We start from the raw sequence: 56,408 nt of genomic DNA on the forward strand, positions 1-56,408 counted from the left end.
AACGCAAGCCTCGCAAACCCTCTGGATTCCCGCCTTCGCGGGAATGACGAACGCATCCAGTGCAAGGAAGGCATCTCGCATCGGCGAATGCCTTACTTCAGACGGCTAAAGTATTACAAAATATGCGTATCATAGCACGCGGGCCGGGCGCGCCGCACTGCCACCATTTCGATTTGTTGCCGAATACAATGAAATAACCTTGTAACGATGAAGGAGAGCCATCGCCATGAAAGACCTTGCCGTACGCCTGTTTCAGCCGCTTCCGCAATCGCTTGCGCCGTCGGTTGGCTTGTTGCTCATGCGCCTGATCGCGGGATTTGGCTTTATCCTGCATGGCTGGGGCAAGATCCAGAACCCGTTTGGCTGGATGGGGGAAGATGCCGCCGTGCCCGGCATTTTTCAGGCGCTGGCGGCGCTGTCGGAGTTTGGCGGGGGCATTGCCTGGATGATCGGGCTCGTGACGCCCCTGGCGAGCTTCGGACTCTTCTGCACGATGGTCGTCGCGACGCTGATGCACGCCGTGGTGAACGGGGACCCGTTTGTGAATCCGGGCGGCCCCTCCTACGAGCTCGCGCTGCTGTACTGGGGCATCGCGGTGGTCTTCCTGACGGCGGGGCCGGGCCGGTTCTCGCTGGACGCGAAGCTGTTTGGCGAGCGGCGGGCGAACTGAGGATCAGACGACAGGCTTGAACATCGGGCCGAGGGCTTTGCAGATCGCGGTCTGGGCTTTGCAGGCGATTTCAAAGCGGGCGCGCATTGCGGACGCGTCCCCGGTGGCGACCGCGTGGGCAAAGGAATCGATATCCCAGGCGGGCGCGGGCGTCAGCGGGGGAAGCATGATGTTACCGGCCCGCCCGCGAATGATATCGGGTTCGTAGCCCCGCCCGGGCATGTAGACCGCGACGGCGGACAGCGATGGGTAGTCGAGCGTGAGCGCCACGGCGTCGGGCGTCTCGCGGGGGTCCCGACCGAAGGCCCCGCCCAGGGCGGACGCGCGCGGTGTCCCGTCCGGGAGGAGGTGGCGCATCATGGGGTAGACGTTGTTGAAGAGCTCCCGGGCGGCGGGCCCGAGCGAGCGGGCGGCGCAGCGTGCCCAGTGCCCGGCGGGCTCGTCTGGCCCCGGTTTCAACGCCACGTGTATGCGGTATGGGGTCTTCTTCTCCGCCGTGAGTTGTGCGGCGGCGTCGCGCCAGCGCCGTTCCTGGGCGGGGTCCATCGCAACACAAATCACGCGATCGGATCGATCGGCCGCCTCGCGAAGGCCCTGAATGCTTTGGGCATCGAGCGCGAGGGGCGGCAGCACGTAGACGTGCTTTCCGGCCTCCAACGCGCGGCGGGCGATTTCCGCGTGGGAATCGTCGGGCGTGGCGATCAGGATGGCGTCGAGATCCGGGCTTTCGATCATGGGTTCCCAGCCGGATTCCAGCGCGGCGCCGGTTTGATCGGCGATTGCGCTCGCGCGGTGCGGATCCAAGTCGCAGAGACGCGCGATTCGCATCGGGGCGCCGGGGCGCGCGAGGATGTCCGCCAGCGCGTGGCCGCCACCGCCGCATCCGATGAGCCCGGCGCGGGGGGGCACTGAGGATTTGGCGTGGCTGGGCGCGGCCGCGACGGCCAGGCCGGCGGCGCCCGCGGCAATGAACTGGCGCCGGGAAAGCGTTTTTGTGGACATAATCGCGGAATACCTGCGGTTGTGTGCTGAAAACTGAGCACAGCATGCAACAGGCGCTCGGCGAAGTCAAATCCGGCGTGTTACCGGGCCGCTCCATCGCGCTCTGGAAGGGCTGGCGCGTTCGGGGAGGGCGTGTTATCATGCCCGGGGCAGCGCGCGGGCGCGCTTTTCAGCCCTGTTCAATGAGGAGGTTCGCCATGTTTTTCTCTGGTTTCTGGGTGATTGCGGGGGCGCTATCCGTTGCGGCGATCGCCGGGAGCGCGCCTGCCGAGACGCCGCCAAACATCGTGGTAATTTTCTGCGACGACCTGGGCTATGGGGACCTGAGCAGCTACGGCCACCCGACCATCCGGACGCCGCACCTGGATCGGATGGCCGCGGAAGGTCAGAAATGGACCAGCTTCTACGCCGCCGCGCCGGTGTGCACGCCGAGCCGCGCCGCGCTGCTCACGGGGCGCCTGCCCGTGCGCAGTGGGATGACGAGCAACCAGCGGCGCGTGCTGTTTCCGAATTCGCCGGGCGGAATACCCGCCGAGGAGATCCTGATCTCGGAGGCGCTGCGGGAACGCGGCTACGCGACCGCCTGCATCGGGAAGTGGCACCTGGGGCATCTGCCGGAGCACCTGCCCACGCGGCACGGTTTCGACTACTACTTCGGCATCCCGTACAGCAACGATATGGACCCGGACACCTCGATCCCGCACGCACAGCGTTTCGGCGACCCGAAGGTCGAATACTTCAACGTGCCGATCCTGCGCAACGAGGAGATCGTCGAGCGGCCGGCGGATCAGACCACCATAACGCGGCGTTTCACGGAGGAGGCGATCGCCTTTATGCGCGAAAACAAGGCGCGCCCGTTCTTCGTGTACCTGGCGCACAACCTGCCGCACGTTCCCCTCTTCCGATCACCCGCATTCGAGGGCCGCAGCCCGCGCGGGCTGTATGGCGACGTGATCGAGGAGATCGACTGGAGCATGGGCCGGGTGCTGGACACGTTGCGCGAGGAGGGTCTGGCGGAGAACACGCTGGTCTTGTTTACGTCCGACAATGGTCCCTGGCTCACGTATGACGAGCAGGGCGGTTCCGCGGGGCTCCTGCGCGGGGGCAAGGGCGACACCTTCGAGGGGGGCATGCGCGTGCCGGGGATCTTCTGGTGGCCGGGGCGCGTGCGGCCGGGTATCGTCACCGGGCCGGGGTCCACCCTGGATGTGTTTGCGACGGCGAGCGCGCTGGCGGGGGCGCCGCTGCCGGCGGACCGGGTGATGGACACCCTGGATCTCGGGCCCGCGCTGTTTGACGGGGCGCCGAGCCCGCGCGACCGGATGTTTTTCTACCGCGACGAGGATCTATACGCGATTCGCCTGGGCCCGTGGAAGGCGCATTTCCAGACGCGGAGCGGGTATGGGCAGCCGGAACCGGAGACGCACACGCCGCCGCTGCTCTACCAGCTCGATCACGATCCGGGCGAGCAGTACGACCATGCCGCGGAGCATCCGGAGGTAATTCAAGCGATTGAGGCGGCGCGTGAGGCGCACGACGTCGCGCTGGTGCGCGGGGAGAACCAGCTCAAGGCGAAGATGGAGTAGCGCGGGGCAGCCTCTGACCGCAACCGAATTAATTTGAACCGCGAATGAACGCTAATTCACGCGAATGGTGAAATGGGGCAAGACGTTGGTGGAATGTAACCGTTTGGCCGTCTGAGGCAGTGACGCGCGGCTACAGCGCGAACGGTCTGTTCGCATGCGGGGAAGCGCGGCAAAGGATCGCGGACATTCCGCGGCAAGACAAACGCAAGACATTTCGTAATCGATGCGCAAGTGAAGAGGCCCTGGCCCCCAATGCATACCGCTCCCGGGGCCGCCGGGTTTCTGTTCCAGAGGAATTACGTCTCTTTGTGTCCCAAGCTCACATTGCCGCGGACAGGAATGAGTGTCCGCGATCCTTTGCGCCTTTGGCGCGGTGTCGGGCGGGAATGCCGGTGGCCCTACGGGCAGAGTGCGAGGCTGGGGTTGGGCGTGACGGTGAAGTCACTCGTGCGGCCGTGCTGGAGAAGGCTGTCGGCGGCGGCGGCGATCATGGCGCCGTTGTCGATGCAGTATTCGAACGGCGGCAGGAAGACTTCAATGCCGAGGCCGGACTGCGCGCGCTCGCGGAGGAGCCGGTTGGCCGCGACGCCGCCGGCAATGACGAGGCGCTTCGCGCCGGTCTGCGCGATGGCCTGGCGGGTTTTGATGATGAGGATGTCGATCGCGGCGGCCTGGAAACTGGCCGCCACGTCCGCGATGTTTATGCCGTCGCCGCCTTCCTTCAGGGCGTACAGCACAGCAGTTTTGAGGCCGCTGTAGCTGAACTCGAGGTTTCCCTTGGAGCGCATGGAGCGGGGGAAGTCGTAGGCGGCGGGGTCGCCGTTTTTCGCGGCATCCTGGATGCTGGGTCCGCCGGGGTAGGGCAGGTCCAGGAGGCGGGCCACCTTGTCGAAGGATTCACCGACGGCGTCATCGCGCGTGGCGCCCAGGATTTCGTAGTGGTGGGGGCGATCGCATTGGACGATCTGCGTATGCCCGCCGCTGACAATCAGCGCGAGGAAGGGGAACTCGGGCGCGCGCTCCCCGAGGAAAGCCGAGAAGAGGTGGCCCTCGATGTGGTGCACGGGTACGAAGGGCTTGTTCCAGGAGAACGCCAGCGCCTTGGCGAAACTGAGGCCAACGAGGAGCGAGCCCATGAGCCCGGGTCCCTGGGTGGCCGCGATGGCGTCTATCGCTTCCACCGGCGTGGCCGCGGCGTCAAGCGCCTGGCGGGTCAGTTGGGAAATGACGCGGGTGTGCTGGCGGGAGGCGATTTCCGGCACGACGCCCCCGAAGACTTTGTGAATGTCGATCTGGGATGCAATTTCATTGGCGAGCACGCGGCGCCCGTCCTTGACGACGGCGACGCCGGTTTCGTCGCAGGAGGATTCGAAGCCGAGGACGATGCTCATTGCAACAGTTCCGATACATGCACCAATTCGATATTGGCCTGCTTCAGGGCGGGAATTTCCCGGGCCAGCACGGTGGCGGTCGCCGGGGATTGGAAGTGGCCGATCCCGATGGCGTATCCGCGCTGGCGGGCCAGCCGGAGGAGCTCCTCGAATTGTGCGCTCACGCTGGCCTCGCTGGTGTCATTGTCGAGGAAGACATCCCGGCGCGCGGCGGGGATGCCCATTTCGACGGCAGTCTCGTAGGCGACGGTCCGCGATCCGGTGACGCTGTCGACAAAAAAGAGGCCGCGTTCGCTGAGCACTTCCAGAAAGACCTCCATTTTGGCCTTGTCCGACGTGTAGCGGGAACCGGTGTGGTTATTCGCGCCGGTCGCCATGGGAAACTGGTCCAGCGCGGCGCGGGTCAGTTTTTGGATTTCCTCATCGTCCATGTGGGTGTAGATCGTGCCTTCGGCCGCCCGCCCGTTTGAACCTTCGGTTTCCATGGGCATGTGCAGCATGATCTCGAAGCCGAGTTCGGCGCCGCGCTCGGCCGTTTCCACGCCAAAGGGCGTATTGGGGAGGATGGCCAGCGTCAGCCGGTTGTCGAGCGCGAGTATGCGATCGGTGTGCGTGCTGTTGTTGCCGCCGTCGTCGATGAGAATCGCGATCCGCGCGGGGGCGGTTCCGGTAAGGGGCGGGGCCTGGCGCGCGCTTCGCGGTGCGGGCGGCGCGGGCTCTTCGGGTGTGTCGGGGGCGCGGGCGTCCTCCTCCATACCGTGGTCCGGCTCTGTTTCCGGCTCGGGCTCCGGTTCGGGTTGCGGGTCCCGGGCTTCGGGCGGCATCGGGGGCGTGATCTCCGGGTACTCGGGTTGGGGATCGGGCCGCGGGGGCTCGGAACCGGGTTCAGGGGGATCGCTGCCCGCGATGCCCTTGCCGAGGAGCGCGGCGCCGCCGCCGGAATCGTCCGGATCCCGGTCCGGGGCCGGGGAGGTGGCGCATGCCAGGCCCACGCAGGGTTTGCCGGCAATGGTGAGCAGTATATCGACGCCCTCGGGCAGATTCGGGCTGGTGCTTGCCTCAACGCCGGGGAGGGTGTTGGCGGCTTCGATGCGCGCGCGGAGTTCACCGGTGGTGAGGCCCGGGGGGAGTTCCGCCTGGAAGGCGGTGTAGCGCCAGCGCGCTCCGAGATCTTCGCGATCCTCGGTGACGCCACGCGCGTAGATCGCGCCGCTTCCGAGGGACTCGAGTACGTCTTCAACCAGATTCGCGGCCATTTCGCTTGAATTGCGCAGGTCGCTCCGGTGCGCCTCGGCCGCCTGGCGCCCGGAATTGACGATGGTGATTTCGGCGAACGGAATATCGTCGGTGTAGAGGGAGACCCGCTCGCGCCCGGCGGCGGGATCGCGCTCTTTATCCAGGAGCTTGACGAAGTGGTTGCTGAGCTCTTTCCTGAGTTGTTCCTTGAAGGCGCCTGCGTCGAGTTCGCGCGGGAGGGTAACGGCGAACCGGTGGGCGCGCCAGTGGGTCCGCCGCCCGCCCCGGTCCATCGAGGCTTCCACGGGCGGTTCCCGCGAAATGTTTGCGGCGGGCACATACTGCTCGCGGAGGATGCGCTCGGCCAGGTCGGCGAGGCGGTCGGTTTCGGGGCCCAGGTTGACGGGGCGCGAGAGCCAGAACCAGGCCCCGAGCATGCCGGCTAGAATGGCCAGCGTGGACAGGGCCATGAAGGCGATGATGTAGTAGGCGGCGCCGGGAACGCCGGCCTGGTGCTTGCGGGAGGCGGGCATCAGAAATCGACCCATTCAATATCGTGAAGGGGGGTTCCCAGGAATTGTTCGCCTACCTGCATGAAGGAATCCGGTGCGTCGCTGACAAAGAAACGGAAGCGCGGGATCATGGGGCGTTCGCCGCACAGGCCCATGGCCTCGAGGGTCTCCTGTACGGCGGCGGCGGTTTCCTCGGCGCTGTCGACCAGTGTAACAGTTTCTCCGGCCGTTTCCGCAATGGCCTCCTTGAGCAGGGGATAGTGCGTGCACCCGAGGACGAGGGTGTCGATGCCGTTTTCGAGGAGGGGCAGCAGGTACTCCCGGGCGATGGCGGACGGGATTTCGCCGCGGGTCCAGCCTTCCTCGGCCAGGGGCACGAAGAGCGGGCAGGGGCGCGTGAAGACTTTCAGATCGGGATTCAGCGCCCGGATCGCCTGGGGGTAGCGGCCGCTGCGTATCGTGCCGCTGGTGCCGATCACGCCGATGCGCCCGTTTTGCGTGGCGCGTACGGCGGCGCGGGCTCCGGGCTCGATCACGCCGAGCACGGGCACGTCGAGGTGATCGCGGAGGGCGTCCACGGCGAAGGCGGAGGCGGTGTTGCAGGCGACGACCATCATCTTGATATCGCGGGCGACGAGGATCTCCGCGCAAGCGCGGGCGTAGCGGATGACGGTCTCGGGGGATTTTGTGCCATACGGGACGCGGGCGGTGTCGCCGAGGTAGATGATGGCTTCGCCGGGGAGACGGCTGGCGATCTGGCGGGCCACGGTGAGGCCGCCAACGCCGGAATCGAACACCCCGATGGGTGCGTGCGCGCCGGTCATGGGGAGGCGCTCAGCGCTGCGCGGCCAGCCACTGCCCATCCGGGCTGACGGGCTGGCTGAGGTCGATGTGGGCGGGGAAGGCGTCGGTGGGCGGCTCGTCTTCGATCAGAAACCGGACGCGGCGGATCTGGGGCTCCTGCGGGTTTTGCAGCGCGCTCTGGGAGACGGTCTGCACGACGCCCTGGACCATCAGGCTTTCGAGCAGGGCGCTTCCGCCGCGGGTGTCGGCCTGTAGCTCGCGGGAGAAGTTGATAACGAGCTCGCCATCGGGGCGAAGGAACAGGGACTTGAGGTGAACACTTGGCGGCAGTATTGGGGCGATGCCCGATTTCGGTCCCGCGATGAGGGCGGTAAGGGCGGCGCGGGCATTTTCGATTGAGGATTCACTGAAGGGAAGAATCTGCTTCTCCGGCGCGAGCGAACGGCCATCGGCGGCGGCGAAATAGAGCTGGATCTCGCGTTCGCCGAGGGAGGCGATGCGGCTGGACCCCAGGGGGGCGGTTTCGGCGGCGGACTCACCCGGCTGGAATGCGCCCAGGGGATCGCGGCCGCTTGCGGCGATTTCGCGCACCAGTAGGATGACGATGAACAGGAGGATCAGGGTGACCATGGCCCAGATGGACAGAACGAGCTTCTGCATGACGTTCCAGCGAAACGTGCTGCTCATGGGGAGGCCTCCGCGGGCGCGCCGCCGCCGACAAGCTGGTGTATGCCCTCGGCGATGGCTTCGGCGAGCTGGCGCTGATAGGCCTCGGAAGCGAGCCGGGCTTCGTCCTCCGGGTTCGAGAGGTTTCCAAGCTCGATAAGGACGCCGGGAACCTCGCTGGCCTGGTGGAGCAGGAGCGGCATCTCGTGCACGGCGGGCGCGTCCTGGCCGTCAATCGCCCGCAGCGATGCGGCGAGCGCCTGCGCGGCGCGCAACCCGGGTTTCGGGGCGGTGCTCAGTTGCGCCGCGGGGCGGTGCGCGACGAGCGCCGGCCCGCGCGCGCCGGGGGCCATGCTCGCGCCGCAGTGAATGCTCAGCACCAGTTGCGCTCCCGAGCTCTCGATGCTGGCCGCGCGCTGGCCGGCGCCGCGGGCCTCGTCGGCGTCGCGGGTGGCGACGGTCGCGACGCCATACCGCTCCTTGAGCAAACGGCGCACCTGGCCGGCGACATTCAGGCAGAGGTCCTTTTCGAGTAGCCCTCCCGGGCCGGCGGCCCCGGTGTCCTCGCCGCCGTGGCCGGGGTCAACGGCCAGCAGGAAATTGCGCGTGTCCTGAAACGGGGCCGCCGGAAGCGGCGCGGCGGGCGGCGGGGAGACCGATTCCAGCGGCGCCATTTCCAGGTCGGGGGTGGCCTCCGCGGGCGGCGGGAGCGCGACGGATTCGAGCGGCGTCTCCATGGGCTCGATCGCGAGCGCGGAGCCGCTCGCGGCGGTCTCGGGGGGGGCGAAACCAAACGCGGCCCGCAGTACGGGGACCAGGTCTTCAATGGCGATCAGGGCGTCGCTGCCGTAGGCGCGCACGGGGTGCCGCAGGGCGAGATCGGCGCCGGCGGCCTGGAGCGCGTTGGATTCCAGGGGCGCCTCGATCCGCGCCCCGTCGAGATCCATGACGGCGCTGCCGCCGGTGACCGCGAAAGCGGCCCCGATCTGCCGGGCGATGTCGTTGAAGGATGCGTAGGAGACCCCCTGGCTTTTGTATTCGGGCAGGACAAGTGTGGCGGTAACGCCATTGCGGACGACGTCGATGCGCTGCTCGGCGGCGGCGGCGGCGGCGAGCGCCAGCGCCAGCACGGCGAGGAACGGGCGTAGTGAGGTCTTAGAGGAGAATCGGGACATGGACGGCTATCGGCTCTTTTCGAGGTTCCGGACGCGCTGATCAATGATGACGTTGTTTTCGAAAGAACCGGTACCCCCGGGCGACTCGATCGTGAGGAAGAGAATCAAGCCGAATACCAGGAACAGCCCGATGATGACGGCGACGCCTATTTTTTCTTTGGAGCTCATACGTTCACTACCTGATGTTCCGCTGCACGCGGATACCCGCGGTTAGGGGCGCCAAGCCGCCCGCTACTTTCGCTTGTCATCGAATGTCATGCGGACGCCCTTCTGCCCGATCTCCGGCGCCTTTCTCCGGGCGAGTTGTATGTTGGACTGGGCCCGGCTGACCTCGGTGTTCAGTTTATCCAGGCAGGCCTGGCAAAGTTTCTTGGACAGGCTGATGGCCGGCGCGCCGCAGCGCCCGCAGATCGGGCGTTCTCCCGGGGTGAGCTGGGCCACCACGCCCTCGCCCACCATGCGGCGCACCACCGAGACATCCACGTCGGCGAGCTCCGCCACCTGCTCCGGATTCAGATCGCTGTGGAGTTCCAGAACGCCCAGCACCTTTTCCCGGTCGGCCGCCTCGGCCGCCTCGCAGTCCAAGCAGACGGGGGACTTCAACTTGCTGAACATTTTGTTGCACCGAGCACATGACGCCAGGGGCATGGGGTATCTCCTCTAATCACGGGGCCAGTCGTAGCGAACGGACTCCCAGTCTATATCGAGGTTGCCCACCACATTGGCTTTTAAGACCTGTCCGTCGTGGGATACGTTAACGCCCACGCGCACGGAGCGTATGGGGATGTTTTCCTGATCGAGCAGGGCCTTTTCACGCGCCGGGTAGTCCACGCGCAACCATGTGCGCCGCGCCACCGGCAGCTCCAGGCCTTCCCGGCCCTCGTCCTCGGACACATAGCCGAGTGTGGCCCCGGGGGCGAATACGTACTGATCTTCCACGCCATCATCGCGCAACTGGTTCTCCAGCACTGAACGCGCGCCAAAGGAGGCGAGCAATTCATCGCGAGCGGCTTCCGCCGCTTCCGGCCCCTCCGTCTCCAACACCAGGTCGAGGCGCTCCCGCGCCCAGGGGGTCAATTCCAGCACCCGCTCCCAGTCGCCTTCCTGGTAGGCGCGGGCATAACGCCACGCGACGCTGTCCTCGATGCCGGGGGCCCGCTCCGCGGGTCCGCTCACGTTGCCGGACGCCGCGGCGGGCGAACCTGCCGGGAACTCCGACTGCGACATCCGGTATGCGAAGCCGACAATCGCGCCGAGGAGCGCGCCGACGGCCAGGGCCATGAGAAAGCGCCGGGGCCGACTCTGAGTATTCTGTGTCACGTTATAAGGGTATCAAAGAGCAGGCGATGGCGTCAATCAACTGATATAACAGTGAATTTTGCGGCGGGCGCAACAATTAACGCCTCCGGCGGGGCATTCATCCCCTATCGCCGGTAAATCCAGTCGCGTTGCGCATATTTTTCGCGGGCAAGCGCTTCGGCGCGCGCCAGTGCGTCCGGCGGGGGGTGGTCCACGGGCGCGCCGGCCTCAAACGCGGCGGCCAGGGCGGCCTTGAGCGCGTCGGGCGTCGCCGGGACGGGGGCGATGAAATCGCGGTGCGGCCGCGCGCCCCGGTAGTCCGGCCGGTCCTGCGGTTCGCGAAGGTAGCGGTCGATCGCGTCAAGATCGGGCCGGTAGAGCAGGGTTCCGTGGTGTAGGATCGCGTTTCGGCGGCGGCGCTGGGCGTTTCCCGAGATTTTCCGGCCCTGAACGGCGATATCGGAGATGCCCGCGCGTTCGGCGGCGATACCGAGGGTTTTCAGGGCCGCGCGGACGCGATCGAGGATGTAGCGGTAGGAGCCGTGCAGGGACGCGGCCTCGGGATGATTCGCGAGGGTGAGAAACAGCGCGAAGTTGAGAGAGCCGGGACCCTGGAGCACGCAGCCGCCGGCGGTGCATCGCCGCATGATGGGCACGCCGTCGGCCAGGCACCGATCTTCGTGCACCTCGGCGGTCAGGCGCTGGCCGGTTCCGAGCACGACGAACGGCGCGGGGCACTCCCAGAAGCGGATTGTATCCGGCTGCAGGCCCTGATCGACCGCCTCCAGCAGCGCCTCTTCCAGCGCCAGGTTGGTCGCCGGATCGGGGCTGCTGTAATCAATACACCGCATCAGAGACAGGCGCAGTTCAGATCCCGCGCGGCCTTCACTTCATCGAGGCGGCCAACCGGCGTGTTGACCGGCGCGGCGTGCAGGGACTCGGGATCGGAATCCACCAGCGCGGCGATTTCGAGCATTGCGTCGCAGAACGCGTCCAGCGTTTCCTTCGACTCCGTCTCGGTCGGCTCGATCATGAGGCATTCCTTGACGGTGAGCGGGAAGTAGATCGTGGGCGCGTGGAAGCCCCGGTCGAGGAGGGCCTTCGCGATGTCGATGGCGTGGACGCCCTTGTCCGCCTGGGACGAGGCCGTGAAAACGCACTCGTGCATGTAGCGCGCGCTGAAGGCGGATTTGTAGGCGCCCTTCAGCCGGGCGTGGATGTAGTTGGCGTTCAGCACGGCGTTGCGGCTGACTTCCTTGAGTCCCTCGTTGCCGTAGTGCCGGAGGTAGGCGTAGGCGCGCACGGCGATGAGGAAGTTCCCGAAGAAGGCGGCGACCCGCCCGATGCTCTTTTCCGGCGTGGCGAGGGTGTAGCGGTCCCCCTCCTTCACGACGCGCGGGCCGGGCAGGTAGGGCAGCAGGCGCTCGCCCACGCCAACCGGGCCACAACCGGGGCCGCCCATGCCATGCGGGGTGGCGAACGTCTTGTGCAGGTTGTAGTGCATCACATCGAAGCCCAGATCGCCCGGGCGGCACTGCCCCACGATCGCGTTCAGGTTCGCGCCATCGTAATAGAGGAGCGCGTCCCGGGTATGGGCGAGCTGGGCGATCTTCGCCACGTCCTTTTCGAAGAGTCCGTGGGTGTTCGGGCAGGTGAGCATGATGCCGGCGACGTTGTCGGTCAGCATTTTTTCGAACGCGTCCAAATGAATGGTGCCGTCCTTGTCCGACGGGATCTCCACCACCTTGAATCCGGCCATGATCGCGCTGGCGGGATTGGTGCCGTGCGCGCTGTCCGGGATGATAATGGTGTCCTTGTGGGCGTTGCCCTTGTCCTGGTGGTAGGCGGCCATCAGCAGGGCGCCGGTAAGTTCGCCGTGTGCGCCCGCGATCGGCTGGAGGCTGGCGGCCTTCATGCCCGCGACCTCGGCCAGCTGGCGCTCAAGCTCGTGGATGAGCGCGTACGCGCCCTGGCAGTGGTCTTCATAGACCGGGCTGCTGGAGAAATGCGGGTGCAGCTGCGCCAGGCCCGGCTGGGCCGCGGCGACCTCGGCGATCTTCGGATTGTACTTCATCGTGCAGGAGCCGAGCGGGTAAAAGGTGTCGTCGATGCCGACATTCCGCTGGGACAGGTGCGTGAAATGGCGGACGATGTCGATCTCGGCCATTTCGGGCAGTTCGGCATCCTGGTCGCGGCAGAGATCCGCCGGCAGCGCGGCCTGCGGCACATCGAGCGCGTCGAGGGTGAGGGCGCGGCGGCCGGGGCGGGACTTTTCGTAGATCAGCTGCATGAAACGTTCTCCAGCGCGCGCGCGAAGGCGTCGAGTTCCTCGCGGGAGCGCTTTTCCGTCACGGCGATAAGGAGGTCATTGGGTTCGCCCGCGCCGACATCCGCAAGCGGCAATCCGGCGACGAAGCCGTGTTCCAGCATGGCGGCGCACACCTGACGCGCGCCGGCGGGCAGGCGGACGGCGAATTCGTTGAAGGTCGGGTCGTCGTTCAGCACGGTGGCGAAGCCGAGCTGTTTCTTGAGGTATTCCGCTTTCGAGTGGCAGGCGACGGCGAGTTCCTTGAAGCCATCCTTGCCCCAGAGCGAGAGGTGGATCAGGGCGCGCAGGGCGCACAGGGCCTGGTTGGAGCAAATGTTGGACATGGCCTTGGTGCGCCGGATGTGCTGCTCGCGGGCCTGGAGCGTGAGCACGAAGCCGCGCCGCCCTTCACGATCGACCGTTTCGCCGGCGATGCGGCCGGGCATTTTGCGGACATGATCCTTGCGCGTGGCCATGATGCCCAGATAGGGCCCGCCGAAGCCCAGCGGCATGCCCAGGCACTGGCCCTCGCCGATGGCGATATCGGCGCCCATTTCGCCGGGGGTCTTGACCAGGCCCAGCGAAACGGGATAGAAGGACACGACCAGCAGGGCCTTCGCTTCGCGGCAGCGCGCGCCCAGGGCGGTGTAGTCCGCCACCGTGCCGAGGAAACTCGGGTTCTGGACAATGACGCAGGCGGCGTCGGCCGGGTCGTCGCCCTCAACAATGTCGAGCTCAAGGTTGGCTGCGTGCGTGAGCAGCATTTTCCGGTAGACGGGATTGAGGGAGGGGTGCAGCACGACCCGGTGTCGGCGGGTAATGCGGACAGCCATCGTCGCCGCTTCAAAGACGGCCGTGCCGCCGTCGTAGAGCGAGGCGTTGGCGAATTCCATGCCGGTCAGGCGGCACATGGCCGACTGATACTCATAGATGCTCTGGAGCGTACCCTGGGAGCGTTCCGGCTGGTAGGGCGTGTAGGCGGTGTAGAATTCGCTGCGGCCCGAAAGCGCGTCCACGGCGGCCGGAATATAGTGGTCGTAGTAGCCGCCGCCGAGGAAAGAGACCTGTCCGGCCTGGTTGCGGGCGGCGAGGGCGGCCACGTGATCGCGCACCGCCATTTCCGACATGCCCGGCGGGATATCCCACGATTTCATGCGCAACGGGGCCGGGATGCTGCTGAAGAGCTCCTCGATGTCGGCGACACCGATGGTCTCCAGCATGGCCTGCCGGTCGGCCTCGGTGGTGGGGATCCAACTCATGGATGCGTGTACTCCTGAAGGGGCATGCCCGCCCCGGGACGGGCGGGCCGGTATGGTTGACAAGGATTGCGCCGCGGATCGGGCGCGGCCCGGCGAAAATGGGCGCGCCGCGTCCGCTGATAGAGACCCATGCGGCGGGCGCGGCGATACCCGGGGGCGGGCGGCGCGCGGGAAACTGGCTAGCCGAGGCTTTCGACGAAGGCGCGGTAGGCCGAGATGTCCATCAGCGCGTCGAACTCGGTGGCGTCCACTTCTTCGAGCTTGAAGAACCATCCGCCGCCATAGGGGGCTTTGTTGACCAGTTCGGGGCGCGACTCGAGGGCCTCGTTGATCTCGACGACGGTCCCCGACACGGGCGCGTAGATATCGCTGGCGGCCTTCACGGATTCCACGGCTGCGACTTCCTCGCCGGCCTCGACCTCACGGCCGACCTCCGGCAATTCGATGTAGGTGATATCGCCGAGTTGCGCCTGGGCATAATCGGTGATGCCGACGAAATACTGGCCGCCCAGCTCGCCGATCCATTCGTGTTCTTCGGTGTACCTGAGATCATCGGGGTTCATCGAGGCGTTTCCTTCGCGTTTCCACATTGAACCGGGCCGCCGTGCGCGCGAAACCCGGCGGCGGGCTGACTGAACCAAGTATAACGCGGCGCCGGCCCAAAGCGGGGCGATGCCGCGGCTTTCACGGGAATGGCTAAAACTTCTTGCGGCACGTGCCCCCGGCATAGACCGGGATGGCCGCCGTTTCGACGGGGAGATCGCGCGGGCCGGCGGTCAACGCGACGCCCGGGTGGGCCAGCGCCCGCGGCAGATCCGCCAGGCCGACCCCGCAGCCCACGCTGGGGCCGAAGGTGCCGCTGGTGACCGCGCCCACAACCTGGCCATCGTGCTTCAGTTCGAAGCCATGGCGCGGCGCCCGGCGGTCGGCGGACTTGATGGCGACCAGCACCGTGTGATCCCCCGCGTCCCGCTGGGCTACCAGGGCCCGCTTCCCCACAAATTCCTTGTCCCACGCGATGAGTCGGTCCATGCCCGACGCCAGCGGGGTCTTATCGGGGCTCAGATCCTCGCCATTCAGCGGGTAGCCCACCTCGGTGCGCAGCGTGTCGCGCGCGCCCAGGCCGCAGGGGGCCACGTCGGGATGCGCCGCGAGACGCTCCCACAGGGGCACGGCGAGATCGTTGGGGACGAAGATTTCGTAGCCCACTTCGCCGGTATAGCCCGCGCGGGTGACCACGATGTCGCGGCCTTCCCAGTTCAGGCGCAGGCCGTTCCAGTATTTCAGATCGCGCAGCGCCTCGAAACCCAGCGAGAGCATTACATCGCGCGCGAGCGGCCCCTGCACGTCGAGCTTCGCGGTGGCTTCGCTCACGTTCTCCACGCCGGGAATCGCCGAGAGCAGGCTGTGGATCTGATCGAGGGGGCCGGCGTTGGTGACCAGGTAGAGCTCGTCTTCCGCGAGCCGCAGGCCGACGCAATCGTCGATGATGCCGCCCTGCTCGTTCAGGATCGCGCTGTAGCGGCAGAGGCCCACCCGGAGATTCACCATGTCCGAGAATACGAGCCGGTCAAACGCCGCGATCGCCTCCGCCCCCCGCAGCACGAATTCCCCCATGTGCGAGCAATCAAACAGACCGGCCTTCGACCGGACGTGGAGGTGCTCGTCGATAATCCCCGCGAACTGCACCGGAAGCGCCCAGCCGTGAAAGTCCACGACCTTGGCGCCGTGCTGCGCGTAGATGCCGTGCAATGGCGTTTGCCGCATGGTGGCAGCCTCCAAAAAATCACCCGCCGGTCCGACCGCCGGAACGTTCCGGGCCGCATGGCTAAGTGGTTGCTGAAAGATAACTTAAAGGCGCCCAGGCGAACGGCAATTCGATACGTCCCGCCGCTTCACCGTGGTCAGGCCCACGCAATAGCTCGCCAGTCACGGCGGGATTTGCCGCATACTGTGCCAGAAAGCGCCCGGGGAATCAAGATCTCGGGGGGGCGTTGCGCGTTGCGCGGCGTCGGCGGGCGCGTGGCGGTTGCCGGAGTGGCAGATTTTCATCGGCGCGGCCGTTCAAAATGCGTTGCGTCACCCGTTAAGGATGAAAACGGACGGCGGCTTCGCCGCCTGGCAGGCGGCGAAGCCTGCGCTCCCAGCCTTTTGCGCTTCCCCATTAAGACGTGCTGTGCCGTGGTTTGCTTGAGGCACATGTGGAGAAGATGGGGCGTGCAATCATCGGAGCAGTATGACATTGATCGGTCACGGCCAACCCCGTCCGCGGCTGAGGAAATGCCTGCGTTCCCGTTTCGATCTTGAGGGTATTATAAATCAAAGTTGCGTATTGCGCAATAAGCAACTTGACTTCCTTATATTTCCATGCTATCCTCTAATTCAGGATGGAAGTTGAATTCGACGATAACGACCTGGAACGCCTGCTCTTCGACCCCGGATTTCGGTCGCGCCTCCCGGCGGAGGTGGCTGTCGATTTAACGTGTGCGGTGAGCGCATTTCCTACAATTTTGTGCTAACGCCCTATGGCGTCATTCCCGCGAAAGCGGGAATCCAGTGGAATTCGGAGGTTTGTGCGTTCGCGTCGCTGGATCCCCGCGTTCGCGGGGATGACGAATCTGCTCATTCCTTCTATAGTGTAGGGTGAGTTAAGTAAACCGACAGCCCCGGATGTGGTGAAGATGTACCGGAAACGAATGCAGTTCATCCTGAACGCGCCGGACGAACGCTCCTTTCGGACGATGAAGAGCTTTCATTTCGAGGAATTGCGCGGCGACCGCCAGGGCCAACATTCCATCCGGCTGAACAGACAATATCGCCTTGTGTTCCGGTTCGAGGGCGTTTCGCCCGAGAAGCGGCTCGTTGTGCTCGCAGTTGAGGACTACCACTGATATGGCAATCTCCACGAACACCCTCGTCGAAGTCTTCCCGCCCGGCGAGTATATCCAGGACGAACTGGAAGCGCGCGGCTGGCTCCAGACCGATCTCGTGGATATTCTGGGCGTGGACAAGAAGACCGTCAGCGATATCATCGCGGGAAAGCGGAGCATCACGCCCGACATGGCCGTGCTTATCGGCGAGGCCTTCGGCACCGGTCCCGAAGTCTGGCTGAATCTGGACAACGCGTACCGCCTGCATCACACCCGATGCGGCGCGGACCGCGTCCGGGAGGTATCGCGCAAATCCGAACTGTACGCGAAGTATCCCATCCGCCAGATGGCCAACCGCGGCTGGCTCAGCCAGACCAAGGACATGGCGCTGTTGGAACAGGAACTGGCGGCGTTCTTCACGCCGGAGGACCTGGGTTTCGCCGCGCGGCGCTCGGGCGATGAGGCGAAGGAGCCCCTGCAACTGGCCTGGCTCTACCGCGCTCACCACCTCGCCAGGACCCTGCCCGCCGAGCCCTTTTCCGAGACCGCCCTCGCCCGGGCCTTTCCCGAGCTGAAGACGCTCCTCCGCGACCCGGCCGACCTCGTCAGGCTCCCGGAGATCCTCGCCCGCGCGGGCGTCCGCATTCTGATTGTCGAAGCGCTTCCCACCTCCCAGATCGACGGCGTCTGTTTCTGGCTCGATCAGAAAATGCCCGTAGTCGCGCTATCCACCCGGCTCGATCGCATCGACAACTTCTGGTTTACCCTGATGCACGAGTTGATGCACGTCAAATACGGCCACGGCCGCGAACGCGCCATGCTCGACGTCGATATCCTGGGGCGCAAGGACGATATCCCCAAGGAAGAGCGCCTCGCCAACGAAGGCGCGGCGGAATTTTGTGTGCCCCAGGCGGAACTCGAAGCCTTCATCGCCCACACCCGCCCCGGGTTCTCCATGGCGAAGATCACTGCCTTCGCGGAGGACATTCAGGCGCACCCGGGGTTGGTGGTGGGCCAACTGCAGCACCGGGGCGTGATTGAATACCGGCAGCACCGGGGAGCGCTGAAGAAAGTGCGGTCGGCGCTGCTGGCGGACGTGGCGTTTGATGGGTGGGGGGAGGTTGCGACAACAACCGCTTAAATCCCGAGACCAAGTCGGTATGGAACATGACCGTTGGCACGCCAACGAGCACCTTGGCGCGCGTCAGGCGAACTGAAGGCGGCCCTTGGGTTCCGGAATGGGGCGACCGAGTTCCCTGGCGGTCTCGACCCAGTGTTGAATCACCACTTGCGCATTGGCCAACGCTTCCTCATAGGAGGCGCCATCCGCCATGCAACCCGGTAGCTCCGGCACGTCGACAACGAACGCCTGATCTTCTTCGCTCCAGAATATGATGAGTTCATACTTAATCGACATCGGTTGATCCCAACTGGTACTTGATGAGGAGGTTTCGTATCTGCTTCACCTGATACGCCTTCGCGCTCTTTCCCCTGGGTTGAATATTGATGATTTCGTCCACGCCTTCTTTGGTGAAGATGTGGTGGCCGCCCCGGCAACGCTCATCGAAACCCAATCGCTGAAGCAGCTGGCACAACATGCTGAAATCGGTGTTACTATCCGACGCGCCCACGAGTATAGCAGCGCGAAGCTTCTCATACTTTCCCATGCACGCCCAATCGATTTGGCACTCCCTCGCACCCGCGCGGATGCGAGCCAATTCAAGTGTCGGATCTTCTATCTCTGCAAGTATACCATGGCGCCAACTCACCGTTGCCAAAGAAAACAGCGCACAGCTTGTCTATTTGGCGCGAGGTGGTGTGATGTCGGTTGCGGTCGTTGCCGCGGCCAGGAATGCCCGCGATCCCTTGCTGCCGGATCGCGTGGCGCGGGTGTTCGCTTGAGGTTGCTGCGGCCTCGGAATGTCCGAGGCCCCATGGGAGCCCGGATCGATAAGCTATCGTATGCATGGCATCGCCGCTGGCGGCCAAACGTGCTACAGCGCCACACCCGGCAGCCCGAGAATTCGATTGCTTGCGCGGCATGTTACAATGCCCTATGCTGTCTGTTTGCAGGGATGAATGGCCGAAGAAGGCCCTGAAGGGCTAGCGAGATGTTTGGTCTGGGATTAGTGCTTGCGCTCACGATTCTGCTTATCGTGCTGGGAGCGGAACGGTTCTCCGGTTACGTCAAACGCGGCTTCCAACTCATCCGGGATCTGCATCTGTACATCTGGGACCTGAATAAGCATGTGGATGAACTCAGGGAGCAGGCCCGTCGCAGTCTCGGGCGGCACCCCGTCTACCAACGTAACCCGGAAACTTACCTTGATCCCGTTTCGGCTTTTGTCATCTTTCTTGTGTTCCTCGCGGCGCTTCTCTTCTTCGTTCATGATTCGGGCGTGTACCCCCAAGCCTGGCTTACGCCCTTCGGCCCGGATTGAACCGGTCCGGCATCGCGCGGGATGCGGTACGCAAGCTGGTTTCAGCCCCCGGTGTGGCGCTTGAAGAAGGCCACGGCGCGGACCGAATACTTTTCGAATTCGGCGTCGTGCGCGCCGCCGGCCCGCGAGTGCGGGGTTTGGGGCCATTCGGTTTCGACGGCGTAGCCGGAGGTTCGAAGCGAGGCGGCGAATTCCTGCGCGATACCGAAGCGCGTGTCCAGTGTTCCGCACATGACGAGGAAGGGAACCCGATCGGCGCCGGGTGCGGCCCGGATTCCGGCGGCGTTGGCGACCCGCGGATCGAACAGGTCGTGGAGCCGTTCCGGGATCTTCGCGGCGTTTTCGGGCGCGGAAAGAAAGGTCACGGGGTCGGCCACGACGCCGTATTGCTCGATGAGCAGGGTCCCATCCGGCGTGGTCCACGTGCCGGCCGCGAAGGGCGCGCAGGCCCGCACCAGATCGGGGTGGGCGAGGGCGAAGCGGTGGGTGAACTGGCCGCCCATGGAGTAGCCGCACAGCAGTATCTTCTCGCGGACGTTGAACTCGGCGCGGACCTTCTCCAGCACGGCGCGAAGAAAGGCGGCCTCGCCCAGCGAGGGAAATCGGCTCACCTGTTTGTCTTCGGTAATGAATTCGGGTTGAACCACGATGGTGGGCAGCCCCGCGTCATCGGCCAGGCGGCGGACGGCGGCCGCGTAGAAATTCTCCGCCGCGTTGCCGCCACCGCCATGGACCATGACCAACGGCCAGTAGGTGGTTTCGGGGTTATAGTCCGCGGGCAGGGCGATGTAGTACGTGCGCTGGACGCCCTGGTATTCGAGTGTGCGGGGCTGGGGCGCGTTCTCCTCGGCGGAGGCCAGGCCGGAAGCGCAGGCCAGGGCGAAGACGACGGCCAGTGTGTGCAAGAGACGGGTCATTGGCAAGGGTTCTCAAGGGTTCGGCGAGCGCGTGCGAAACGGGAGGGCGCCGCTTTTCCCTGTTCGGCCACGGTCTTTCCGCGTTGTTCGCTGGTGGCTTCGATCTGTGCTGGATACGGCGGCATGCGCCCGCCGTGGTTAGTGTATCATGGGAGGCCGTAACGTCGGAGGAGAACTTGATGAATCGGATTGCACTTCAGCCAAACCGATTCGAGAGGCCTGCAGGCCGAATAACCCGTTCGGTGGCCAGCCCGCACTCGTGACTCGACGCACGGATCGCGATGGTCAGGTACGCGATTGCCGGATAAGACAGCCACCAACTGGAAGGAAGGCCGTGCGCGCGCTGTGTTCCCTAAGCGACAGCGCTTCGCATACACGCCAGTGCCCCGGGAAAAGTGCTCCCGGGATAGCTCCTGCTATTGCCCTCCCGTTTTTCGTCTTGCCAACGCCCTTCACCCGTGCTAGAGTGAAACTCGGGTATACACGTAGCCGTGGCCACGTCCGTCACACGACTGGAGGCCGGTCATGGTTCGCTTCGTTCGTTTCGCGTGTGGGGGCGTTTCGTTTCTGCTCCTCGGGGGATTGTTTCTCTGGGGGTGTCCTTGTCCCCCCACAACCGATACGACGCCGCCCTCGAACGTCCAACAAGTCGCCGCTGTTCGGGGTGATGGGGTGGTTACCCTTACCTGGGCCAACCCAACGAACAGCGATTTCCGGGGCGTTGTTGTTCGGCGCAGCGCGTCCGCGCGTCCATCAATGACGGATGCCAGCCTCACGGTGTTCGACGGCCGCGCGGAAGTGTTTGAAGACGAGGCGGTGGACAATTCGTCGACGTACTACTACGGGGCCTTCGCGCACGACGCGGTCCCGAACTATGCCTCGGGCGCGTTCGTAACCGTTCCTCCCAACACGGCTGGCGAGGGCGAGGGCGAAGGCGAAGGCGAAGGAGAGCCATCCGGGCTGGTGGAGGTTCCCGACCCGCTTTCCGGGGAAAACCCCCGCTATCCGGCTATTGCGCCGGCGGCGCCGCTTCCCGGCGCGGGCCTGCTGGACCCCGATTTCCATACGAGCCAGGTGCGCGTGACCTCCGCGGAGGCGCTCCGGCACGAGTACGCCCGTTTTGATCCGTTCAACGCGGATCAGAGTTTGATCCTCCTGCTTGAGCTCGCGGCCGGCGAGTGGCGCGTTTATCGCACACAAAGTATCCCGTATGACGACCCGGGCAATTTCTGGGGAAATATTGCCGTGGAGGAGCCGCGCTGGGACCCCGTCGTCCCGCAGCTGCTCTGGGGGATCGATGGGTTTCGCCTGGTGAATGTGCATCTGGACACGGCGGCCACAACAACGGTCAAGGACTTCGCCGCCGACCCGGCCATTGCGCCTATCCTGACGCAGCACCCGGACCTGTATCGCCTCACCATGCGCGACGAGGGCGAATCCTCCTGGGACAAGCGGTACTGGGCCTTCCTGATCCAGGGCTCGCAGGAGGACTACCGGGTTCGCTATCTCTTCACGTGGGACCGCGAGACCGACACTATTCTCGGCGTTCGCGAGCTGTCCGCGGCGGAATCGATTATCGACTGGGCCGGAATGTCGCCCCTTGGAATATGGGTTATCATCGGCGGCGATTGGGACAACGGGGGCGACTTGAACGGCCTCGTGTTGGCCAACAGGGAATTGACCCAGTTCCACCAGCTCGACTACGCAACGGCCCACGCGGACACCGGATTGGACACCGAGGGCAACGAAGTCCTGGTCATGCAGGGCGTCCGAACGGACTACGTCGATCTGCTGCCCCTGGATCTAGCGACCACCCCCATCGTAGGCGAGGAAACGGGCTACAACGGCACAAATCGAACGCCGCTTCTTCGATTGTATTATGACTCGGAGTCGGCGTCCGGGCTAAACAGCGGCGTGCATATTTCCTGCAATGCCCCGGGATACTGCGTTGTCTCCACGTACATTGAACCGGGCCTGCCGGAACAGAACTGGCTCGATCGCAAGATTGTGCTGGTGCGCCTCGACCCGGAAGCGCCGCGGGCCTGGTACCTGGCGCAGGTGTACGGCACGCGGGGAGAATACTGGGAGGAAACCCACGCCGCGATGACGAACGATGGCCGCCGCGTGATCTGGGCGACCAACTGGAACCAGCAGGTGGGAAGCGAGCGCGCCTGGCTTATGGAGTTGGTAATGCCTGCGGGCTGGAACGTGGCGCCGTGATGACCGGTGACCTGGACAATTCGCCGCGCTTATTCCGCGATCACCGCGCGAACCCGCCTCCCGGGAATCCACGACCCCCGGGAGACGGGATTGCGGGACTCGCCGGGACGGTTCCTGCCTCCCTGCCGATCCCTTCCTTACCGCAATCACAGGTGGCGCGGGGCCGCGCCAGACGCTACAATGCGGTTCGGACGCTGTCGCGAAAGGAAGTTCATCATGACAAATCGCCGCCCGCTCTCCCGTCTGTCCCTCTTCACCTTGCTTCTGTTGTTTGCCGGTTGCGTGACCACGTCCGCGCCCGCGCCAGACGCGCCAGACGCGCCGGAGGCCCCGGTTGCGGAAGCGCCCGCGCCCAAGCCCGCGGCGCTACCCGCGATGGAGGTTGGACCTGTGATAGCGGATTGGCCGCTCCTGCCCGCGCCGCGCTCGGTGGAAATGATGGGATCGATGGCGGGGATCGATCCGGCGACGGCGCTCTCGCTGGAGAGCTTCCCACCGGTGCTGGCGGCGGCGCTTAACGATGCGCTCGGGTCCTTTCCCCGGGGGCCGGGCGACGGATCGGGGCCTGCGCGGCATACATTCGCCATTGACGCAGGCGCCGTAAGCGCGCCGCAGGGCTATGTGCTTGAGATCGGCGAAGGGCCGGCCGGCGCGGTGGTCCGTGCGGTCGCGCATGATGAGCCGGGACTCTTTTACGCGGCGCAGACGCTGCGCCAGATCGCGCGGCTGTCGCAAGAAAAGGGGGCGGCGCCGCTTTGCCGGATCGTGGATTCCCCGGACTTTCCGAACCGGGGCCTCATGATCGACGTGGCGCGGGACAAGGTCCCTACGATGGAGACGCTGTACGGCCTGGTGGACTTGATGGCTTCGTGGAAGTTCAACCAGCTCCAGCTGTACACCGAGCACACCTTCGCGTATGCGGGGCACGAGGTCGTCTGGAAAGATGCGTCGCCCATCACGCCGGAGGAAGCCCGCCTGCTGGACGCGTACTGCCGGGACCGGTACGTCCAGCTTGTGCCGAACCAGAACTCCTTCGGACATATGGGGCGCTGGCTGTCGCACCCGCAATACGCGCCGCTCGCCGAAGTGCCGGGGCGCAACGACCTGAGCCCGGTCGACCCCGGATCGATCGCGCTCATCCGGGATCTGTATGGCCAGCTCCTGCCGAATTTCAGCAGCCCCTACGTGAATATAGGCTGTGACGAGACCGGGACGCTGGGCGATGGCCGCAGCAAGGCGGCGGCGGCGCGGCGCGGCAAGGGGCGGGTCTACCTCGATTTCCTGATCCAGATCCGCGAGGTGGCGGCGGCCCACGGCAAGTCAGTGCAGTTCTGGGCGGACATCATCAACAACTACCCGCCCCTGATTCCCGAACTCCCCGGGGACATGGTCGCGATGGAGTGGGGCTACGAGGCGAACCACCCGTACGCCGCCCACACGCGCCGCTTCCGGGAAAGCAGGGTCCGCTTCTACGTCGTTCCCGGGACTTCCTCGTGGAACTCCTTCCTCGGCCGGACGGATAACGCGCTGGCGAACATGCGGAACGCGGCGGAGCACGGCATCGCCAATGGCGCGGAGGGCTTCCTGCTCACCGACTGGGGCGATGGCGGCCACTGGCAATTCCAGCCGGTTTCCTACCTGCCGTTCCTCTTCGGCGCGGGTGTGAGCTGGCATTTCGAGGGGAATCGCTATATGGACGCCGCCGCGATGGCGGACCGTTACGCGTTTTTTGACGCCGCGGGCGTTACCGGGGGCGCCGCGCGGGATCTGGGCAACGCGCACCTGGCCTCCGGCATGGAGGTGGACAACCGGACCGTCTACTACCAGATCATGACGCGCTACCTGGACCGTCCCATGAACCGCTACGGGCTGGAGCGATTGACGGTGGAGAGCCTTGAGGCGACCATCGCCCGGATCGACGCGGGACTCGGCAGGCTGGAAGATGCGGACTTGCGCGGCCCGGACGCGGGGCTGATCCTGGCGGAATTCCGGACGAACGCCGCGCTGGCGAAATTTGCGTGCCGCCTGGGCATCGCCCGCATCCAGGCTGGCCGCGTTGGGACCTCGGCGCTGCCTTCTTCGGCGCGGGCGGCGCTCGCGGCGGAGCTGGAGGCTATCCTGCCCGCTTACAGGGAGTTATGGCTCGCGCGCAACCGCCCGGGCGGGCTCCAGGACAGCGCCGGACGGCTGGAAAACCTGGTTGCGATGCTGAAGCGATAGCGGGGCGCAAACCCGGGCGCGCGCCGGGCGGCGGGCATTCAAAACTTGCAGGGCAATCGCATTTAAACTTCCTGTTCGAGCCGAGCGCCATACGAACTGCCGGAAATGTAAGAAAAGGCGCGTATTGGAGTGCTGGCATTTCGCCTGCGGCGAATCCCCGACCTTGCCGGCAGAGATGCCGGCGCTCCAATACGCTCACTTTCATTGATTCAAGGATCCAAATTAACTCAAGTTTACGCCCAGATGTCGTGATCGGGCTTAAATGCGATTGCCCTGTCAAAACTTGCCCGCCGCCGGGTTTGTGTGCTATCCTTCCGCGATTTTCAACTTCACAGAGCGCTCAGGATCCGCTTGCGATTCGGGTGCCCGGGCCATGCCCGGGTTGCGGTGGGCGCTCGAGGCTTAACCCGAACGGAGAATTGAACATGGCAGTTGTATCCATGCGCCAGCTTCTGGAAGCGGGCATCCACTTTGGCCACCAGACGCGGCGGTGGCACCCGAAGATGAAGCCGTATATCTTCGGCCAGCGCAACGGCATCTACATCATCGACCTGCAGCTGACGCTCCGGCAGGTCTACAAGGCCTATGGCCTGGTGCGCGAGACGGTCGCCAACGGCGGATCGGTGCTTTTCGTGGGCACGAAGAAGCAGGCGCAGGAACCCGTGGCGACGGAGGCGCAGCGCTGCGGGCAGTATTTCGTGAACAACCGCTGGCTCGGCGGCACGCTGACGAACTTTCAGACGGTTCGCGGCAGTATCCAGGAGCTGAACAACCTTCAGGAACTGGAGTCGAGCGAGAAGATCGAGCGCTACAGCAAGAAGGAGCGCGTGATGCTCCGCAAGCGCCGCGAACGCCTGGAGAAGAACCTGCTGGGCATCCAGAAGATGCCGGGGCTCCCGAGCGTGGTCTTCATTGCGGACGCCAAGCGGGAGTACATCGCGGTGCGCGAGGCGAAGCGCCTGGGCATTCCGTGCATCGGCATTGTGGACACGAACTGCGACCCGGACGTGGTGGACCTGCCGATCCCCGGCAACGACGACGCGATTCGCGCGATCAGCCTGTTCTGCTCGGTGATCGCGGACGCCGCCATTGAAGGGAAGATGCGCCAGGAGAAGATCCGGGCGGACGAGGCCGAGAAGCGCGCGGCGCGTTCGAAGTCGGACCAGGACGACGCGGAAGATGCGGGTGAGGCGCCCGAATTGAGCGAAGCGATCGTTGCGGCCGAGCCCGCGGCCGAGGAAGCGGCCCCCGCGGCGGAAGAAGAGGCCTGAGGCCCCGCCGGGGCGCCCCCAAACCAGTCAGGAGTATTGAAGAATCATGGCAATTAGTGCGAGCGATGTAAAGTCCCTCCGGGAATCGACCGGCGCGGGCATGATGGATTGCAAAAAGGCGCTGGAGGAATCCGGCGGCAACATGGATAAGGCGGTGGCGTGGTTGCGCGAGCGCGGCATCGCCAAGGCGGCGAAGCGCGGCGACAAGGTGGCCTCCGAGGGCGCGGTGCAGTCGTACATCCACATGGGCGGCAAGGTCGGCGTGCTTGTGGAAGTGAACTGCGAGACCGACTTCGTGGCGCGCGGCGACGACTTCCAGGAACTGTGCCGGAACATCTGCCTGCAGATCTGTTCAACGGCCCCGCTGGCCGTGCGGCATGACGAGTTGAGCGCGGCCGTGGTCGCGGCGGAGAAGGATCTCTACGTCAAGCAGGCCGCCGAGACCGGCAAACCGCAGGACATCTGCGAGAAGATCGCGGAGGGCAAGCTGAAGAAGTGGTTTTCCGAGGTCTGCCTCATGGACCAGCCCTTCGTGAAGGATCCGGACAAGACGATCGACCAGATCGTGACGGAGCTGAGCGGTAAGGTGGGCGAGAAGATCACGGTCCGCCGTTTTGTGCGCTACCAGCTTGGCGAGGGCATCGAGAAGGCGGAGAGCAACTTCGCCGAGGAAGTGGCCGCCGAGCTCGAGAAGGCCAGCCAGAAGAACTAACCGGCATCCGGGCCGCCGCAATCGCGCGGCGGCCCGGCCCGCCGTTTGAACAGAGAGCGGCGCGCCCGGGCCTAAACCGGCGCGCCACCCGGGAAGGACGCACTTGGCCACGCCAGTCTACAAGCGAATCCTGCTGAAACTCAGCGGCGAAGCCCTCGAAGGGGCCTCGGGGAACGGCGGGATCGATTTTCCCACGCTGGGCGCCTTCTGCGACGAGATCAAGGAGGTGGTGGATATGGGGGTGGAGATCGGGCTGGTGGTTGGCGGCGGCAACATCTTCCGGGGGGCGCAGGGCGTTGAAACGGGCCTGGACCAGCCGACCGGAGACTATATGGGGATGCTGGCGACGGTGATCAACGCGCTGGCTATCCAGGCGTCGCTGGAGCAGCGCGGGGTTCGGACGCGGGTGATGACCGCCATCGAAATGCGCCCGATCGCCGAGCCCTATATCCGCCGCCGCGCCACGCGTCATCTCGAGAAGGGGCGGGTGGTGATTTTCGGGGCCGGCACGGGCAACCCCTTCTTCACGACGGACACGGCGGCGGCGCTGCGCGCGAACGAGATCGGCGCGGAGCTGGTGATGAAGGCGACGAAGGTGGACGGGGTCTACGACGACGATCCGGTGAAGAATCCGTCGGCGAAGAAGTATGGCGAGCTCGACTACACGACGGTGTTGACGAACAAGCTCCGCGTGATGGACGCGACGGCGATATCGCTTTGCCGGGAAAACCGGCTGCCCATCCTGGTGTTCAACTTGACGAAGCCGGGAAATGTTGTCAGAGTGTTGCGGGGCGAATCGATTGGAACGCTGGTAAAGGGAGAGTAACGGTGTCACACCCAGTACTTCAGGAAGCCACGGAGAAGATGGACAAGAGCGTGGCGGCATTCCAGCAGGAGATGAGCAGCCTGCGGACGGGCCGCGCGAACGCGGGGATGCTGGAAGTGGTGGAGGTGGAGGTGTACGGCGCGAAGATGAAGATTAACCAGCTGGGCACGGTCACGGTGCCCGACCCGCACCTTATCGTGATCGATTTGTGGGACAAGAGCCAGATGCAGACCCTCGAGAAGGCGATCATGATGTCCGGGCTCGACCTGACGCCGTCGAACGACGGGCACGTGATCCGGCTTCCGATCCCGCCGCTGAACGAAGAGCGGCGGCGCGATCTGGTGAAGGTGGCGGGGAAATATGTGGAGGAGGCGAAGGTGGCTTGCCGGAGCATCCGCCGCCACGCGATCGACACGCTGAAGAAGCTCCAGAAGGACGGCGAGATTCCCGAGGACGACGCGCACCGTCTCACGGACGCGGTCCAAAAGCTGACGGATTCGCACACCGAGAAGATCGACGCAATATTCAAGGCCAAAGAGGCCGATATCATGGAAGTCTAGGTTTGTCTTGTACCGCCGCCATCTGACGAGGTATTCCTGCCGCGGATGCGCGCGCGACCGCGCGCGCGATCGCGGCAGTTTTCTTTTTCCGCGGACCGCATCCTGGAGCGAATGAGCGCACCCATGCAGGGCATACAACTCGACAGCCGAATCGACATGGCGCGCCTCCCCCGCCACATCGCCATCATCATGGATGGGAACGGGCGCTGGGCGAGCGAGCGGGGGCTTTCGCACGTGGAGGGGCACGAGGCCGGGGCGAACAGCGTGCGGGCGGTGATCGAGACGTGCCGCAAGCTGGGGATTGACGCCTTGAGCCTGTACGCGTTCTCGACGGAGAACTGGCGGCGATCGAAGTTTGAGGTGAGCGCGCTTTTCCGCCTGCTGAGCAAGTACATCCAGCAGGAAATCGACGAGATGGACGAAAACGACATCCGCATCTGCTTCATGGGGCGCCGCGAGGGGCTTCCGGAGCGGGCGCTTTCGGACATGGACTCGTGTGTCGAGCGGACCCGCGACAACACCGCGATGACGGTGAATATCGCGCTGAACTATGGCGGGCGCGCGGAAATTGTGGACGCCACGCGGCGTATCGCGGCGGCGGTCCAGGCGGGCGAACTCCGCGCGGAAGAGATCGACGAGGCCGCCTTCGCGCGCTATCTGTATCAGCCCGATCTCAACGAAGTGGACCTGCTCATCCGCACGAGCGGCGAACTCCGCGTGAGCAACTTCATGCTGTGGCAGATGTCCTATTCGGAGATCATCATTTCCGACACGCTCTGGCCCGATTTTGACGAAGGCTGCCTGTGCGAAGCGATTGTGGCGTACCAGCACCGGCACCGGCGCTTCGGGGGGCGCCCGTAATGAAGGCGAATCAGGGCGCCACGTTGACCCGGCTGCTCACGGCGATTGTGTTGCTGCCGGCCGTTCTCGCACTTGTGTGGATCGAGGCGCTGGGGCCCGCATTTACGGTGTTCGTGGCGGCGGTGGTGGCGCTGGGCCTGGTGGAATTCTTCGCGATTGCCCGCGCGCGCCAGATTGAGACGTGGCCCAGCGGCGCGATTGTGCTCGGCGTGCTTATGGTTGCGTCCGCCTCCATCGCGGACGAGTTGCTCAACGCGGTGCTCGTGTTCGGCGTCATTGTGCTGGCGTGGGGCCAGGTGCTGCGGGGCCAGGTGGATTTGCCGGCGCTCTCGGTCACGCTGTGGGGGCTGTTTTACGTGGGCTGGCTTCCGGCGCACCTGGTGCTGCTCCACGATATCGAGGGGCCGCTCGGGGCCGGTCTCGTGACGCTGCTCATAGCGATTATCGCGCTGTCGGATACGGGCGCGTACTTTATCGGGCGGGCCTTCGGGCGCCGCAAGCTGGCGCCGACGATCAGCCCGAACAAGACGTGGGAAGGCGCGGTCGGTGGCGTTGCGGCGGCGCTTGCGGGCTCCTGCGCGGCGTGGTATATCGACGCCACATGGCCCGCCGCGCCGCTCCCGGGCTGGGCGCTGTGGGAGTATGCGGTTGCGGGTGCGCTGCTTGCGATTGCGGGGCAGATCGGCGACCTGGTGGAGTCGATGATGAAGCGCGACGCCGGGGTGAAGGATTCCGGCCGCCTCTTGCCGGGGCACGGAGGCATTCTGGACCGGTGCGACGGGTTCCTGTTCGCCGCGCCGATGTTGTATTACCTGTTGGTATGGCTGCCCGTTCGGGTTGAGGTCTAAGACGAGTATGTATGAAACGCAGTTGAGCGCCGTTCGCGAGGATATCAAGAAGCTGGAGGAGCTCCGCGCCTGCCTGAACGTGGACGACACGAACATCAAAATCGGGGCGCTGGAAGCGCGGATGTCGGAGCCGGGCTTCTGGGACAACGCGGACACGGCGCAGAAGGTGGTTCAGGAGCTGAAGGCCCTGAAGGGCATCGTCAGCGCGCCGGCGGCGCTGAAGACGGAGCTGGAGGATCTGGAGGTGCTGATCGAAATGGCCGCGGAAGAGGATGACGCGAGCCACGAGGAGGAGATCCGCGAGCAGCAAGAGGCGCTGCAGGAACGCCTCGCGCGCCTGGAACTGAGCAGCCTGTTCATGGACCCGCGCGACTCGAAGACGGTGATCCTGAGCATTCATCCGGGGGCCGGGGGCACGGAATCGTGCGACTGGGCGGAGATGCTGCTGCGCATGATGCTGCGTTTCTGTGAGCGGAACGAGTTCAACGTCGAGTTTCTGGAATACCAGGAAGGCGACGAGGCCGGGTTGAAGAGCGCGACGCTGCGCATCACCGGCGTCAACCCGTATGGGACGTTGAAGTCCGAGGCGGGCGTGCACCGGCTAGTGCGTATTTCGCCGTACGACTCGGCGGCGCGGCGGCACACCTCGTTTTCCGCGATTGAAGTGCTCACGGAGATCGACGACGAGATCAACATCGAGATCCGCGAGGAAGACGTGAAGATGGACGTGTACCGGTCCAGCGGCGCGGGCGGCCAGAAGGTCAACAAGACCAGCTCGGCCGTCCGGCTGACGCACCTTCCCTCGGGGATTGTGGTGGCGTGCCAGATCGAGCGCTCGCAGCACCAGAACCGGGCGGTGGCGATGCAGATGCTGAAGTCGAAGCTTTACGATATCGAGCAGAAGAAGCTGGAAGCCGAGCTGGATGCGCAGCGCGAGGGCCACCAGGATGTCGCCTGGGGGAGCCAGATCCGCAGCTACGTGTTGCACCCGTACCAGATGATCAAGGACCACCGGACCAACTTCGAGACCGGCAACGTGACCAAGGTGCTGGATGGCGGTTTGGAGCCCTTCATTACCGCGTACCTGCGCTGGAACCTGGAAAAGCGCAACCGAAACAACTAGCGCGGCTTCGTCGCGGGCGCGCGGCGGCCCGGGGCGAAGATGGACGACACGGCGGGATCAGGGCCATCGCCCTTGCCGAAGATACGGCGGCCACGGCCGCGAGGAGACGATGCCATGGATGAGAACAACCCGGTATTCCAGAAGCTGGAAAAGCTCTTTCAGCGGGTCAAGGAAACGATCGAAAGCGCGGACGACGAGAAGATAACGCCGGACGATCGCCGCCTTATTCACCTGCTGGAAGACAAGATGGTGGACGAGGCGATCAAGATCGCGGAGAACTCGAACATCCCCGGCCTGAAGAAGACGGTGAAGGTGATCTCGCAGACCATGGCGCGGGCGCTGGACATCGAGACGGGATCCGCGGCGCCCGCGGCGGAGCCAAGCGGGGCGGCGCAGGAGCTGCGCCAGCACCGCATCGACAAGATGGAGCGGATCCGGGCGCGGGGCGACAACCCGTTCAAGTACGCGTTTGACCGCAGCCACAACATCGGCGCGGCGCGCGCGGAATTTGAGGCGGCGGAGAAGGACGCCACCGAGGAGAACCCCGCGGAAGTCCCGGCGCGCCTGGCCGGCCGCGTCGTGGCGTTCCGCAGCCAGGGCAAGAGCTGCTTCGCGGATATCCGCGACGAGTTCGGGCGCATCCAGGTGTTTTTCGGCCTCCAGCAGGTGGGCGAGGACGTCTTCGAGACGCTGAAGGACGTCGATCTGGGCGATTTCATCGGGGTATCCGGCGCGATCAAGCGCACCCGCCGCGGCGAGGTGACAATCTTCGCCGAGCGGTACGAGATGCTCACAAAGTCGCTCCGCGCCTCGGCGGAGAAGTACCACGGGCTCAAGGACGTGGAAACGCGCTACCGCCAGCGCTACCTGGACATGGTGGCGAACCCGGAGGTGATCGACACGTTCAAGAAGCGCGTTCAGGTGGTCTCGCACATGCGGTCGTGGCTGGAGTCCCGGGGTTATCTCGAAGTGGAGACGCCCATGCTGCACCCGATCCCGGGCGGCGCGACGGCGCGGCCCTTTATCACGCACCACAACACGTATGATCGCGATCTCTACCTGCGCGTGGCGCCGGAGCTTTATCTGAAGAAGCTGATTGTGGGCGGGTTCGACAAGGTTTTCGAGATCAACCGGTGCTTTCGCAACGAGGGCGTGGACACGCGGCACAACCCCGAGTTCACCACGATGGAACTCTACGTGGCGTACCAGGATTATCTGGGATTGATGGATGAAACCGAGGAAATGCTGGCGCACATCATCGAGAAGGTGGTGGGCGACACGACGTTCACGTACCAGGGGCACACGATCAGCATCCAGCGCCCCTGGAGACGCATGACGCTCCACGACGCCATCCGCGAATACGCGGGCGTCGACCTGGAGGCCACGCGCGACCGCGATGAGGCCGCGCGCCTGGCGAAGGAAGCGGGCGTCGACGTGGACCCGACCATGGGCTACGGCAAGATTGTGGACGAGGTGATGTCGGCGAAGGTGCAGCCCCATCTGGTGCAGCCGACCTTCCTTTACGACTACCCGATCGAGCTATCGCCGCTCGCGAAGAAGAAGCGGGACAACGAGGCGCTTACGGAGCGTTTCCAGCCGTTTATCGCGTGCCTGGAGGTGGGCAACGCCTTCTCCGAGCTGAACGACCCGATCGACCAGCGGGAGCGCTTCGAGGCCCAGGTGGCCCTGCGCGAGGCCGGCGACGACGAGGCGCAGTTCCTGGACGAGGATTTCATTACGTCGCTGGAGGTTGGCATGCCGCCGACGGCGGGCCTGGGTATCGGCATCGATCGGCTGGCGATGATTGTGACGGATTCAGCCTCGATACGCGAGGTGATTTTCTTTCCGTTGTTGCGGACGGTTTAGGTTTCAGGGACTACAGGGACAGCAGGGACCTAAAGGACCTGAGGGACCTGAGGGACCTGAGTCCCGCGGGAGTAGCGCGCTATGGGTTCGCCTGATAACTTTGATTGGGGCGCGCTACTGGGCCGTGTGTTTGGATCGGCGCGCTCGGAAGAGGAGATCCTTCGGCAGCTGGCGGCTGCGGATCCCGAGATCGAGCAGGTGGTGGCGGCGGGGATGGCGGTGTATGGCGAGCTGGGCCACGGCTATGTGCCGGGGGTGTACCGCGACGCGCTGGCCATTGAGTGCGAGGAGCGGGGCATCCCCTTTGCGAGGAATGTGCCGGTCCATGTACGCTACCGGGGCCACGCGATTGACAGCGGCTTCCAGGCCGATTTCGTGTGCCACGGCGACATCCTGGCCATCGTCAAGACGGTGGATGCGCTGGACAAGCCGGATGACCTGGAATTGATTAACCACCTGAAGGCCACGGGCTACCGCCGGGGGCTGACATTGAATTTTGGTTTGCAGCGCTTCGAGTTCCGGCGAATTGTCGGGCCCGCGAAGCCCGCGCCGTGACCGGGAGTTACAGACGCCGTGCCCTTTGAACTTTTTGTGGCCCTGCGCTACCTGCGGGGCAAGCGGAAGAACCGCTTTGTTTCGCTGATCACGATCATCTCGGTGGCCGGTGTGTGCGTGGGCGTTATGGCGCTGATCGTGGTGATGAGCGTGATGACCGGCTTCGACGAGGCGCTGCGCGACACGATTATCGGGAACCGGTCGCACCTGGACCTGGGATTGCCGCGCAACCAGAGCATCCTCGACTACGAGCAGGCTATTGCGGCTATCCAGGAGGTCAGCCCGCATATCGTGGCCGCGGCGCCGGTGGTCGTGACCGAGGCGCTATTCCAGCACGGCGTGGACCTGACGACGGGCGGCATCATCCTCGGGGTTGATCCGGAATTGGAGAGCCGGGTCACGGATCTGGAGGAGAACCTCACGACGAACGACGGGCGCCTCTACGGCGTTGGCGATCTGCCCGGTGACAAGGAGATTGTGCTCGGGTACCGGCTCGCGCGGCGGCTGGGCGCCTACGTGGGGGACGATATTTTCGTGTATACCGCCAAGCCCAAGCTGTCGCCGTTCGGCCCGCGCGGCGGGTCCGGGCTTTCGCTGACGGTCAGCGGGATCTCGGAGGCGAAGATGTCGGATATCGACATGGTCTACGCCTACGTCAACCTGGCGACGGCGGCGAAGCTCACGGGGCGCAGCGGTGTCGACAGCATCCGCTGCAAGCTGACGAATCCGAACCTTGCCGACCGGGTCAAGATGGCGATCGAGGATTCCCCGCTGCCGTATTACGGGGAGACCTGGTTCGAAAGCCAGCAGGAGTTCTTTCTCGCGCTCGAACAGGAGAAGGTCGCGATGTTCATCATCCTGGCGTTCATCATCCTGGTGGCGGCCTTCAACATCACGAGCACGCTGATCATGATTGTGCTGGAGAAACAGCGAGACATCGGCATTTTGCGGACGCTCGGGGTGAGCAGCGGGTCGGTGATGGGCCTGTTCATCATCGAGGGCCTGTTGATCGGCCTCGGCGGCACCTTCGCCGGGGTAATTCTTGGCACGATCTTCGCCTACTACATCAACCCGATCGCGGAAGTGGTGGCGTGGATTCTCGACGTAGAACTCTTCAACAGCACCATTTACTACTACGACCGCATCCCGAGCAAGATCATGCCGTACGACGTGGCCTGGATCACGATCAGCGCGGTCGTGCTGAGCTTTATCTCGACCCTTTATCCCGCCTGGAGCGCCTCGCGCCTGACCCCCGTGGATGCCCTGCGCCATGAGTAACGTACTTGAGTGCCAGAAGATTCAGAAGCACTACCACGACGGCAACCGGGAGCTGAAGATTCTCACCGGCGTCGACCTGGAGGTCCGCCAGGGCGAGATCCTGGCGATCAGCGGCCCGTCGGGCGTGGGCAAGAGCACGCTGCTGCACATCATGGGCACGCTCGACCGTCCCACGGGCGGCGAGATCCTGTACCGGGGCAACCCGCTTTCCGGGATGGGCCGGGCGGAGATCAACCGGATCCGCAACGAAGAGATCGGCTTTGTTTTCCAGTTTTACCACCTGCTGCCGGAGTTTACGGCGCTGGAAAACGTGATGATGCCGGCGATCTGCAAGGGCGCGCCGCGCAAGGCCGCCACCCCGCGCGCCCAGGAGCTGCTGGAGACGGTCGGGCTCGGGGAGCGGATGACGCACAAGCCGGGCCAGCTGAGCGGCGGCGAGCAGCAGCGCGTGGCCATAGCGCGGGCGCTTTTCAACAACCCCGGCGTGGTGCTGAGCGACGAGCCGACCGGCAACCTCGACGAGCACACGGGCGGCAGCATCATCGACCTGCTGTGGAAACTCAACGAGGAGCACGGGGTCACGCTGGTGGTGGTGACGCACGACGACAACCTGGCCGCGCGCGCGCACCGCTGGGTGTTCGTGCACGACGGCGTGGCGTCGGTCCGCAAGTAGTCCGCGCTTCGTTTGCGCGCCCGGTTTCCAAGGGCCTACAATACGCGGGGCGGCCATGCCCGCGCGCGAAATCCGGCCCGCCGCCTCCGTTTGGTAATTCTTTAGCCGTCTGAAGTAGTCACCCTCGTCGCACCTAACGGTGGCGGCTCTCGGTGAACGAACACCGTCATCCCCACGAAAGGGGCTGTCGGTTTAACTGGTGCGGATGGCTCAAAACCTACAAGTTTGTGCTACTGTCTTACAGCGTCATTCCCGCGAACGCGGGAATCCAGTGGAATTCGGAGGTATGTTCGTTCGCGTCGCTGGATCCCCGCGTTCGCGGGGATGACGGATCTGCTCATTCCTTCCATAGTGTAGGGTGCGTTAAGTAAACCGACAGCCCCGAAAGTGGGGATCCAGAGACCATGCTACGTTAACCTCGCAAACCCACTGGATTCCCGCGTTCGCGGGAATGACGAATACATCCCGTGTAAGTAAGGCATCTCGTATCGGCGGACGCCTTACTTCAGACGGCTGAAGTAGTACTCCGTTTGTAACTCCCGATCCAGGTTCACCATGCACGCTAACCCGTCTCCCGGCGCCGCGGCCGCGAATTCGCGCCACGCCACGAAAGAACTGTTGAAGCGCCTGCGGCGGCGGCTGCAATCGCAGGACGATCCGCCGGGCGTGCTGGTTCGGGCTGAGGCGCGCATCGAGGCGATGGACCCGCTGAACTGGCTTCAGGCGCAGTTGGGGCAGACTCACTACTACTGGTCGAGCCGGGAGGGATCCTTCGAGATGGCGGGCATCGGCGAGGCCGATGTGCTTGTCCCCGAGGGCGCCATCGACCTGCCGGGGCTCTTCGCGGAGATGCGGCGGCGGCTTTCGCTGGAGTGGCCGTCGCTGCGCTATTACGGCGGTTTCCGCTTCCGGGAGACCGACGAAATCCACCGCCGCTGGCGCAACTTCGCCGCGTACCGGTTCATCGCGCCGCGCATCGAGATCGTGCGCCAGGGCGAGAAGACCTGGCTGGCGTGCAACGCCGTCGCAGGGTCGCCCGAAGCGAACCGGATGGCGTACGAGGCGATCGAGGCGGACGTTCAAGGGCTGGTTTTCCCCGAGGCCCCGCTGCCGTGCCCCTTGCCGCCGATTGTGGGGCGCGCCGACTTGCCGGACCGGGTCGCCTGGGATGCGCTGGTCGAACAGGCGCTGGAGGCCTTTGATCGGGGCGATTTGCAGAAGGTGGTGCTGGCGCGGGAGACGGAGTTCCAGTTTGACTGCGAATCTCCGCTGGACCCCGTCGGGATGCTTCGCCGCCTGCTGCGGCACACGAAGCGATCGTACGAGTTCTGCTTTCACCCCACGCCGACGCGGGCCTTTCTGGGCGCCTCGCCGGAGCGGCTGTACCACCGGCGGAACGTGTACCTGGAGAGCGAGGCGCTTGCCGGCACCCGACCCCGCGGCCGCACGGACGCCCTCGACAAGGCGCTTGGCCGGGAGTTGCTGGGCGACGAGAAGGAGCTGCGCGAGCACCAGTTCGTGGTCCAGAATCTGCGCGATCACTTCAACCGCTTCTGCGTTTCGATGAAGCACGATCCCGCGCCGTCGCTGCGGCGCCTGCGGAAGGTCCAGCACCTCTACACCTATATGGAAGGCATTCTGCGGGAGCACGATTCCGACGCCGCGCTGATTGCGGCGCTGCACCCGACGCCGGCGGTCGGCGGCTCCCCTCGCGAGCAGGCGCTGTCGTGGATCGCGGAGAACGAGCCCTTCGACCGGGGCGTGTACGCGGCGCCGGTGGGCTGGGTCGGCTTTGATGACGCCGAATTCTGCGTCGGGATCCGGTCCGGGCTGATCGAGGGCAGCACGCTGGCGCTGTATTCGGGCGCGGGCATCGTGCCGGGGTCCTCCGCCGCCGGAGAGTGGGACGAGATCGAAAACAAGATGGCCAGCTTTCTGGAGGCGCTGTATGACCACCCCGGCTGACGCGCCCAACATCAATTATCAGTGGGCCGGCCTGATCGTGGAGGAGCTGATCCGCTGCGGCGTTGCCGGTTTTGTGATCTCCCCGGGATCCCGGAATTCGCCGCTGTCGATCAGCGCGGCGCGGCATCCCGCCGCGCGCGTCTGGGTCCACTTCGACGAGCGCGGGGCGGCGTTTTTCGCGCTGGGCCTCGCGCGCCAGTCGGGGCGGCCGGCGGTGCTGATCTGCACGTCGGGCAGCGCCGTGGCCAACTACCTGCCCGCGGCGGTCGAGGCCAGCGCGAGCCAGATTCCCCTGCTGATCGTGAGCGCGGACCGCCCGCCGGAGCTGATCGATTGCGGGGCCAACCAGGCCATCGAGCAGCCGGGGATTTTCGGATCTTATGTGCGCTGGGAAGCGACACTCCCCTGCCCCACGCCCGCGATCGATCCGGCGTACGTGTTGACGACGGTCGACCAGGCCGTCGCCCGGTGTGTTGGCGGGAACGCGGGCCCGGTGCACCTTAATTTCATGTTTCGCGAGCCCCTGGCGCCGGTCGCGGGCCCGGACGCGCCGCCGCACAATGGCGCTGGCCTGACCCGCTGGCGCGAGACGGCCGCACCCTGGACCGTGCACGGCGTGGAGTCCACCCGCCTCTCCGATCACGATCAGGCGGGCATCCTCGACCGGGTCCAGACCTGCGCGCGCGGCTTGCTTGTCTTCGGCGCACTGCGCGATCCGGCGGAGCGCGCCGCGGCCCGGGCGCTTTCGGAGGCCCTCGGCTGGCCCGTACTGGCGGATGTCTGCGCGGGACTGCGCGGCCCGGGCGCGCCGGGATCCCTGATGCGCTGGGGCGACCTTATCCTGCTGGACGAGACGATCGACGATGCTTGGACGCCGGAGTTCGTGATTCACATTGGTGGCGCACTGACCTCGAAGCGCACCCAGCAGGCGCTGGAGCGCTGGCGGCCGGCGTATCTCCGCGTTTGCCTCGGGGGCACGCGCCGCGACCCGGGCCATATCGTGACGCAGCGCTGCAACGTGGCGCCCGCCGATTTCTGCGCGTGGCTTGCCGCGTGTCTCACCGGTTACCCGCCCGGAGCGCCGCCGGCGGCCTGGCGCGCGCGCGACGCCGCCTGCGACGCGGCGATCGCGGCCTGGGAAGCACAGCAAACCGGGCTTACGGAGATCGGGGCCGCGCGCATCGTCGCGAACCAGGCGCCCGAGGGGTCCACGGTATTCCTGGGGAACTCCATGCCGGTGCGGCTCGCCGACAGCTATGCCTGGCCCGACCGGGATGGCGTCGCCTTTGTCGCGAACCGGGGCGCGAGCGGAATCGACGGCAACCTGGCGACGGCGGCGGGCCTTACGGCGGCTTCGGGCGGCCCGGTCATCGCGCTGGTGGGCGATCTGACCGCGTTGCACGATCTGAACTCGCTCGCGCTCCTGCGAACGATATCGCCGCCGCTTGTGGTGGTGGTGTTGAACAACGACGGCGGCGGTATTTTCCATCACCTGCCGATCGCCGCCGAGCACGATGTGTTTGAGCGCTGCTTCGGCACGCCGCACGGTCTACGCTTCGGCGAAGCCGCGGCGCAATTTGGCCTGCGGTACGCGAATCCGTCTGGCGCGGAAGCGCTTGGCGAGGCGCTGGACCTTGCCCTGGCGGCCTCCTCCCCCACTTTGATCGAGGTCACGCTCGGTCGCAACGCCGAGCACGCCGTCCATCTCGACCTGCGCGCGCGCCTGCGCGAGGCCATGGAGCAGGCGCGACCGTGAGATTGTTGCGATGTTCCAACCGTTGATTCCTGTTTCCCTGGCGGGCGCGCCGCCCGCCCCGCCGGTGGTATTCCTCCACGGATTCCTGGGCGACGCGAGCGATTGGCGGGCGGTCGCCGAGGCGCTGGCGCCGGAGCACCACGTGCTGGCGGTTGATCTACCGGGCCACGGCCCCGACGCCACGCCCACCACGATGGGCCTGGACGCCTGCGCCGAAGCGTTGCTTGCGGGCTTCGCGCGCGCGGGCCTGCGCCGCCCCGATGTCGCCGGCTATTCCATGGGCGGCCGCATTTCGCTGTACCTGGCGAGGCGCTATCCGGACCGTGTGGGGCGGCTGGTCCTCGAATCGGCGTCTCCGGGGATTGCCGATGCCGCGCAGCGGGCGAGCCGCGCCGTCCAGGACGCCGCCCTGGCGGAGCGCCTCGCCGCGATGGAGCCGGGCGGCGCCGCGTTTCGCGCGTTTCTGGAGGAATGGTATGCGATGTCGCTGTTTTCGACGCTCCAGCGCCGCCCGGAACTGCTGGAGCCCCTGATCGCGCGGCGGCTTACGCGGTGTGTGCCCGCCGCTGTCGGATCCTCTCTCACGGGCCTGGGCACCGGCGCGCAAGCGAGCCTGTGGGAGGAGTTGCACGCCCTGAAAGCGCCCGCGCTGGCCATCACCGGCGAGGACGACCGCAAGTTCCGCATCATCGCGGAGGACATGGCGCTGGCGTGTCCCGCGATGGCGACGGAGATCCTCACCGGCTGCGGCCACAACGTCCACCTCGAAAACCACGAGGCCTTCGTGACGGTCGTTCGCGCGTTCCTGCACCCCAACGGCGGACCGTAATTTCGGCGATTCGCGCTGAACTTGGATCGGCCCGCCGCCATGGCATACGATCAGGGGGTGAACCATCTCTGCCCGCAACTTCTTGCGGGCGCTGCCCCGGGAAATGTGCCGTGCCGAATACCGATCCCCAGCCGCCTTCACGTATGCAGGCGTTCAAGATGTTTGACCGGATTGCGCACCGGTATGACCTGCTCAACCGCCTGCTATCCATGGGGACGGATGTGCGGTGGCGGCGGAAACTGAACCGGCGCGTGCCCGCGGGGGAGAAGCTGCGGGTGCTGGACCTGGCCACAGGTACGGCGGATGTGTTGATCGCGATGAATGGCGCCTGCCCGCAGGTAGCCTCGGGCGTGGGGCTCGACATGTCCGGCGGGATGCTTCATTATGGCCGGGAGAAGCTGATCCGGCTCGGCCTCGACCGGAAATTCCGGCTTGTGCGTGGCGATGCGACTTGTCTGGGGCTCGAATCCGGCCAGTTCGACGCGGTGACGATATCCTTCGGCATCCGGAACGTGATCGACGTGGCGCAGGGGCTGCGCGAGATGCGCCGGATCCTCAAGCCGGGTGGCAGGGCGTTGATTCTGGAGTTTTCCCTGCCGTCGAACCGCCTCTTCCGCGCCATGTACCTGTCTTACTTCCGGAATATCCTGCCGCGTATCGGGGCGCTGATCTCCGGCGACAGCTACGCGTACCGCTACCTGAACGAAACGGTGGAGACCTTTCCGTATGGCGAGGACTTCTGCCAGCTGATGCGTGACGCGGGCTTTGAGGGGGTGACTGCGACGCCGCTTACGTTTGGCATCGCCAGCCTCTACCAGGGCGATCGGGGTTCAGTTGACAGTTGACAGTTGACAGTTGACAGTTGGCGGTTGGCGGTTGGCGGTTGGCGGTTGGCGGTTGGCATCCTTTGCGCCGATTATGAATTCGACTTTGTCTTCTTGATGATGGCCGTGAGTAGCTTCAGCAGTTCCTTCAAGTCGGAAATTATCGACTCGAAGCCTTTTTCGTCAATGTATTCCGACCGGTATAAGAGCTCCAGCCAGTACTCGGATTCATTTGCTTCTTTGAGTGCGATAGCCAACTTGTGGACAAAGTCCGCTCTGCTCTCCGCCTGTTCGGCTTCGCGAACGAGCGCACCAATCGCCGTACCGGAACGCAACAGTTGTTTGCTGAGGACAAACTCCCGCTTTTCTTTGCATAGATACTCGTAGAGCCTGACGGTGCGCAAGGCGAACGCAAATGAATGATTCCGTAACGCCCCTTCCTTTTCCAACCCGCGTCTCCTTCTTGACTATCTCAGCTTTGTGAGATCCCCGAAACTGCATGATAAACCGCCAACCGCCAACCGCCAACCGCCAACCGCCAACCGCCAACCGCCAACCGCCAACCGCCAACCGCCAACCGCCAACCGCCAACCGCCAACCGCCAACCGCCAACTGTGAACTGTGAACTGTGAACTGTGAACTGTGAACTGTGAACTGTCAACTGTCAACTGTCAACTACAAGAACACCGCGCGGTCCTTGTCCATCGAGTCGAACAGGTAGACCCCGAGCTGGCGGAGGAGCGTGTCCAGCCGGACCATGGGGAAACCGAGGACGTTCTGGTAGCAGCCCTCGTAGCGCTGGACGATGAGGCTGCCGGGCCCGTCGACGGTGTAGGCGCCGGCACGGTCGAGCGGCTCCACGACGTAGACGAAGCGATCGATCTCCTCGTCGGAGAGGTCGCGGAAGGTGACGTGCGTGGTCTCCGCGCCCTCGATGCGCGTGCCGGTCTCCGTGTCGCACAGCGCGAGCCCCGTAACCACCTCGTGCGTGTGGCCGGCCAGCATCCGCAGCATCCGGCGGGCGTCGTCGAAATCGGCGGGCTTTGGGAGCACATGCTCGTGGTGGAAGACCAGGGTGTCCGCCGCGATGATGATCGCCGGCTGATCGAGGCGCGCGCCGACGTCGTCCCGCTTGATGACCGCGTTGTTGATCACGATTTCGGCGGGGCTGTCCCCGGTGTTCGGTTCGTGGGCATCGCTGGTGATGACGTCGAAGTCGACGCCGAGCGCACGGAGGAGGCTCTGGCGGCGTGGCGATCCGGAGGCGAGGATCAGGCGCTTATTCATGGGGTGGGCAGTTCCCGCACCTGGAGCGCGCCGGTTTCGGCGGCCTCCGCCGGGGCAGGGGCCGGGGACTCGATATTTTTCGGCGCGCCGGTCTCCAGCGGATCCGGCGGCATGAGGACGCCGCCCGGGGGGACTTCCCGCAACGTGACTTCGCCGTTCTCGATGACCCGCGTGCCGGCCGGGATCTTAAGCTGGGTCTGGGCTGGGTCGAGGGGCTGGTTGACCTGGTAATTCGTGAACTCGGTCACCATGCGCGTGTCGTCGTCGAACTCGATATCGATGCGGTACGGCAGGTAATCGTCGTCACGGAGGTAAATGGTGACTTCCTGAAAGGGGGCCTGGTCCTGGTTTTCCTTGTAGGGCCGGATTTCGATGCCGTGGTTTCCCTGGGCGCTCTGCATGGAAAAGACGCGGACATCATATGCCTCGCGGAGGGCGGCGGGGTCGGTATCGAAGCCGAGGAAAAAGATGCTGGACTCGGGGCTTTCGTCGATATCGTAGAGCTGGACCTGCTCCTCGAGCGGATCGAAATCGTAGACGCGTCGGCCGTCTATCATAATGGAGGGCTCGTCGATGCCGTAGCGGAAAAGGATGCGGCGGGGCTTGCCGAAGGTCAGCTTGCCATGGCGGAGGGAGCGGTCGCCGAACTGGATGGTCTCTTCCTGAATATCGGCCTCCAGGACGCGGATTTCGGCGCGCTTCTGCGCAAACGTCTCGAAGAAGGCCTCGAAATCGCCGGCGTCCGGCGCCTGCGCGGGAAGGATTGCGGCGAGCAGCAGCAGCGCGGTATTCATCGATCGTTCTCCAGGTGGGGCATATGGTCGTCCTCCATGATGGCCACGTCGCCCCCACCGTCATGGTGGTCGTCGTGGTCGGAGGCGCGGGGTCCGGCGTTCTGGCGATCTCCCGGGGCCTCGAGGGCGGCGTCCCGCCCCGCCGTGTCCTCTTCCGCGGGCAGCACATCGAGCATCTCGTAGCGGGTGTCGCCGTTTTCGCGGAGGAGCGCGTCGTAAAGATTGAGGACGGCGCGCATGTCGGCCTTGAGGCGCTTCCGGTTTTCCCGGAGGTCGGCGATCTCCTCGCGCAGCGATTCGGGCACGGCGAGCGCGTTTTTCCGGGCGGCCTCGCGAATCAACTCCGCCTCACGCCGGATGAGATCGGCTTCGCGGCGGGCCTGTTCGATGGTGCTGTCGCTCATGCGCTGGGCGGCGGCCAGGGCGTCGGCCAGGGAGTGCTCCATGGCCCGGAGCGCGCCGAGTTCGGCTTCGCGGGCCTCGGCCTCTTCCCTCAGGCTGGCGACCTGCTGTTGGAGGCGCTCGAAGGCGTCCGCGGCGCGCTCGAGAAACGCGGCCACCTCGGCCTTGTTGAATCCGCGAAAGGCCGTCTTGAAATCGGCGCTGTAGAGGTCGCTCGCCGTAATGGCCGGGGTATCCCCGAGCACCTCGTCCATGATCTTGTTTTTTTCCATCAGAGGGTTCCGTTCTGCATTGCGGGCCGCACCCGACCAGACGCGGGCCGGCGCGCGGGATTCATTTTCAGGCGCCCAGCTCGCGGGAGCGGCGCACGGCGGCGGCGACGGCATCGGCCACGAGGGCATCGAGGCCGCCATCGCGGTAGGCGTTCAGGGCGGCCTCGGTGGTGCCGCCGGGCGACGTGACCTTCTTGCGGAGGGTCTCCGCGGGTTCTCCGGTCTCCTGGAGCAGCTTGCCGGCCCCGACCAGCGTTTGCGCCGCGAGGCGCTCGGCCACCGCGCGATCCAGGCCCTGCGCGGCCGCCGCCTCGACGAGGCACTCGACCAGGTAGAAGAAATAGGCGGGCCCGCTGCCGCTGAGCGCGGTGATGGCGTCGAGCGCGGATTCGTCGACCAGTTCGGCGATGCCCATGGAGGCGAAAATCTCGCGCGCCAGGAAGATTTGTGCGTCGCTGCATTGGGGGCTGGCGGCGATACCCGCGGCGCCGGCGTGCACGAGATAGGGCGTGTTCGGCATGACACGGACGACGGCGGTATCCGCGCCGAGGCGCTCCTGGATGAATCCGGTGGAGATGCCGGCGGCGATGGAGATCACGAGGCTGTCCGGCGCGCAGTGGGGGCGTACTTCGTCGAGCACCGCGCCCATGATCTGGGGCTTGACGGCGAGGAGGAGAACGCTGGAGCCCGCGACGAGGTCCGGCAGGGACGCCGCGCAGGCGATCCCGGCTTCCCGGGCCGCGGCCATGCGGTCCGGCGACGGGTCAAACGCGAGGACGCGGTCTTTTTCGATGGCGCCGAGGCCAATCAGGCCCTCCGCGATGGCGGCGCCCATGTTGCCGTAACCGAGGAATCCGAGGGTTTCCGATATCACCGTATCCTACTCCTTTGCCGGGTTGAGGGCGGCGGCGTCCCGCGCGAGCAATTCCTCCTCGCCGAGCACGGGAAGGTCGCGCACCATCGCGATTTCGTCGCAGCCCGGGAAAAGCCGGCACCGCGTGCAGTCCTTGAACACCTTGTAGGGCAACTCGAGCTTATCGACTTCGTGGAAGTGCACGCGCTGGAAGAAGCCGGGCACCCGGGTCAGGGCGTAGACGCGCGCGATGTTGAGGCTCTGTGCCTCGCGCAGCACGGCCTCCACAAGCTGTTCGCCGATCCCGCGCCCGCGCAGGCGCTGCGCGACGACCAGGGAACGCACTTCGGCCAGATCGATCATGTCGATGTGCAGCGCGACGCAGCCGCCCAGCCCGTTTTCATCGGTGTATACATAGAAATCCCGGACGTTCTCGTAGAGTTCCGGGAGCGCGCGCGGCAGGACGCTGCCCTGGGCCACCGCCTCGTCGAGCAGGGCCTTGATGGCGACGACTTCGGTAAGTTTGGGCTTTCGAACCATGGGCGGATGCCAGCCGGGGTTTCAGGGGGTGTTTTTGGCGTCGAGCGGAGCCCTGCCTTGCCCGGTGAGTGTAGCACAGGCGCGGGATCGCGGGCGAATGGCGGGGGGCGGAAAGCGGCGCGGCCCCGGAGAAGGTCTCTCCGGAGCCGCGCGAATTTCCTGGGGTGATGCGGGTTATTTTTCCAGAATCACCAGAAAGTCGTTGTAGCTCTTGCCGTGGTTGGCGGTGATCGACGCGACGGTCCATCCTTCCTTCAACATCTGGTCGAGCTTGTCCTTGTTCGAACCGTTGGATTCGATAATGAGCGATGACTGCATGGCGCCTCCTCCTCGAAACTGGGGCATGGGTCCGGCGGCGCCCGCCGGGAGGGCGGCGCGCCACGTAAAAACAGGCCCAATCGTAGCAGTTTTCGGCGGTGGAATAAAGTTTATGGCTGGGGTACGAGCACGCCGAGGCCCACGATCTCGCCCGGTGGCAGGGCCGTCATCCCGTGCTCAATTCGCGCGCCGGAACCGGTCTCGAAATGAAGCAGGAATTCTCCCGGAGGGATGCTTGGGAAAATGGCCTGCCCGAGCGCGCTGGTCCGGGTGCGCGCGGGCCACCAGGGGCCCCGCGTGCTGTGTACGAGCATGAGCCGCACTTCCTCGTTGGCCAGGGGGGCGCCGTCCGGGGTCTGGAATTGGGCCTCGAGCGCCGCCGCCGGGACCATCTGCACGGTTAACACTTCCTCGATCGCGCCACCGCCGGGAAGCACCTCGTAGAAATTGTTCGGGAAGTACTTCAGCGCGGGATCCCAGGCGCGGAGAAATAGCGACTCGGTTGACGGGAACCGCAATTGTCCCTCGCCGGTGGCGCCGGTGGGATTTCCGGCCGCAACGGGCTCGTCGAAGGCGTTGGGCTGGCGTGTGGCGATCGGGATCATGTCCGCCAGCGGGCGTCCAGCCAGATTGACTACCTTAATCCGCGCCTCCACGGGTCCGGCCGGGGTGTTCGGCTCGGGCGCGGGCGCGGCCCGGGGCGCGGGGGCGGGGTGCGCCGGGGCGGGCGGTGGCGTTTCTGTCCGGGGGGCGCCGGGCGGCGTATCCGGCGGGCCGCAGGCGGCGAGGGCGGCGGACAACGCCAGGATCAGCAGTGCATTTCGCATCAGGCCTCCTCCCCACCGCCGAACTGGGTGCGGTACAGCCGGGTGTAGATGCCGCCCCGGGCCAGGAGCGCGGCGTGGTTGCCGTCCTCCACGATACGCCCGTCCTCGATCACGAGTATACGGTCCGCGCGCTGGATGGTGGAGAGGCGGTGTGCGATGACAAAGGCGGTGCGCCCTTCGAGGAAATGCTCCAATGCGTCCTGAATCAGGCGCTCGCTCTCCGAATCGAGGCTGGAGGTCGCCTCGTCGAGGATCAGGATACTCGGATCCTTGATAAAGGCCCGGGCGATGGCCAGGCGCTGCCGCTGGCCGCCGGAGAGGGTCGTGCCGGCCTCGTCGAGCCGTGTGTCGTAGCCGTTCGGCAGCTTTTCGATGAACTCGGCGGCGTTCGCGGCCCGCGCCGCCTGCCGAATCTGCTCGTCGCTGTAGTCCGGGCGGCCCGCCGCGATGTTCTCGCGGACCGTCTCCGCGAAGAGGATCGTGTCCTGGGTGACGAGGCTGATCTGGTCGCGCAGGCTGCGCGCGGAGACCGTCCGGATGTCGGTGTTGTCAATGCGGATGGCGCCTTCCCGCACATCGTAGAAGCGCGGGATGAGTTTCACCAGCGTGCTCTTGCCGGAGCCGCTCGGGCCAACCAGCGCGACGGTCTCGCCCTTGCGGACGTGCAACGAGATGTTTTTCAGGACCGGGGTCCCGGGCAGGTAGCCAAAGGATACGTTGTCGAAGTGGATGCCTTCCACCAGGGGGGGCAGATCCGGCGCACCCGCGCGTTCGTCCACTTCGGGCTTGAGATCGATGAATTCGAAGACGCGCTCCGCGCTGGCGATGCTGGTCTGCACCAGGTTGTTCACCGCGGAGAGCTTGCGGATGGGATCGAGCAGCATGGCGAGTGAGATGAGGAGCGCCAGGGCCTGGCCGGGGGTGAGGTCGCCGCTGTCGATGCGGAGGGCGGCGCCCATGAGGAAGGCGGCGACGCCGAGGACAAGGATGAATTCGGTGCTGGGCCCGGTGGCGGCGTGGAGTCGGACCATCTGGAAGAGGTGTCGTCGAAGCCGGCTGGTCTCGGCTCGAACGCGTTCAACTTCGTAGGGCTCCATCGTGAACACCTTGACGATGCTGATGCCGTTCACCGTCTCGTGCACCACCGAGGCCATGCTCGAAATCTTCTCGAGCGAGCGCCGGACGCTCTTGCGCATTTTCATGCCGATCTTCGCCAGGATGAGGAAGACCAGGGGAAAGCCGCAAATGCCGATGAGGGTCAGCACGGGATCGGTCAGGAGGGCGAAACCGAGGAAGAATACCGCGAGGATGGGCTCACGCATAAACTTGACCAGGACGCCTTCGAGGCCGCGATTGACCATGAAAATATCGTTGGTGAAGCGTGCGAGCACGTCGCCGGTGGTGCGCGTCTCGAAGAAGCCGACCGACTGCATCATAAGGTTTTCGTACATCTGTCGGGCGAGATCCGTGGAGATGTACGCGCTGACGGAACCGCCGAGGAACTCCTGGAAAAACTTGGCGACGCCGACGCCGACGAAGACGATAATGAGGGCGATGCAGGTAATTTTGATTGCGTTCACTTTGTCCGCGCGCATGGAATCGACCATGGTGCGGAACCGGGGCTCAAGCTGGCGCGGGGGCTGGAGGTACTGTTCCCAGAAGCTACCGGGAAGGAGTTCGATGGCCCCCTCAATGTTCCGGTTCAGCTTGCGGATCTGGGCGGCGATGAGCTCCTGGGGGTCTTCCTTTTCGCTGGTGGCGGGGTCGTAATAGGTGATATTCACCACCTCGCGCACGGTGAAGAGCATGGCGGTGAACGAAACGGCCACGGTCAGGGCGAAGAGGAGGGAGACGGCGAGCCGGAACTTGTAGCGCCAGGCGTAGCTCAGCAGGCGTCCATAGACACGGACGGCCGAACCGCGGGGACGGTCGGGGCGGGGTGCGACGGGCTCGCCATTTGGGGCAGCAGACAGCATGGGGGTGTGGGCTTCCGGAAGCGGGAGAAACTGCCCCGAATGCTAGCACAGGCCCCGTAAGGCGGTCAAAACGCGGGACTTCCGGCGGATGCTATTCGCTGCCGAGCAAGGGCGAGGATTCCAGCGCCCGGGAAGCGAGCGCATTCAGGCTTTCGTCATTCTTGCGCGCCGCTTCCGCAAGCCGCCGGTGCAAATCGGGAGAGACCCGCAGCACGAATTTTCCAGAGTACGGTTTCTGGGGCGCCTTACCGATTTTCTTGCAGTGGGCCAGATACGCTTCAACGGAATTCTTGAACTCCTCGCGCAATTCATCGATTGAGCGGCCCTGGAAATGAATGGTATCGGGGATGTTCGTTACGATGCCAAAAAACTCATCGCTCCCCGTATCGTACTCGAGGCGGGCTTCATAGCCCTTGTAGGAAAGTAGGTCTTTCACAGCGATACTCCGGCCCCCTGCGGAAATCGGCGCAACGCCACAACCACGCCCTTTCGGAGCACTCACGAGCGTCCCTTGTTCGGCAAAGCGATGATACTATGGACAGTATAATCTGTCAATTCAAGGGTGTCGGGTTCGTGTCGCTTTCCAGGACCACGCGGAAGCCGTAGCCGACGCCGGGGGCGTAGCCGTAGCGGGCGGCGGAGCGGATGAATTCGGCCTTGCTTTTGGCCTGGCCGCCGCGCAGGACTTTGGCGCCGTCGCCCGGCGGGCCCTGGGGGTCGGTTGCGGGCTCGGTGGTGTATTTCCGACCGACGTTGTCGAGGCAGTATTCCGCCTGGTTCCCGTGCATGTCGTAAAGGCCCCAGGGGTTGGGCGGGTACTGGGCGACGGCGACCGGCTTGCCGTGGTAGGCGCCGGCCGGGTTGAAGCGTGTGGCCGCCTGGGCGTCGAAATTGGCCTGATCCGAAGTGATCGTGTCGCCTGTGTAAAAGGCGGTTGACGTGCCGGCGCGGCAGGCGTACTCCCATTCCGCTTCGGTGGGCAGGCGGAATGTCCGGCCCGTCTTCTCGCCGATAAGGCGGCAGAATTCGACGGCCTCGAACCAGGTAACTTCGTGCGCGGGGTGGTTTTCCTCGCCTTCCCGGGTGCGCCGCTCGGTGGGTCCCATGATCGCGACGAACTGCGCGTTGGTGATGGCGGTCGCGCCGAGATAGAAGTCGCGGCTGATGGTGACGGGCTGTTGGGGGCGCTCGTTGGGCGCGCCGCCCTCTTCGGGCGGAGTGCCCATCAGGAACGATCCAGCTGGAATCGGGACGAGGTCGAAATGGGCGGCGGCGCCGAGTTGGACCCGCTGGATAGCGCCGTCGCGCGGCTCGATGCGGATGTCCATGGCGTCGAGCATTGCCTGGCGGTCGGCGTCCCGCTGCCGATTTTCGGCGTCTCGGCGCGCGGCGAAGGCGGACGCGGCCTCGGCGCAACGATCCTTCGCGGCCCGCTGGATAGCGCGGAAGGTTTCGGCGTCCAGCGCGACTTCTGGCTCGGGGGCATTCGGATCGGTACCGTTCAGGTATTCCTCGATGTTCGGGTAGCCATCGCCATCCGGATCGGCGAGGTAATCGTCCGGGTATTCGGGGTCCAGGCGGTGGGCGGCTTCCCATTCGTCCGGCATGCCGTCGTGGTCGCGATCGGCGGGTGGGTCCGCCGCCTCAAGCGCGGGCCAGCCCCCCACTTCGTCCGGTGAATCGATGATGCGCCCGGCGCCGGTGCGGATTTCTTCGATGAGGCGCGCATCGGCCTGGTCGCGGCGGGGCAGGATGGCGCCGGCTTTCGCCAGGACGCGATCGCGCGCGACGCCGGCGGGATCGGTGGTTACGGGCGGGACATCAAAGGGACCCGCGACCGACACCACCGCGCGGAAGGCGTCGGCGTCCACCCCGCGCGGCGGGCGGATGAGCAGCCGGTTGTCAGCCGTCTGTTCCGGTCCGCTGGCAAGCACGTTGCCATCGAAAAAGAGGCGGGGCGCATCGTCCGCGGGTTCGAAGACGAGGGTCCGGACGGTGTTTCGCGTGGAGGGGCCGGCCTGGAAGTAGTTGTTGATGTAGTTCACGTGGGCCGGGCCGCCGGAGGTGTAGCCGCCGCGGTAACCCCAGTTGTAGACGATGTTATTCCGGAAATCGAGCACGATGTTGTTCACGCGCGCGTTCCGGGCTGCGTTGTGCGCGTAGATGCTGTGGTGGATGGTGATGCCGCCGTCCCCGCCGAGGATGGAGCCCTTGCTGTGCTCGCCCTTGGGGTGGAAGGAGTGCGAGAGGCCCTCGGCGATGATGCTCCACTGGACGGTGAGATTGTGGACGCTCCCGAAGCTACTCATGACCTCGTCGATGGCCCAGCTCATGCTGCAATGGTCAATGATGCTGTTGTTTCCGCCGAAGATGCCGACGGCCATCTGCTCTTTCTTCGTGCGATCGCCGGAACGGAAGCGGAGATGCCGCAGGATCACGTCGTGCGTGGCGAGGACCACCTGGTAGTCGCGGAACGCGATGCCGCCGCCCGGCGCGGTCTGTCCGGCAATCGTTACGAAGGGTTCCCGTATCCAGAGATCGGCCTTGAGGTCGATTGTGCCGCTGGTGCGGAAGAGGATATAGCGCGGTCCTTTAGCCGAGGCCGCGGCGCGGAAGCTGCCCGGGATCGGGTCCTCCTCGCCGGGGATATAGTCGTCGAGGGTGGTGACGAAGTGGAGCGCGCCGCCGCGCCCGCCCGGGGTGGCGGCGCCGAAGCCCTCCGCGCCGGGAAAGGCCCGAACGAGGGTTTCCGCACAGGCGGCGCCGGCGGCCGCGAGGGCCAGGGCGATGAACGGGGCAAAAGCGTGGCGCATGGCGGGGCATCCTCCGGGGCTGGCGCCACTATAGGCGTCCCCAAGCCCGCGCATCAAGCGCCCGCGCGGATTACGAGCACGGCGGTGTAAAGCGCGAAGCCCGCGAGCATCACCGCGCCTTCGCGCCGGGAAAGAACGCTGCCGGAGCGGATGAAGGGCACGAGCAGGATGGAGAACGCGATCATGACGGGGAGGCCGATGTAGGCGGCTTCGGCGTCCACCGGCTGGGGCGCGACTGCGGCGCAGACGCCGAGAATGCCGAGGATATTGAAGATGTTCGAGCCGATGCAGTTGCCCACGGCGACATCGGAATTGCCGCGCCAGGCGGCGACGATGGAGGTGACGAGTTCCGGCAGGGAGGTGCCGCAGGCGACGATGGTGAGGCCGATGATCAATTCGGAGACCCCCATCGCGCGGGCGAGTTCGGAGGCGCCGTATACGAAGGCGCGCGACCCGAGCACCAGGAGCGCGAGCCCCGCCAGGCCGAGCGCGACCTGGAGCCAGAACCGGCCCGCGGACAGCGCGCGGGGATCGGCGGTTATCAGTGCGGACTCCACTTCCTCCTCCGCGCGCGCCTGGATGGAAGCCTGCGCGGCGCGATCCTTGAAGTAGGCGCTGGCGAGATAGAGTGCGAGGGCGACCAGGCAGAGGAAGCCCAGGGGGCGGTTGACGGCGCCCATGAAATAGCCCGCAACCGGCACGGCGCAGACGCCGACGGCGACAAAGAGGTCGCGCCGGACGGCGGGAAAGGCGATGGCGATGGGGCGAACGAGTGCGGTGGCGCCGAGGATGAAGGCAAAATTGAATATGTTCGAACCGATGACGTTGCCGATGCTGATGCCGGTGCTGCCGGCGAGCGTGGCGGAGAGGCTTGCGCCGAGTTCGGGCGCCGAGGTGCCGAAGCCGACGATGGTGAGGCCGACGAAGAGGGGCGAAATGCCGAGACGCAGTGCGAGCATGGAGGCGCCGCGTACGAAGAGCTCGGCGCCGAGGGTGAGTAAAGCTACGGAACCCAAAATAATGAACAGGTTCAGGGCGATCACGGAGTGTCCTTCTCGCGGAGCGCGGGCGGGCGCAGAATACCGGCCGACATGATGAACTGGAAGGCTTCGTCGGAATCGGCTTCCAGCGGGTAGACATCCGCGAGCGGAAACATTTGGAGGAAACCCGTGGTCGGGTTGGGGGTGGTGGGCACGAAGACGGTGGCCATGCGTTCGCCGCTGGGCAGGGTGATCTCGCCGGTCATGAAGCCCATGGCCCGGGTGTCCTGGTGTGGAAAGGGCACGAGCACGGCGGTTTGCCGCCCGGCCTCCGGTTTCGCGCTGAACAGCTCGACAATTTGCTTGGCGGTGCCGTAGACGGCGTCGACGATTGGTACGCGCGCGATCATCCGTTCAAAGGCATGGAGAATCTGGCGTCCGAAGACGTTCGCGGCCAGGCCGCCGAGCAGGTACAGAAACGTGACCAGGAGAAAAACGGATATGGCGGCAACGGCGGGCCCGGGGAGTTCCTTGAAGAGGGGCCGCACAGCGGAGGACACGAGGCCCACGGTGAGGCGGTAAAGCAGGGAGAGCACAAAAAGGCTGATGCCCGCGGGGATCAGGACAATGGCCCCCGAGATCAACCGGTGCCGGATATGGCGAACGATTCGGTTCATGAAGTCTGCTGCAAGGGCCGGGTGGAAGCCGCCCGGCGGCGGGGTGCGGGTTGCGTGTGCTTGGAAGGCGGTCACTGCCACCCGCCAGCACAGACGGCATAATTCAACCACAGAAAGGTGTATTCAGGCAAGCAGTTTTTTGGGCGGCTGGCAGTTTACCGGGCTTGCACGCTGGTTCAGGCGCGGCATGGCGGGTTCAGCGAGATGAATTTTGCGCACCCGCGCTGATCAAAAGGCGGTATTGACGGCGTGAACGATTTTCGCTAGGCTGGGGAAACGCAGTGAGTAAGGTTTGGTTAATGGCCGCGCCCGTCGCGGCTGGAAAGGAGACCGTCATGGCTCATGCGATTCTTGCGGAAAAATGTGTGCAGTGCGATGCGTGCCGGCTGGCGTGCCCCCGCTGGGCGATCAGCAACTCGGCGACGGAGAACACCTATGTCATCGATCAGGACAAGTGCAACGACTGCAGCAATATGTCGGCCGTGCGCTGCGTGCCGCATTGCCCGGTGGACGCGATCATCCTGAACTGATCACGCGATACAGGCGCATGCCAGGGCGCGGGCCCGCGCAAAACGCGCTCCGCGCTCCAGCGAGGGCCGGGGGTTGCCGTAGACCCGCCAGCCGCATTCCGCGGTCTGGTCGAGCGAAACGAGACCCATGAAGCCCAGGACATCCTTGCACGGATAGCCGAGGCCAAACCCGATCTCGTGCGGGATCGCGCCCGACATGCGCCAGCGCGCGCGAATGCGCCGAAAGAATTCGCCCGCATCCACGCTTGCCGGGTAGCCGAGCCGCCGCAGGGCCCAGCCGGGTACGGCGCTAAGGTCGCGCTGCACGGCGCGCGGGTCGTAGATCACGATCTTGCGAGAGAGGCCCCGGGCGTGCACGGTCGCCAGACGCAGGCCCCACGTCCTGGCCAGCCGGTGCAGGGCGCGCAGGGATTGTGTGGCGGGCTGGTCAAACTGGCCCAGGTCCAGGTTGAGCAGTTCGCCGCTTTTTCCGCCCATGAAGACCGATCCCGCGTTGACGAGCGCCCAGCGCACGGCGGGATCGCACAAGTTAAGGGCGGCGCAGCGATTCTTCCAGTACTCCAAGTCCTCGGACATAGGTGCAGGGCCTTTCGCAGGTTTGCGTAGCGTGGTTGACGCGGCGCATGACGGGCTGACCGAACTGTTGTCAACTTTACCATGCGAAAGGCATGCTTAACAAATTTTTGGGCACATTTCTTTTATTACAGGTGGTAAACAGCCGCTACGGTCGGGGTAGCGACACCGTGGTCTGGTAATTGGAGTAGTTATAGAGCGGGTTCTTGTCGCTGACGAAATTCAGCGTTTCCCGGGGGTTGTCGTCCTGGGTGTATATCCACAGCTCGGCCGGATCCCATACGACGATCTCCTCGCGGGCGTCCCCGGTGAGGTCGACGGTCGCGTTGCACATGTCGGGGTGGCCATCGGCAGGGAAACGGACGACGCGTCGGCCCCAGCCGTCGAATAGCCCACCTTCCTCCACATTGGCGGAGAGAATCCAGAATTCGCCGGGCTCGCCGGTCCAGTTGATGGGCAGGCACATGCTGCCGTGCTGGGCGGGCTCGAAATCGTGGTAGATGCGCTGTTGGGCGTCAAAAAAGTGGACGATGCCCTGGTTACCCCAGAAATTAATCGAGACGGCCTCGAGGCCGGGCAGATCGGGGCGGAAATCGGCGATGGCGGGGTTCTGTACGTGTCCGAGGTAGTGGTGCTCGGTGATATTCCCCTCCATGTCGGCAAAGAACATGCCTTCGTCGCTGGCGGCGCAGAGCAGCTTTGGTTTTTCGCCCGGCAGGAAGGGGATGATCGCGACGCCGTCGGCGTGGTCCTGGATGCGGTCATCGAGCGACCAGCGCACCGTACCGTCGGGGTTGAAGAGTGTGTAGCCCATCATCAATTCGTCGCGCCCGTCTCCGTCGATGTCGTAGGCGTACGGGTAGTGGCCGGTGTTGCACTGGGCGCTCCAGAGAGGTTCGAGCCTGTCGTTAAGGGCCCAGAGCGAGAGGTAGCGGTCCTTGAGGATGATGTCCGCGTCGCGCCCCGTGCCGCGGAGGTCGCAGAAGAAGAGGCTGTCGCCGAGGATGCGCGGGAATTTTGCGTGCTCGGCTTTGGTGTTGGGCGGGGTTTCGGGCGTGGGCGCCTTGTACTTCGTCTCGCCGGTCGCGCCGTCGGCCACGATGATCTCCATGTTCATCGTGTAAACGACTTCGTTGCGCCCGTCGCCATCCAGGTCGTGAATCTGGAAGGCGACATCGTTGGTGAGGTCATACTTCCAGGGGTCCGGCTCGCCGATCTGCCAGAGCACCTTGCCGTCCACGGTGATGGCGGTGAGGCAGCTGAGCTCGCTGTTGCGGTCCTTGGGGCCGTGATGGACGACCTGGCCGAGCAGGATGTCGAGTTGTCCGTCGCCGTCGAGGTCGCCGAATCGGATATTGCGGGCGGCGCCAAAGTCCTTGAGGTCGATGCTTTTCCAAAGCTTCATTTTCGGGTTGGCGGCCTGGAGGGCGGATTCGTCCGCCTCGCGCGCGGCTATCGCGTCATTGACGCGATCGATTTCTTCGCCGGATGCGCGGATGGTGATAGCGTGGAAGAGGGTATCGCGGTCGGCGGTCAGCGCGACGCGCCCCACGGGAAAGGTTTTGTCTTCGGCGGCGAGATCGAGGCCGTTGATAGCCGCGCTGAGGGCGCTTCCCCGCGCTTCGACCGCGATGGGGATGGTGTCGCCCGGCGACCAGTTGGCGGGGGCCTCGGCGAGGACTTCCTCGTCGGGCTGGCGAAACGCCGTGGCGTGATTGACGCGCTTGATGACGGCGCGGTCGCCGTCCATCCCGGCGAAATAATAGCAGCGGTCGTTGCGGTAGCGGAAGACGATGCCGGCCATGCGTTCGTTCGTCCGGGGCGTGATTTCGGTTTCGATCTGGTAATCGCGCCAGGCGGGGTCGCCGGTGACGATCATGGGGTGGTAGTGGGGGAAGGAGTTCTTGTAGGTCTGGTGCATGGCGCGCTGACCGCCGTGTTCGACGATGCGCCAGGCGCGCTGCGAGGGGACGCTGGAGCGAAAGGTTGAGACGGCCCAATTGCCCTTGGGAGCGGCTTCGGGCAGGTAGTGGTACTCCGTGTGGGCTCCGACGGGGGAGGAAAACAGGCCCGCGCGGTAGCCGGTAAAGTCGTCGAAGAGCAAGAGGCCGGCGCTGGCGGGGTCCGCCGCAAGAAGACAAAGTACCAGCAGCCAGGACAAGCGGAGCGTTTTCATGGGGTGAGCCTTCCCGTGGTTTGGGCGATGTGCGCCCGGTTGCGGGAATTCTAGCTCAAACTCCGGGGGCTTGTCCCGTCTTGCTCGGGCCGCGCCTGCGCTGGCGCCAGGCCTGGGAAGCCGATCTCAGCCGTGGGCGGGGGTATGGCCGGTGGTTCGCTTGTTATCGAGCTTGGCGACCATTTCCTCGGGGTGGGCCTGCGCGCCTTTTTTCTCGCGCTTGAGCTTCCGCTTTTCCTTGAGGGTGTGCGCGGCCTTCTTTTGCGGCTCGTGTTTGCCCTTGTCTCGTGAGTGACTCATGACGTTACTCCTGGTCCACGTTGTGGTTGGGGACCACCCGTAATTATACCACGCGGCGCGGGAATTGGCGCCGCCACATTCGAAATATGGTAACACTTTAGCGGAATGAAGTTAGCGCTATTCATCGACGACACAAATCCGCGCCGCAACGGATGTGCGGACCAATGGGAGCGCGGCCCGCCCGCACCGCGCCGCAGGCGCGAGTCTGATAAGCGGCGGTAATCCGGGGTTATGATCGTCTCCCTGATCAATCGTGCAGGTAGTGCAAACAACCCATGCACCTCCGGTGCATTGCAGGCGGGGACGCCTGCGCTCCCAGCCTTCCGCACTCTCGTTGTAATATCCCGGCATGACAAGTAAGTTCGGGCCCTACTTCGTATGGCTAAAGTGTTACGAAATATGAAATTGACGGATAGTAGTACGTATTACACGGATAGAGAAGGGATTGGGTGAATTTGAACCGCGAATGAACGCGAATCAGGGAATGGGGTAACGTGTTGGTAGAATGTAACGGTTTGGCCGTCTGAGGCAGTGACGCGCGGCTACAGCGCGAGCGGCCTGTTAGTA

The 56,408-nt window shown here is 65.1% G+C and carries 56 protein-coding genes; 23 read left to right on the forward strand and 33 right to left on the reverse strand.

All coding sequences use genetic code 11. From position 1 onward, the window contains the following. The first annotated feature begins 226 nt into the window (after positions 1-226). On the forward strand, positions 227-670 hold the full coding sequence (locus KF886_10825) for a DoxX family protein (GenBank protein MBX3177845.1): 444 nt from the start codon (positions 227-229) through the stop codon (positions 668-670). 3 nt (positions 671-673) lie between these two features. Here the strand turns inward: KF886_10825 and KF886_10830 are convergent, their stop codons facing one another. Beyond that, complete coding sequence (locus tag KF886_10830; protein MBX3177846.1) at positions 674-1,672, reverse strand: Gfo/Idh/MocA family oxidoreductase; 999 nt, start codon at positions 1,670-1,672, stop codon at positions 674-676. 197 nt (positions 1,673-1,869) lie between these two features. On the opposite strand from KF886_10830, the gene KF886_10835 reads away from it, so the two are divergent. Next, positions 1,870-3,258, forward strand: coding sequence for a sulfatase (locus tag KF886_10835; protein ID MBX3177847.1), 1,389 nt, complete (start codon positions 1,870-1,872; stop codon positions 3,256-3,258). Positions 3,259-3,656: 398 nt separating this feature from the next. Here the strand turns inward: KF886_10835 and tsaD are convergent, their stop codons facing one another. The 13 genes from tsaD to gcvT form a co-directional block, all read right to left on the reverse strand. Next, the gene (gene tsaD / locus KF886_10840; protein ID MBX3177848.1) at positions 3,657-4,649 is read right to left on the reverse strand and encodes a tRNA (adenosine(37)-N6)-threonylcarbamoyltransferase complex transferase subunit TsaD; all 993 of its coding nucleotides are present in this window, start codon (positions 4,647-4,649) and stop codon (positions 3,657-3,659) included. After that, on the reverse strand, positions 4,646-6,433 hold the full coding sequence (locus KF886_10845; protein MBX3177849.1) for a divergent polysaccharide deacetylase family protein: 1,788 nt from the start codon (positions 6,431-6,433) through the stop codon (positions 4,646-4,648). The genes tsaD and KF886_10845 overlap by 4 nt, the downstream gene beginning before the upstream one ends. After that, positions 6,418-7,221 (reverse strand): glutamate racemase, encoded by an 804-nt coding sequence (locus KF886_10850; GenBank protein ID MBX3177850.1) that lies wholly within the window; start codon positions 7,219-7,221, stop codon positions 6,418-6,420. Before KF886_10850 ends, KF886_10845 begins: the two co-directional genes overlap by 16 nt. 10 nt (positions 7,222-7,231) lie before the next feature. Further along, positions 7,232-7,888, reverse strand: coding sequence for a GerMN domain-containing protein (locus tag KF886_10855; protein ID MBX3177851.1), 657 nt, complete (start codon positions 7,886-7,888; stop codon positions 7,232-7,234). Continuing rightward, on the reverse strand, positions 7,885-9,042 hold the full coding sequence (locus KF886_10860) for an N-acetylmuramoyl-L-alanine amidase (protein MBX3177852.1): 1,158 nt from the start codon (positions 9,040-9,042) through the stop codon (positions 7,885-7,887). The genes KF886_10855 and KF886_10860 overlap by 4 nt, the downstream gene beginning before the upstream one ends. 6 nt (positions 9,043-9,048) lie before the next feature. Next, the gene (locus KF886_10865) at positions 9,049-9,210 is read right to left on the reverse strand and encodes a hypothetical protein (protein ID MBX3177853.1); all 162 of its coding nucleotides are present in this window, start codon (positions 9,208-9,210) and stop codon (positions 9,049-9,051) included. Positions 9,211-9,273: 63 nt separating this feature from the next. Then, entirely contained in the window at positions 9,274-9,690 is a 417-nt protein-coding gene (locus tag KF886_10870) for a hypothetical protein (protein MBX3177854.1), read from the reverse strand. Positions 9,691-9,702: 12 nt separating this feature from the next. Next, positions 9,703-10,323, reverse strand: coding sequence for a hypothetical protein (locus KF886_10875; protein ID MBX3177855.1), 621 nt, complete (start codon positions 10,321-10,323; stop codon positions 9,703-9,705). A 143-nt stretch (positions 10,324-10,466) separates the two neighbouring features. After that, complete coding sequence (locus KF886_10880; GenBank protein MBX3177856.1) at positions 10,467-11,192, reverse strand: lipoate--protein ligase family protein; 726 nt, start codon at positions 11,190-11,192, stop codon at positions 10,467-10,469. Continuing rightward, positions 11,192-12,631 carry an aminomethyl-transferring glycine dehydrogenase subunit GcvPB gene (gcvPB, locus tag KF886_10885; GenBank protein MBX3177857.1) on the reverse strand — a complete coding sequence of 480 codons (1,440 nt, stop codon included), beginning with the start codon at positions 12,629-12,631 and terminating at the stop codon, positions 11,192-11,194. Before gcvPB ends, KF886_10880 begins: the two co-directional genes overlap by 1 nt. After that, complete coding sequence (gene gcvPA / locus KF886_10890; protein MBX3177858.1) at positions 12,622-13,908, reverse strand: aminomethyl-transferring glycine dehydrogenase subunit GcvPA; 1,287 nt, start codon at positions 13,906-13,908, stop codon at positions 12,622-12,624. The genes gcvPB and gcvPA overlap by 10 nt, the downstream gene beginning before the upstream one ends. A 179-nt stretch (positions 13,909-14,087) precedes the next feature. Further along, positions 14,088-14,471 (reverse strand): glycine cleavage system protein GcvH, encoded by a 384-nt coding sequence (gcvH, locus tag KF886_10895; GenBank protein MBX3177859.1) that lies wholly within the window; start codon positions 14,469-14,471, stop codon positions 14,088-14,090. A 133-nt stretch (positions 14,472-14,604) separates the two neighbouring features. Beyond that, a complete protein-coding gene (gcvT, locus tag KF886_10900; GenBank protein ID MBX3177860.1) occupies positions 14,605-15,675 on the reverse strand; it encodes a glycine cleavage system aminomethyltransferase GcvT in 1,071 nt (356 codons plus the stop codon). Between the two features lie 914 nt (positions 15,676-16,589). Here gcvT and KF886_10905 point away from each other — a divergent pair. Beyond that, positions 16,590-16,799, forward strand: a complete 210-nt coding sequence (locus KF886_10905) for a type II toxin-antitoxin system RelE/ParE family toxin (GenBank protein ID MBX3177861.1) — start codon at positions 16,590-16,592, stop codon at positions 16,797-16,799. A 1-nt stretch (position 16,800) separates the two neighbouring features. Next, complete coding sequence (locus KF886_10910; protein MBX3177862.1) at positions 16,801-17,919, forward strand: HigA family addiction module antidote protein; 1,119 nt, start codon at positions 16,801-16,803, stop codon at positions 17,917-17,919. Positions 17,920-17,982: 63 nt separating this feature from the next. Here the strand turns inward: KF886_10910 and KF886_10915 are convergent, their stop codons facing one another. Together KF886_10915 and KF886_10920 are read right to left on the reverse strand one after the other, a co-directional pair. Further along, complete coding sequence (locus tag KF886_10915; GenBank protein ID MBX3177863.1) at positions 17,983-18,195, reverse strand: type II toxin-antitoxin system HicB family antitoxin; 213 nt, start codon at positions 18,193-18,195, stop codon at positions 17,983-17,985. Further along, on the reverse strand, positions 18,185-18,445 hold the full coding sequence (locus KF886_10920) for a type II toxin-antitoxin system HicA family toxin (GenBank protein MBX3177864.1): 261 nt from the start codon (positions 18,443-18,445) through the stop codon (positions 18,185-18,187). Before KF886_10920 ends, KF886_10915 begins: the two co-directional genes overlap by 11 nt. 444 nt (positions 18,446-18,889) lie before the next feature. On the opposite strand from KF886_10920, the gene KF886_10925 reads away from it, so the two are divergent. Then, positions 18,890-19,219 carry a hypothetical protein gene (locus KF886_10925; protein MBX3177865.1) on the forward strand — a complete coding sequence of 110 codons (330 nt, stop codon included), beginning with the start codon at positions 18,890-18,892 and terminating at the stop codon, positions 19,217-19,219. A gap of 41 nt (positions 19,220-19,260) precedes the next feature. On the opposite strand, the gene KF886_10930 is transcribed toward KF886_10925, so the two are convergent. Then, on the reverse strand, positions 19,261-20,136 hold the full coding sequence (locus KF886_10930; protein MBX3177866.1) for an alpha/beta hydrolase: 876 nt from the start codon (positions 20,134-20,136) through the stop codon (positions 19,261-19,263). Positions 20,137-20,892: 756 nt separating this feature from the next. On the opposite strand from KF886_10930, the gene KF886_10935 reads away from it, so the two are divergent. From KF886_10935 to ubiE, 17 genes are all read left to right on the forward strand, one after another. Next, entirely contained in the window at positions 20,893-22,356 is a 1,464-nt protein-coding gene (locus tag KF886_10935) for a hypothetical protein (GenBank protein MBX3177867.1), read from the forward strand. A 216-nt stretch (positions 22,357-22,572) separates the two neighbouring features. Further along, a complete protein-coding gene (locus KF886_10940; protein MBX3177868.1) occupies positions 22,573-24,576 on the forward strand; it encodes a family 20 glycosylhydrolase in 2,004 nt (667 codons plus the stop codon). A 425-nt stretch (positions 24,577-25,001) separates the two neighbouring features. Beyond that, positions 25,002-25,847, forward strand: a complete 846-nt coding sequence (rpsB, locus tag KF886_10945) for a 30S ribosomal protein S2 (GenBank protein MBX3177869.1) — start codon at positions 25,002-25,004, stop codon at positions 25,845-25,847. A 46-nt stretch (positions 25,848-25,893) separates the two neighbouring features. Further along, on the forward strand, positions 25,894-26,559 hold the full coding sequence (gene tsf / locus KF886_10950; GenBank protein MBX3177870.1) for a translation elongation factor Ts: 666 nt from the start codon (positions 25,894-25,896) through the stop codon (positions 26,557-26,559). Positions 26,560-26,662: 103 nt separating this feature from the next. Further along, a complete protein-coding gene (gene pyrH, locus KF886_10955) occupies positions 26,663-27,385 on the forward strand; it encodes a UMP kinase (GenBank protein ID MBX3177871.1) in 723 nt (240 codons plus the stop codon). A 2-nt stretch (positions 27,386-27,387) separates the two neighbouring features. Beyond that, positions 27,388-27,945, forward strand: coding sequence for a ribosome recycling factor (frr, locus tag KF886_10960; protein MBX3177872.1), 558 nt, complete (start codon positions 27,388-27,390; stop codon positions 27,943-27,945). 123 nt (positions 27,946-28,068) lie between these two features. After that, on the forward strand, positions 28,069-28,806 hold the full coding sequence (locus KF886_10965) for an isoprenyl transferase (GenBank protein MBX3177873.1): 738 nt from the start codon (positions 28,069-28,071) through the stop codon (positions 28,804-28,806). Beyond that, entirely contained in the window at positions 28,806-29,654 is an 849-nt protein-coding gene (locus KF886_10970; protein ID MBX3177874.1) for a phosphatidate cytidylyltransferase, read from the forward strand. Before KF886_10965 ends, KF886_10970 begins: the two co-directional genes overlap by 1 nt. A gap of 7 nt (positions 29,655-29,661) precedes the next feature. Further along, positions 29,662-30,777 (forward strand): peptide chain release factor 2, encoded by a 1,116-nt coding sequence (gene prfB, locus KF886_10975; protein ID MBX3177875.1) that lies wholly within the window; start codon positions 29,662-29,664, stop codon positions 30,775-30,777. 327 nt (positions 30,778-31,104) lie between these two features. Further along, on the forward strand, positions 31,105-32,643 hold the full coding sequence (lysS, locus tag KF886_10980; protein MBX3177876.1) for a lysine--tRNA ligase: 1,539 nt from the start codon (positions 31,105-31,107) through the stop codon (positions 32,641-32,643). An 81-nt stretch (positions 32,644-32,724) separates the two neighbouring features. Beyond that, positions 32,725-33,198, forward strand: a complete 474-nt coding sequence (locus KF886_10985) for a GxxExxY protein (protein ID MBX3177877.1) — start codon at positions 32,725-32,727, stop codon at positions 33,196-33,198. An 18-nt stretch (positions 33,199-33,216) separates the two neighbouring features. After that, positions 33,217-34,476 carry a lipoprotein-releasing ABC transporter permease subunit gene (locus tag KF886_10990; GenBank protein ID MBX3177878.1) on the forward strand — a complete coding sequence of 420 codons (1,260 nt, stop codon included), beginning with the start codon at positions 33,217-33,219 and terminating at the stop codon, positions 34,474-34,476. Then, a complete protein-coding gene (locus KF886_10995; GenBank protein ID MBX3177879.1) occupies positions 34,469-35,149 on the forward strand; it encodes an ABC transporter ATP-binding protein in 681 nt (226 codons plus the stop codon). Before KF886_10990 ends, KF886_10995 begins: the two co-directional genes overlap by 8 nt. A gap of 618 nt (positions 35,150-35,767) precedes the next feature. After that, on the forward strand, positions 35,768-37,114 hold the full coding sequence (locus KF886_11000) for an isochorismate synthase (GenBank protein ID MBX3177880.1): 1,347 nt from the start codon (positions 35,768-35,770) through the stop codon (positions 37,112-37,114). After that, on the forward strand, positions 37,098-38,870 hold the full coding sequence (locus KF886_11005) for a 2-succinyl-5-enolpyruvyl-6-hydroxy-3-cyclohexene-1-carboxylic-acid synthase (GenBank protein ID MBX3177881.1): 1,773 nt from the start codon (positions 37,098-37,100) through the stop codon (positions 38,868-38,870). The genes KF886_11000 and KF886_11005 overlap by 17 nt, the downstream gene beginning before the upstream one ends. Before the next feature lie 10 nt (positions 38,871-38,880). Continuing rightward, complete coding sequence (gene menH, locus KF886_11010) at positions 38,881-39,699, forward strand: 2-succinyl-6-hydroxy-2,4-cyclohexadiene-1-carboxylate synthase (protein MBX3177882.1); 819 nt, start codon at positions 38,881-38,883, stop codon at positions 39,697-39,699. 110 nt (positions 39,700-39,809) lie between these two features. Next, the gene (gene ubiE, locus KF886_11015) at positions 39,810-40,544 is read left to right on the forward strand and encodes a bifunctional demethylmenaquinone methyltransferase/2-methoxy-6-polyprenyl-1,4-benzoquinol methylase UbiE (GenBank protein MBX3177883.1); all 735 of its coding nucleotides are present in this window, start codon (positions 39,810-39,812) and stop codon (positions 40,542-40,544) included. Between the two features lie 71 nt (positions 40,545-40,615). Here ubiE and KF886_11020 read toward each other — a convergent pair whose 3' ends face one another. The 13 genes from KF886_11020 to KF886_11080 form a co-directional block, all read right to left on the reverse strand. Further along, positions 40,616-40,972 carry a four helix bundle protein gene (locus KF886_11020; protein MBX3177884.1) on the reverse strand — a complete coding sequence of 119 codons (357 nt, stop codon included), beginning with the start codon at positions 40,970-40,972 and terminating at the stop codon, positions 40,616-40,618. Between the two features lie 226 nt (positions 40,973-41,198). Further along, the gene (gene maf / locus KF886_11025) at positions 41,199-41,810 is read right to left on the reverse strand and encodes a septum formation protein Maf (GenBank protein ID MBX3177885.1); all 612 of its coding nucleotides are present in this window, start codon (positions 41,808-41,810) and stop codon (positions 41,199-41,201) included. Continuing rightward, the gene (locus tag KF886_11030) at positions 41,807-42,604 is read right to left on the reverse strand and encodes an outer membrane lipoprotein carrier protein LolA (protein ID MBX3177886.1); all 798 of its coding nucleotides are present in this window, start codon (positions 42,602-42,604) and stop codon (positions 41,807-41,809) included. The genes maf and KF886_11030 overlap by 4 nt, the downstream gene beginning before the upstream one ends. Beyond that, positions 42,601-43,278, reverse strand: a complete 678-nt coding sequence (locus tag KF886_11035) for a DivIVA domain-containing protein (protein MBX3177887.1) — start codon at positions 43,276-43,278, stop codon at positions 42,601-42,603. Before KF886_11035 ends, KF886_11030 begins: the two co-directional genes overlap by 4 nt. Positions 43,279-43,345: 67 nt before the next feature. Further along, positions 43,346-44,152: a pyrroline-5-carboxylate reductase gene (locus KF886_11040; GenBank protein MBX3177888.1), complete on the reverse strand. Its 807-nt coding sequence runs from the start codon at positions 44,150-44,152 to the stop codon at positions 43,346-43,348. Between the two features lie 6 nt (positions 44,153-44,158). Beyond that, the gene (locus tag KF886_11045; GenBank protein ID MBX3177889.1) at positions 44,159-44,671 is read right to left on the reverse strand and encodes an N-acetyltransferase; all 513 of its coding nucleotides are present in this window, start codon (positions 44,669-44,671) and stop codon (positions 44,159-44,161) included. A 174-nt stretch (positions 44,672-44,845) separates the two neighbouring features. Further along, positions 44,846-44,989 carry a hypothetical protein gene (locus KF886_11050; protein MBX3177890.1) on the reverse strand — a complete coding sequence of 48 codons (144 nt, stop codon included), beginning with the start codon at positions 44,987-44,989 and terminating at the stop codon, positions 44,846-44,848. 110 nt (positions 44,990-45,099) lie between these two features. Beyond that, complete coding sequence (locus KF886_11055; GenBank protein ID MBX3177891.1) at positions 45,100-45,816, reverse strand: hypothetical protein; 717 nt, start codon at positions 45,814-45,816, stop codon at positions 45,100-45,102. Then, positions 45,816-47,792 carry an ABC transporter ATP-binding protein gene (locus KF886_11060; protein ID MBX3177892.1) on the reverse strand — a complete coding sequence of 659 codons (1,977 nt, stop codon included), beginning with the start codon at positions 47,790-47,792 and terminating at the stop codon, positions 45,816-45,818. The genes KF886_11055 and KF886_11060 overlap by 1 nt, the downstream gene beginning before the upstream one ends. Positions 47,793-47,883: 91 nt before the next feature. After that, a complete protein-coding gene (locus tag KF886_11065; protein ID MBX3177893.1) occupies positions 47,884-48,228 on the reverse strand; it encodes a type II toxin-antitoxin system HicB family antitoxin in 345 nt (114 codons plus the stop codon). Positions 48,229-48,343: 115 nt separating this feature from the next. Further along, positions 48,344-50,605, reverse strand: coding sequence for an SUMF1/EgtB/PvdO family nonheme iron enzyme (locus KF886_11070; GenBank protein MBX3177894.1), 2,262 nt, complete (start codon positions 50,603-50,605; stop codon positions 48,344-48,346). Between the two features lie 53 nt (positions 50,606-50,658). Continuing rightward, on the reverse strand, positions 50,659-51,648 hold the full coding sequence (locus KF886_11075; GenBank protein MBX3177895.1) for a calcium/sodium antiporter: 990 nt from the start codon (positions 51,646-51,648) through the stop codon (positions 50,659-50,661). After that, positions 51,645-52,262, reverse strand: a complete 618-nt coding sequence (locus KF886_11080; protein MBX3177896.1) for a DUF502 domain-containing protein — start codon at positions 52,260-52,262, stop codon at positions 51,645-51,647. The genes KF886_11075 and KF886_11080 overlap by 4 nt, the downstream gene beginning before the upstream one ends. Before the next feature lie 335 nt (positions 52,263-52,597). Between KF886_11080 and KF886_11085 the strand changes: the two genes are divergently transcribed. Continuing rightward, on the forward strand, positions 52,598-52,792 hold the full coding sequence (locus KF886_11085) for a 4Fe-4S binding protein (GenBank protein MBX3177897.1): 195 nt from the start codon (positions 52,598-52,600) through the stop codon (positions 52,790-52,792). Here the strand turns inward: KF886_11085 and KF886_11090 are convergent, their stop codons facing one another. The 3 genes from KF886_11090 to KF886_11100 all read right to left on the reverse strand — a co-directional run bounded on the left by KF886_11090 (position 52,793) and on the right by KF886_11100 (position 55,841). Then, a complete protein-coding gene (locus KF886_11090; GenBank protein MBX3177898.1) occupies positions 52,793-53,368 on the reverse strand; it encodes a DUF3793 family protein in 576 nt (191 codons plus the stop codon). Positions 53,369-53,513: 145 nt separating this feature from the next. Beyond that, a complete protein-coding gene (locus tag KF886_11095) occupies positions 53,514-55,541 on the reverse strand; it encodes a hypothetical protein (protein MBX3177899.1) in 2,028 nt (675 codons plus the stop codon). 126 nt (positions 55,542-55,667) lie between these two features. Next, positions 55,668-55,841: a hypothetical protein gene (locus KF886_11100; GenBank protein ID MBX3177900.1), complete on the reverse strand. Its 174-nt coding sequence runs from the start codon at positions 55,839-55,841 to the stop codon at positions 55,668-55,670. Positions 55,842-56,408 lie beyond the last annotated feature (567 nt).

This window comes from Candidatus Hydrogenedentota bacterium (assembly GCA_019637335.1).
Taxonomy (GTDB): domain Bacteria; phylum Hydrogenedentota; class Hydrogenedentia; order Hydrogenedentales; family JAEUWI01; genus JAEUWI01.

Excerpts from the sequence above, each read along its gene's own strand:
- tsaD (MBX3177848.1), bottom strand. The coding sequence starts at position 4,649 with ATGAGCATCGTCCTCGGCTTCGAATCCTCCTGCGACGAAACCGGCGTC.
- KF886_10825 (MBX3177845.1), top strand. The coding sequence starts at position 227 with ATGAAAGACCTTGCCGTACGCCTGTTTCAGCCGCTTCCGCAATCGCTT.
- menH (MBX3177882.1), top strand. The coding sequence starts at position 38,881 with ATGTTCCAACCGTTGATTCCTGTTTCCCTGGCGGGCGCGCCGCCCGCC.
- KF886_11080 (MBX3177896.1), bottom strand. The coding sequence starts at position 52,262 with ATGAACCGAATCGTTCGCCATATCCGGCACCGGTTGATCTCGGGGGCC.
- KF886_10915 (MBX3177863.1), bottom strand. The coding sequence starts at position 18,195 with ATGTCGATTAAGTATGAACTCATCATATTCTGGAGCGAAGAAGATCAG.
- KF886_10920 (MBX3177864.1), bottom strand. The coding sequence starts at position 18,445 with ATGGGAAAGTATGAGAAGCTTCGCGCTGCTATACTCGTGGGCGCGTCG.
- gcvPB (MBX3177857.1), bottom strand. The coding sequence starts at position 12,631 with ATGCAGCTGATCTACGAAAAGTCCCGCCCCGGCCGCCGCGCCCTCACC.
- KF886_10845 (MBX3177849.1), bottom strand. The coding sequence starts at position 6,433 with ATGGGTCGATTTCTGATGCCCGCCTCCCGCAAGCACCAGGCCGGCGTT.
- KF886_10925 (MBX3177865.1), top strand. The coding sequence starts at position 18,890 with ATGTTTGGTCTGGGATTAGTGCTTGCGCTCACGATTCTGCTTATCGTG.
- gcvPA (MBX3177858.1), bottom strand. The coding sequence starts at position 13,908 with ATGAGTTGGATCCCCACCACCGAGGCCGACCGGCAGGCCATGCTGGAG.
- KF886_11085 (MBX3177897.1), top strand. The coding sequence starts at position 52,598 with ATGGCTCATGCGATTCTTGCGGAAAAATGTGTGCAGTGCGATGCGTGC.
- KF886_10880 (MBX3177856.1), bottom strand. The coding sequence starts at position 11,192 with ATGCGGTGTATTGATTACAGCAGCCCCGATCCGGCGACCAACCTGGCG.
- KF886_11070 (MBX3177894.1), bottom strand. The coding sequence starts at position 50,605 with ATGCGCCACGCTTTTGCCCCGTTCATCGCCCTGGCCCTCGCGGCCGCC.
- KF886_11030 (MBX3177886.1), bottom strand. The coding sequence starts at position 42,604 with ATGAATACCGCGCTGCTGCTGCTCGCCGCAATCCTTCCCGCGCAGGCG.
- prfB (MBX3177875.1), top strand. The coding sequence starts at position 29,662 with ATGTATGAAACGCAGTTGAGCGCCGTTCGCGAGGATATCAAGAAGCTG.
- KF886_11050 (MBX3177890.1), bottom strand. The coding sequence starts at position 44,989 with ATGCAGTCATCGCTCATTATCGAATCCAACGGTTCGAACAAGGACAAG.
- KF886_10835 (MBX3177847.1), top strand. The coding sequence starts at position 1,870 with ATGTTTTTCTCTGGTTTCTGGGTGATTGCGGGGGCGCTATCCGTTGCG.
- lysS (MBX3177876.1), top strand. The coding sequence starts at position 31,105 with ATGGCGCGGGCGCTGGACATCGAGACGGGATCCGCGGCGCCCGCGGCG.
- KF886_10985 (MBX3177877.1), top strand. The coding sequence starts at position 32,725 with ATGGGTTCGCCTGATAACTTTGATTGGGGCGCGCTACTGGGCCGTGTG.
- rpsB (MBX3177869.1), top strand. The coding sequence starts at position 25,002 with ATGGCAGTTGTATCCATGCGCCAGCTTCTGGAAGCGGGCATCCACTTT.
- KF886_11090 (MBX3177898.1), bottom strand. The coding sequence starts at position 53,368 with ATGTCCGAGGACTTGGAGTACTGGAAGAATCGCTGCGCCGCCCTTAAC.
- gcvT (MBX3177860.1), bottom strand. The coding sequence starts at position 15,675 with ATGCGGCAAACGCCATTGCACGGCATCTACGCGCAGCACGGCGCCAAG.
- KF886_10940 (MBX3177868.1), top strand. The coding sequence starts at position 22,573 with ATGACAAATCGCCGCCCGCTCTCCCGTCTGTCCCTCTTCACCTTGCTT.
- KF886_10995 (MBX3177879.1), top strand. The coding sequence starts at position 34,469 with ATGAGTAACGTACTTGAGTGCCAGAAGATTCAGAAGCACTACCACGAC.
- KF886_10910 (MBX3177862.1), top strand. The coding sequence starts at position 16,801 with ATGGCAATCTCCACGAACACCCTCGTCGAAGTCTTCCCGCCCGGCGAG.
- KF886_11005 (MBX3177881.1), top strand. The coding sequence starts at position 37,098 with ATGACCACCCCGGCTGACGCGCCCAACATCAATTATCAGTGGGCCGGC.
- KF886_11035 (MBX3177887.1), bottom strand. The coding sequence starts at position 43,278 with ATGGAAAAAAACAAGATCATGGACGAGGTGCTCGGGGATACCCCGGCC.
- KF886_11055 (MBX3177891.1), bottom strand. The coding sequence starts at position 45,816 with ATGCGAAATGCACTGCTGATCCTGGCGTTGTCCGCCGCCCTCGCCGCC.
- KF886_10930 (MBX3177866.1), bottom strand. The coding sequence starts at position 20,136 with ATGACCCGTCTCTTGCACACACTGGCCGTCGTCTTCGCCCTGGCCTGC.
- KF886_10875 (MBX3177855.1), bottom strand. The coding sequence starts at position 10,323 with ATGGCCCTGGCCGTCGGCGCGCTCCTCGGCGCGATTGTCGGCTTCGCA.
- KF886_11100 (MBX3177900.1), bottom strand. The coding sequence starts at position 55,841 with ATGAGTCACTCACGAGACAAGGGCAAACACGAGCCGCAAAAGAAGGCC.
- KF886_10935 (MBX3177867.1), top strand. The coding sequence starts at position 20,893 with ATGACGGATGCCAGCCTCACGGTGTTCGACGGCCGCGCGGAAGTGTTT.
- gcvH (MBX3177859.1), bottom strand. The coding sequence starts at position 14,471 with ATGAACCCCGATGATCTCAGGTACACCGAAGAACACGAATGGATCGGC.
- KF886_11060 (MBX3177892.1), bottom strand. The coding sequence starts at position 47,792 with ATGCTGTCTGCTGCCCCAAATGGCGAGCCCGTCGCACCCCGCCCCGAC.
- KF886_10860 (MBX3177852.1), bottom strand. The coding sequence starts at position 9,042 with ATGTCCCGATTCTCCTCTAAGACCTCACTACGCCCGTTCCTCGCCGTG.
- KF886_10865 (MBX3177853.1), bottom strand. The coding sequence starts at position 9,210 with ATGAGCTCCAAAGAAAAAATAGGCGTCGCCGTCATCATCGGGCTGTTC.
- KF886_11095 (MBX3177899.1), bottom strand. The coding sequence starts at position 55,541 with ATGAAAACGCTCCGCTTGTCCTGGCTGCTGGTACTTTGTCTTCTTGCG.
- maf (MBX3177885.1), bottom strand. The coding sequence starts at position 41,810 with ATGAATAAGCGCCTGATCCTCGCCTCCGGATCGCCACGCCGCCAGAGC.
- KF886_10830 (MBX3177846.1), bottom strand. The coding sequence starts at position 1,672 with ATGTCCACAAAAACGCTTTCCCGGCGCCAGTTCATTGCCGCGGGCGCC.
- KF886_11045 (MBX3177889.1), bottom strand. The coding sequence starts at position 44,671 with ATGGTTCGAAAGCCCAAACTTACCGAAGTCGTCGCCATCAAGGCCCTG.
- KF886_10855 (MBX3177851.1), bottom strand. The coding sequence starts at position 7,888 with ATGAGCAGCACGTTTCGCTGGAACGTCATGCAGAAGCTCGTTCTGTCC.
- tsf (MBX3177870.1), top strand. The coding sequence starts at position 25,894 with ATGGCAATTAGTGCGAGCGATGTAAAGTCCCTCCGGGAATCGACCGGC.
- KF886_10850 (MBX3177850.1), bottom strand. The coding sequence starts at position 7,221 with ATGACCGGCGCGCACGCACCCATCGGGGTGTTCGATTCCGGCGTTGGC.
- KF886_10965 (MBX3177873.1), top strand. The coding sequence starts at position 28,069 with ATGCAGGGCATACAACTCGACAGCCGAATCGACATGGCGCGCCTCCCC.
- KF886_10905 (MBX3177861.1), top strand. The coding sequence starts at position 16,590 with ATGTACCGGAAACGAATGCAGTTCATCCTGAACGCGCCGGACGAACGC.
- KF886_10970 (MBX3177874.1), top strand. The coding sequence starts at position 28,806 with ATGAAGGCGAATCAGGGCGCCACGTTGACCCGGCTGCTCACGGCGATT.
- KF886_10870 (MBX3177854.1), bottom strand. The coding sequence starts at position 9,690 with ATGCCCCTGGCGTCATGTGCTCGGTGCAACAAAATGTTCAGCAAGTTG.